The sequence below is a fragment of the Paracoccus sp. MA genome (genome assembly GCF_020990385.1).
Lineage (GTDB): Bacteria > Pseudomonadota > Alphaproteobacteria > Rhodobacterales > Rhodobacteraceae > Paracoccus.
In genome coordinates this window covers 565697-621602 of the sequence record NZ_CP087599.1, presented here as the reverse complement: position 1 = coordinate 621602, position 55906 = coordinate 565697, and the positions used below count along the sequence as shown (strand labels likewise).

Annotated in this window: 52 protein-coding genes, 2 pseudogenes and 1 riboswitch (2 of these 55 cut by a window edge); of the genes and pseudogenes, 16 read left to right on the top strand and 38 right to left on the bottom strand. The window is 66.2% G+C overall.

The window, feature by feature from the left end; translation table 11 throughout:
• The 5 genes from glnT to LOS78_RS21800 all read right to left on the bottom strand — a co-directional run.
• Nucleotides 1–31, bottom strand: the start of a protein-coding gene (gene glnT / locus LOS78_RS21820) for a type III glutamate--ammonia ligase (protein ID WP_230378981.1). It extends 1226 nt beyond the left edge of the window; the window shows 31 of its 1257 coding nt (coding positions 1–31); the start codon lies at nucleotides 29–31; the stop codon falls past the left edge of the window.
• Nucleotides 32–250: 219 nt separating this feature from the next.
• A complete protein-coding gene (locus LOS78_RS21815; RefSeq protein WP_028714556.1) occupies nucleotides 251–1576 on the bottom strand; it encodes an FMN-binding glutamate synthase family protein in 1326 nt (441 codons plus the stop codon).
• A gap of 10 nt (nucleotides 1577–1586) precedes the next feature.
• A complete protein-coding gene (locus LOS78_RS21810; protein WP_028714557.1) occupies nucleotides 1587–2243 on the bottom strand; it encodes a protein glxC in 657 nt (218 codons plus the stop codon).
• A 70-nt stretch (nucleotides 2244–2313) separates the two neighbouring features.
• Entirely contained in the window at nucleotides 2314–3201 is an 888-nt protein-coding gene (locus LOS78_RS21805; RefSeq protein WP_028717500.1) for a glutamine amidotransferase family protein, read from the bottom strand.
• 153 nt (nucleotides 3202–3354) lie between these two features.
• Nucleotides 3355–4002: a helix-turn-helix domain-containing protein gene (locus LOS78_RS21800; RefSeq protein WP_028714559.1), complete on the bottom strand. Its 648-nt coding sequence runs from the start codon at nucleotides 4000–4002 to the stop codon at nucleotides 3355–3357.
• A gap of 238 nt (nucleotides 4003–4240) precedes the next feature.
• Here LOS78_RS21800 and LOS78_RS21795 point away from each other — a divergent pair, with 238 nt between their 5' ends.
• Entirely contained in the window at nucleotides 4241–4645 is a 405-nt protein-coding gene (locus LOS78_RS21795) for a group II truncated hemoglobin (RefSeq protein WP_230378719.1), read from the top strand.
• A gap of 47 nt (nucleotides 4646–4692) precedes the next feature.
• Nucleotides 4693–5049 (top strand): cupin domain-containing protein, encoded by a 357-nt coding sequence (locus LOS78_RS21790; protein WP_230378718.1) that lies wholly within the window; start codon nucleotides 4693–4695, stop codon nucleotides 5047–5049.
• Between the two features lie 100 nt (nucleotides 5050–5149).
• Here LOS78_RS21790 and LOS78_RS21785 read toward each other — a convergent pair whose 3' ends face one another.
• The 7 genes and pseudogenes from LOS78_RS21785 to LOS78_RS21755 all read right to left on the bottom strand — a co-directional run bounded on the left by LOS78_RS21785 (nucleotide 5150) and on the right by LOS78_RS21755 (nucleotide 13742).
• Nucleotides 5150–6517, bottom strand: coding sequence for an ammonium transporter (locus LOS78_RS21785; protein WP_230378717.1), 1368 nt, complete (start codon nucleotides 6515–6517; stop codon nucleotides 5150–5152).
• Between the two features lie 210 nt (nucleotides 6518–6727).
• The gene (locus LOS78_RS21780) at nucleotides 6728–7774 is read right to left on the bottom strand and encodes a DUF3445 domain-containing protein (protein WP_230378716.1); all 1047 of its coding nucleotides are present in this window, start codon (nucleotides 7772–7774) and stop codon (nucleotides 6728–6730) included.
• Between the two features lie 10 nt (nucleotides 7775–7784).
• Nucleotides 7785–8732 (bottom strand): PDR/VanB family oxidoreductase, encoded by a 948-nt coding sequence (locus LOS78_RS21775; RefSeq protein WP_230378715.1) that lies wholly within the window; start codon nucleotides 8730–8732, stop codon nucleotides 7785–7787.
• On the bottom strand, nucleotides 8729–9337 hold the full coding sequence (locus tag LOS78_RS21770; protein WP_230378714.1) for a dimethylamine monooxygenase subunit DmmA family protein: 609 nt from the start codon (nucleotides 9335–9337) through the stop codon (nucleotides 8729–8731). Before LOS78_RS21770 ends, LOS78_RS21775 begins: the two co-directional genes overlap by 4 nt.
• A 69-nt stretch (nucleotides 9338–9406) precedes the next feature.
• A pseudogene (locus LOS78_RS21765) lies at nucleotides 9407–9628 on the bottom strand (glycine cleavage T C-terminal barrel domain-containing protein); the annotation flags it as partial.
• 332 nt (nucleotides 9629–9960) lie between these two features.
• A complete protein-coding gene (locus LOS78_RS21760; RefSeq protein WP_230378713.1) occupies nucleotides 9961–12333 on the bottom strand; it encodes a DUF1989 domain-containing protein in 2373 nt (790 codons plus the stop codon).
• A 65-nt stretch (nucleotides 12334–12398) separates the two neighbouring features.
• A complete protein-coding gene (locus LOS78_RS21755; RefSeq protein WP_230378712.1) occupies nucleotides 12399–13742 on the bottom strand; it encodes an NAD(P)-binding domain-containing protein in 1344 nt (447 codons plus the stop codon).
• Nucleotides 13743–13912: 170 nt separating this feature from the next.
• On the opposite strand from LOS78_RS21755, the gene LOS78_RS21750 reads away from it, so the two are divergent.
• Nucleotides 13913–15217 carry an ABC transporter substrate-binding protein gene (locus tag LOS78_RS21750; RefSeq protein ID WP_230378711.1) on the top strand — a complete coding sequence of 435 codons (1305 nt, stop codon included), beginning with the start codon at nucleotides 13913–13915 and terminating at the stop codon, nucleotides 15215–15217.
• On the opposite strand, the gene LOS78_RS21745 is transcribed toward LOS78_RS21750, so the two are convergent.
• On the bottom strand, nucleotides 15180–15911 hold the full coding sequence (locus LOS78_RS21745) for a FadR/GntR family transcriptional regulator (protein WP_028714624.1): 732 nt from the start codon (nucleotides 15909–15911) through the stop codon (nucleotides 15180–15182). The genes LOS78_RS21750 and LOS78_RS21745 overlap by 38 nt on opposite strands.
• Before the next feature lie 175 nt (nucleotides 15912–16086).
• Nucleotides 16087–16665 carry a LuxR C-terminal-related transcriptional regulator gene (locus LOS78_RS21740; RefSeq protein WP_230378710.1) on the bottom strand — a complete coding sequence of 193 codons (579 nt, stop codon included), beginning with the start codon at nucleotides 16663–16665 and terminating at the stop codon, nucleotides 16087–16089.
• Nucleotides 16666–16788: 123 nt separating this feature from the next.
• On the opposite strand from LOS78_RS21740, the gene LOS78_RS21735 reads away from it, so the two are divergent.
• Nucleotides 16789–17526 (top strand): CoA transferase subunit A, encoded by a 738-nt coding sequence (locus LOS78_RS21735; RefSeq protein WP_230378709.1) that lies wholly within the window; start codon nucleotides 16789–16791, stop codon nucleotides 17524–17526.
• On the top strand, nucleotides 17526–18170 hold the full coding sequence (locus tag LOS78_RS21730; RefSeq protein ID WP_028716246.1) for a 3-oxoacid CoA-transferase subunit B: 645 nt from the start codon (nucleotides 17526–17528) through the stop codon (nucleotides 18168–18170). Before LOS78_RS21735 ends, LOS78_RS21730 begins: the two co-directional genes overlap by 1 nt.
• 411 nt (nucleotides 18171–18581) lie before the next feature.
• On the opposite strand, the gene LOS78_RS21725 is transcribed toward LOS78_RS21730, so the two are convergent.
• Nucleotides 18582–18728: a hypothetical protein gene (locus LOS78_RS21725; protein WP_230378708.1), complete on the bottom strand. Its 147-nt coding sequence runs from the start codon at nucleotides 18726–18728 to the stop codon at nucleotides 18582–18584.
• Between the two features lie 280 nt (nucleotides 18729–19008).
• Here LOS78_RS21725 and LOS78_RS21720 point away from each other — a divergent pair, with 280 nt between their 5' ends.
• From LOS78_RS21720 to LOS78_RS21710, 3 genes are read left to right on the top strand one after another with little or no spacing between them, the layout of a single operon-like run.
• Nucleotides 19009–20079: an HlyD family secretion protein gene (locus LOS78_RS21720; RefSeq protein ID WP_230378707.1), complete on the top strand. Its 1071-nt coding sequence runs from the start codon at nucleotides 19009–19011 to the stop codon at nucleotides 20077–20079.
• A complete protein-coding gene (gene rbbA / locus LOS78_RS21715) occupies nucleotides 20076–22814 on the top strand; it encodes a ribosome-associated ATPase/putative transporter RbbA (protein WP_230378706.1) in 2739 nt (912 codons plus the stop codon). The genes LOS78_RS21720 and rbbA overlap by 4 nt, the downstream gene beginning before the upstream one ends.
• Entirely contained in the window at nucleotides 22811–23923 is a 1113-nt protein-coding gene (locus LOS78_RS21710) for an ABC transporter permease (RefSeq protein WP_230378705.1), read from the top strand. Before rbbA ends, LOS78_RS21710 begins: the two co-directional genes overlap by 4 nt.
• A gap of 508 nt (nucleotides 23924–24431) precedes the next feature.
• Here the strand turns inward: LOS78_RS21710 and LOS78_RS21705 are convergent.
• The 21 genes and pseudogenes from LOS78_RS21705 to LOS78_RS21605 all read right to left on the bottom strand — a co-directional run bounded on the left by LOS78_RS21705 (nucleotide 24432) and on the right by LOS78_RS21605 (nucleotide 48279).
• Entirely contained in the window at nucleotides 24432–25181 is a 750-nt protein-coding gene (locus LOS78_RS21705; protein WP_230378704.1) for an amino acid ABC transporter ATP-binding protein, read from the bottom strand.
• An 11-nt stretch (nucleotides 25182–25192) separates the two neighbouring features.
• Entirely contained in the window at nucleotides 25193–26278 is a 1086-nt protein-coding gene (locus tag LOS78_RS21700) for an amino acid ABC transporter permease (RefSeq protein WP_230378703.1), read from the bottom strand.
• Nucleotides 26275–27453, bottom strand: coding sequence for an ABC transporter permease subunit (locus LOS78_RS21695; protein WP_230378702.1), 1179 nt, complete (start codon nucleotides 27451–27453; stop codon nucleotides 26275–26277). The genes LOS78_RS21700 and LOS78_RS21695 overlap by 4 nt, the downstream gene beginning before the upstream one ends.
• Before the next feature lie 93 nt (nucleotides 27454–27546).
• Nucleotides 27547–28773, bottom strand: coding sequence for an amino acid ABC transporter substrate-binding protein (locus LOS78_RS21690; RefSeq protein ID WP_230378701.1), 1227 nt, complete (start codon nucleotides 28771–28773; stop codon nucleotides 27547–27549).
• A complete protein-coding gene (locus LOS78_RS21685; RefSeq protein ID WP_230378700.1) occupies nucleotides 28689–29438 on the bottom strand; it encodes an SDR family NAD(P)-dependent oxidoreductase in 750 nt (249 codons plus the stop codon). The genes LOS78_RS21690 and LOS78_RS21685 overlap by 85 nt, the downstream gene beginning before the upstream one ends.
• A 6-nt stretch (nucleotides 29439–29444) precedes the next feature.
• A complete protein-coding gene (locus LOS78_RS21680) occupies nucleotides 29445–30164 on the bottom strand; it encodes an SDR family oxidoreductase (protein ID WP_028717352.1) in 720 nt (239 codons plus the stop codon).
• A gap of 126 nt (nucleotides 30165–30290) precedes the next feature.
• Nucleotides 30291–31205, bottom strand: coding sequence for a LysR substrate-binding domain-containing protein (locus LOS78_RS21675; RefSeq protein WP_028717351.1), 915 nt, complete (start codon nucleotides 31203–31205; stop codon nucleotides 30291–30293).
• Nucleotides 31206–31270: 65 nt separating this feature from the next.
• Nucleotides 31271–32479, bottom strand: a complete 1209-nt coding sequence (locus LOS78_RS21670) for an FAD-binding oxidoreductase (RefSeq protein ID WP_028717350.1) — start codon at nucleotides 32477–32479, stop codon at nucleotides 31271–31273.
• Nucleotides 32476–33297: an NAD(P)-dependent oxidoreductase gene (locus tag LOS78_RS21665; RefSeq protein WP_230378699.1), complete on the bottom strand. Its 822-nt coding sequence runs from the start codon at nucleotides 33295–33297 to the stop codon at nucleotides 32476–32478. The genes LOS78_RS21670 and LOS78_RS21665 overlap by 4 nt, the downstream gene beginning before the upstream one ends.
• Entirely contained in the window at nucleotides 33294–34514 is a 1221-nt protein-coding gene (locus tag LOS78_RS21660; protein WP_028717348.1) for a pyridoxal phosphate-dependent aminotransferase, read from the bottom strand. Before LOS78_RS21660 ends, LOS78_RS21665 begins: the two co-directional genes overlap by 4 nt.
• Nucleotides 34511–36145, bottom strand: coding sequence for a hydantoinase B/oxoprolinase family protein (locus LOS78_RS21655; RefSeq protein ID WP_230378698.1), 1635 nt, complete (start codon nucleotides 36143–36145; stop codon nucleotides 34511–34513). Before LOS78_RS21655 ends, LOS78_RS21660 begins: the two co-directional genes overlap by 4 nt.
• Nucleotides 36142–38238 (bottom strand): hydantoinase/oxoprolinase family protein, encoded by a 2097-nt coding sequence (locus LOS78_RS21650; RefSeq protein ID WP_230378697.1) that lies wholly within the window; start codon nucleotides 38236–38238, stop codon nucleotides 36142–36144. The genes LOS78_RS21655 and LOS78_RS21650 overlap by 4 nt, the downstream gene beginning before the upstream one ends.
• A complete protein-coding gene (locus LOS78_RS21645) occupies nucleotides 38235–39899 on the bottom strand; it encodes a thiamine pyrophosphate-dependent enzyme (RefSeq protein WP_230378696.1) in 1665 nt (554 codons plus the stop codon). Before LOS78_RS21645 ends, LOS78_RS21650 begins: the two co-directional genes overlap by 4 nt.
• Nucleotides 39900–40024: 125 nt before the next feature.
• Nucleotides 40025–41422, bottom strand: a complete 1398-nt coding sequence (locus tag LOS78_RS21640) for an FAD-binding oxidoreductase (RefSeq protein ID WP_230378695.1) — start codon at nucleotides 41420–41422, stop codon at nucleotides 40025–40027.
• A 3-nt stretch (nucleotides 41423–41425) separates the two neighbouring features.
• On the bottom strand, nucleotides 41426–42859 hold the full coding sequence (locus LOS78_RS21635; protein ID WP_230378694.1) for an aldehyde dehydrogenase family protein: 1434 nt from the start codon (nucleotides 42857–42859) through the stop codon (nucleotides 41426–41428).
• A 111-nt stretch (nucleotides 42860–42970) separates the two neighbouring features.
• Nucleotides 42971–43098, bottom strand: a pseudogene (locus tag LOS78_RS21630) (4Fe-4S dicluster domain-containing protein); the annotation flags it as partial.
• A gap of 68 nt (nucleotides 43099–43166) precedes the next feature.
• A complete protein-coding gene (locus tag LOS78_RS21625) occupies nucleotides 43167–43943 on the bottom strand; it encodes an ABC transporter ATP-binding protein (protein ID WP_230378693.1) in 777 nt (258 codons plus the stop codon).
• Nucleotides 43940–44941, bottom strand: a complete 1002-nt coding sequence (locus LOS78_RS21620) for an iron ABC transporter permease (protein WP_230378692.1) — start codon at nucleotides 44939–44941, stop codon at nucleotides 43940–43942. The genes LOS78_RS21625 and LOS78_RS21620 overlap by 4 nt, the downstream gene beginning before the upstream one ends.
• Nucleotides 44938–45822 (bottom strand): ABC transporter substrate-binding protein, encoded by an 885-nt coding sequence (locus tag LOS78_RS21615; protein WP_230378691.1) that lies wholly within the window; start codon nucleotides 45820–45822, stop codon nucleotides 44938–44940. Before LOS78_RS21615 ends, LOS78_RS21620 begins: the two co-directional genes overlap by 4 nt.
• Entirely contained in the window at nucleotides 45819–46391 is a 573-nt protein-coding gene (locus LOS78_RS21610; protein ID WP_230378690.1) for a hypothetical protein, read from the bottom strand. The genes LOS78_RS21615 and LOS78_RS21610 overlap by 4 nt, the downstream gene beginning before the upstream one ends.
• A gap of 1 nt (nucleotide 46392) precedes the next feature.
• Nucleotides 46393–48279, bottom strand: a complete 1887-nt coding sequence (locus LOS78_RS21605) for a TonB-dependent siderophore receptor (protein ID WP_230378689.1) — start codon at nucleotides 48277–48279, stop codon at nucleotides 46393–46395.
• A 176-nt stretch (nucleotides 48280–48455) separates the two neighbouring features.
• Nucleotides 48456–48647, bottom strand: a riboswitch (cobalamin riboswitch).
• A 255-nt stretch (nucleotides 48648–48902) separates the two neighbouring features.
• Here LOS78_RS21605 and LOS78_RS21600 point away from each other — a divergent pair.
• The gene (locus LOS78_RS21600; RefSeq protein WP_028714225.1) at nucleotides 48903–49481 is read left to right on the top strand and encodes a DedA family protein; all 579 of its coding nucleotides are present in this window, start codon (nucleotides 48903–48905) and stop codon (nucleotides 49479–49481) included.
• On the opposite strand, the gene LOS78_RS21595 is transcribed toward LOS78_RS21600, so the two are convergent.
• Both LOS78_RS21595 and LOS78_RS21590 read right to left on the bottom strand, forming a co-directional pair.
• Nucleotides 49436–50404 carry an alpha/beta fold hydrolase gene (locus LOS78_RS21595; protein ID WP_230378688.1) on the bottom strand — a complete coding sequence of 323 codons (969 nt, stop codon included), beginning with the start codon at nucleotides 50402–50404 and terminating at the stop codon, nucleotides 49436–49438. The genes LOS78_RS21600 and LOS78_RS21595 overlap by 46 nt on opposite strands.
• An 86-nt stretch (nucleotides 50405–50490) precedes the next feature.
• On the bottom strand, nucleotides 50491–51498 hold the full coding sequence (locus LOS78_RS21590) for a hypothetical protein (protein WP_230378687.1): 1008 nt from the start codon (nucleotides 51496–51498) through the stop codon (nucleotides 50491–50493).
• A 207-nt stretch (nucleotides 51499–51705) separates the two neighbouring features.
• Between LOS78_RS21590 and LOS78_RS21585 the strand changes: the two genes are divergently transcribed.
• The 7 genes from LOS78_RS21585 to LOS78_RS21555 all read left to right on the top strand — a co-directional run.
• Nucleotides 51706–52194 carry a hypothetical protein gene (locus LOS78_RS21585; RefSeq protein WP_230378686.1) on the top strand — a complete coding sequence of 163 codons (489 nt, stop codon included), beginning with the start codon at nucleotides 51706–51708 and terminating at the stop codon, nucleotides 52192–52194.
• Nucleotides 52195–52240: 46 nt separating this feature from the next.
• A complete protein-coding gene (locus LOS78_RS21580) occupies nucleotides 52241–52654 on the top strand; it encodes a universal stress protein (protein WP_230378685.1) in 414 nt (137 codons plus the stop codon).
• Nucleotides 52655–53007: 353 nt separating this feature from the next.
• The gene (locus tag LOS78_RS21575; protein WP_371824735.1) at nucleotides 53008–53310 is read left to right on the top strand and encodes a hypothetical protein; all 303 of its coding nucleotides are present in this window, start codon (nucleotides 53008–53010) and stop codon (nucleotides 53308–53310) included.
• On the top strand, nucleotides 53303–53680 hold the full coding sequence (locus LOS78_RS21570; protein WP_036698865.1) for a hypothetical protein: 378 nt from the start codon (nucleotides 53303–53305) through the stop codon (nucleotides 53678–53680). Before LOS78_RS21575 ends, LOS78_RS21570 begins: the two co-directional genes overlap by 8 nt.
• 7 nt (nucleotides 53681–53687) lie before the next feature.
• Nucleotides 53688–53858, top strand: coding sequence for a hypothetical protein (locus LOS78_RS21565; RefSeq protein WP_028714228.1), 171 nt, complete (start codon nucleotides 53688–53690; stop codon nucleotides 53856–53858).
• 1 nt (nucleotide 53859) lies between these two features.
• Entirely contained in the window at nucleotides 53860–55254 is a 1395-nt protein-coding gene (locus LOS78_RS21560; RefSeq protein WP_028717336.1) for an APC family permease, read from the top strand.
• Between the two features lie 2 nt (nucleotides 55255–55256).
• Nucleotides 55257–55906, top strand: partial view of a hypothetical protein gene (locus LOS78_RS21555; protein ID WP_230378683.1) — the 5' portion only. The gene runs 34 nt beyond the window's last position; the window shows 650 of its 684 coding nt (coding positions 1–650); the start codon lies at nucleotides 55257–55259; its stop codon lies off the right edge, out of view.

Here is a 55906-nt window from a genome sequence, read left to right as displayed (position 1 = left end):
GGCTGCCGAACAGGTCGGTGAAGGAGACCATGAAATGCTTGATGCCCCGGTCGCGGGCATAGGCGGCCAGGTCGAGCGGCTCGGCAGCCTTCTGCTGCGGGCCAGAGGCGCCGTGCCGGGGCTTTTCCCGTTTCTGGACCATGTCGGCCTCGCGGGCGAAGGTGGCCATATCGGTCATTCGATATTCTCCCTGTTGAAGGATGTCCGACCCGGGGCGGGATACTTTGTCCCGCCCCGTGGCTGTCTGTCGTCAGTAACCGGCCTGTCCCGGGATCCAGCTCGTGCCGGCCAGGGGGACGCCCGCCATGGCGGCGGATTCCACGGTCAGGGCGCAAAGATCCTCGGGTTCGAGGTTGTGGACGTGGCTCTTGCCGCAGGCGCGGGCGATGGTCTGGCATTCCAGCGTCATCACCGCCAGATAGTTGCGCAGGCGGCGGCCGGCCTCGACCGGGTTCAGCCGGGTCATCAGCTCGGCGTCCTGGGTGGTGATGCCGGCCGGGTCGCGGCCCTCGTGCCAGTCGTCATAGGCGCCAGCGGTGGTGCCGAGCTTCTGGTATTCCTCTTCCCAGCGCGGATCGTTGTCGCCAAGCGCGACCAGCGCCGCCGTGCCGATGGCGACCGCGTCGGCCCCCAGCGCCAGCGCCTTGGCCACGTCCGCGCCGGTGCGGATGCCGCCCGAGACGATCAGCTGCACCTTGCGATGCATGCCCAAATCCTGCAGCGCCTTCACGGCCGGGCGGATGCAGGCCAGCGTCGGCTGGCCGACATGCTCGATGAACACGTCCTGCGTCGCGGCGGTGCCGCCCTGCATGCCGTCCAGCACCACCACGTCGGCGCCCGCCTTCACCGCCAGCGCGGTGTCGTAATAGGGCCGCGCGCCGCCGATCTTGATGTAGATCGGCTTTTCCCAGCCGGTGATCTCGCGCAGCTCCAGGATCTTGATCTCCAGATCGTCGGGGCCGGTCCAGTCGGGATGGCGGCAGGCCGAACGCTGGTCGATGCCCATCGGCAGGTTGCGCATCTTCGCAACCCGCTCGGTGATCTTCTGGCCCAGCAGCATGCCGCCGCCGCCGGGCTTGGCGCCCTGCCCGACCACGACCTCGATCGCGTCGGCACGGCGCAGGTCGTCCGGGTTCATGCCGTAGCGCGAGGGCAGATACTGATAGACCAGCTTTTCGGAATGGCCGCGTTCCTCGTTGGTCATGCCGCCGTCGCCGGTGGTGGTCGAGGTGCCCGCCATGGTCGCGCCGCGACCCAGCGCCTCTTTCGCATGGGCCGAAAGCGCGCCGAAGGACATCCCCGCGATCGTGATCGGGATCTTCAGCTCGATCGGCTTCTTGGCGAAGCGCGTGCCCAGCACGACCGAGGTGTCGCATTTCTCGCGATAGCCCTCCAGCGGATAGCGGCTGATCGAGGCGCCCAGAAACAGCAGGTCGTCGAAATGCGGCACGCGGCGCTTGGCCCCGCCACCGCGGATGTCATAGATGCCGGTGGCGGCGGCGCGGCGGATCTCGGAATTGATCTCGTTCGAGAAGGTCCAGCTCTGGCGCGGCAGGGTGCGAGGGGTTTGGTCCATCGTATGATCCTCAGTAATCGCCGGCGTGATCGACGTGGAAATTGTAGAGCTTGCGGGCCGAGCCGTAGCGGCGGAACTCGGACGGGTCGGCATCCGCCCCGGCGCGCTTCAGCAGGTCGGCCAGGATTTCCAGATGCTCGGGGCGCATCTCCTTCTCGATGCAATCCGCGCCCAGCGACTTGACCTTGCCGCGCACGAACAGCCGCGCCTCGTAAAGGCTGTCGCCAAGCGCGTCGCCCGCATCGCCCAGCACCACCAGATTGCCCGACTGCGCCATGAAGGCCGACATGTGGCCGATATTGCCGTGCACGACGATGTCGATGCCCTTCATCGAGATGCCGCAGCGCGAGCTGGCATTGCCCTTGATGACCAGAAGCCCGCCATGGCCGGTAGCGCCGGCATATTGGCTGGCATCGCCCTCGACGGTGACGCTGCCCGAGATCATGTTCTCGGCGACCCCCGGCCCGACCGAGCCGGTCACATGCACCCGCGCCTCCTTGTTCATGCCGGCGCAGTAATAACCGGTGGAACCCTTGATCGTGACCTCCAGCGGCGCCTGCAACCCGACCGCCAGCGCATGCGCGCCGCGCGGGTTCTCGATCACCCATTCGCCGCCGGTCTGCGCCTGAAGCGTGCTGTTGAGATCGCGCAGCTCGGTCCAGGCCATGTCGATGGTCCGGGGCTGCACGCCGATGTCAAGGTCTTCGCGGATCTGCGTATTGGCCATGGTGGTCATGTCAGCGCTCCCAGAAATACACGGTGGCGGGTTCCGGTTCCCAGATGCGGGCATCCTCGATGCCCGGCAGGTTCGCGAAGGCCCGGTATTCCGAGCCGAAGGCGACATAGCTGTCGGTCTCGGCCATCACCGCGGGCTTGCAGGCGATGGGATCGCGCACCACGCCGAAGCCGTTCCTGGTGCCGACCACGAAGGTGAAGAACCCGTCCAGATCGTCCAGCGTGCCTTCCAGCGCCTCGCCCAGATTGGCGCCTTCGGCCAGCCGGGACGAGATGTAGCAGGCGGCGACCTCGGTATCGTTCTGGGTCTGCGGCACGAAACCCTTGCGGGCCAGTTCGCGCCGCACCCGGTTGTGGTTCGAGAGCGAGCCGTTATGCACCAGGCACTGATCGCCGTCGGTCGAGAACGGATGCGCGCCCAGCGTGGTCACGGCGCTTTCCGTCGCCATGCGGGTATGGCCGATGCCGTGGCTGCCGCCCATCTGCCGGATGCCGAAGCGCGCGGCCACGTCCTTGGGCAGCCCAACCTCCTTGAAGATCTCCATCGACTGCCCGGCACCCATGATGCGGATGCCCTTTTCGGCCATATAGGCCCGGACCTCGGGCTCGGAGCCTTCGGGCAGCGTCAGCACCGCATGGGTGTCGACCACCCGCACCTGCACCGGCGCGCCCAGCAGCGCCTTCAGACTGTCCTCGAGGCCCGCGAAAGTCTCGTCGGGCGTATCGGACTGGATCGTCATCTTGAGACCTTGCGCGTCGTCCCCGTAGATCGCGATCCCCGCGCTGTCAGGCCCGCGATCCGTCATGGAAATCAGCATGTCGGTCAGCAGGTCCCCGAGCTGGGGCCGCAGATCATCTTTTTTCAGGAACAGGCCAACGATGCCACACATTAGCAACCTCCGTTCAGCTTGGCGTTGAAGCCGTCACGGATCAGCTAAGAGCAAAATTGATTGCCTAGCAAGATATTTTTTTTACCTGACAGAAAATTCTTGCGAGAGGGCCGGCAGGGAACGGTCGAAGGAAACCCCAGCGCAGGCAGTCGGTTACTTGGCCTGGGGATAGCAGATGATGGACAGATACCGGGCCGGCAATTCGCGCAGATGCTCCGGTCCATGCGGCGCATCGGCGTCGAAGATCAGGCTGTCGCCGGGTTCGAGATCATAGATCTGTTCGCCGTGGCGATAGCCGATTCTTCCCTCGAGCATGTAGAGCAGCTCGATCCCTTCATGCTGGAAGGTGGGGAAATGGTCGCTTTGGGTGCTGAGCACGATCATGTAGGGCTCGACCACCACGCCGCTGTTGTTCGAGCCGATATGCCCCAGCAGGTGATACTGGTGCCCGGCGCGGGTGCCGGCGCGCTCGACCTCGACGGCGGTGCCCGCCTTCACATGCATCGCCCCGCGCGGCTCTTCATAGCCCGAGAAAAGCTGGATCAACGGCACATGCAGGGCATTGGCCAAGGTCTGCAAGGTCGTCAGCGAGGGCGAGATGACGCCGTTCTCGATCTTGGAGAGCATCCCGACGGACAGCCCCGCCTGGCTGGCCAGCTTCGAGCCGGTCATCCGCTGCCGCTTGCGCAATTCCCGCACCTGCCGGCCAATGGCAACCTCAAGATTCTTCTCGCGGGTTTCGCGAATCGCATGGGGATCCTGCGTCAGCGAGCCATCTATCTTTGCCGTTTGGCTTACCATTGCACAACTTCCTTTGTTTTTTCTCTGTCAAAGCTAGTCGGAGAATTTCCATAGTAAAGCCTAACAGATAGCCGGCATGGGTCAGAAGCTCCATGCGGTTAAGCCGCGCATGATCCCGCGACCCCTGATCGGTGGCACGTTTCGCGGAGGGGTGCGGCCCGTGCGAAGCAGGGATATTTTTCTTGAGAGAATAATTTGTTTCCTGCTACTATAGGATTGGTTTTCGGGGAGGCATGCCATGTATTTTGCTGCACAGCGAAAGCAGTCGATCTACCAGCAGCTGGGAGGGGACGAGGGCATCCGCGCCCTGGTCAAGGAATTCTACGACATCGTCGAGCAGGACGAGGACGCGAGGGAGCTGCATCTTCTGCACCTGCAGGGCGCCGGCGTCGCCCATTCGCGCGAGGAGCAGTTCAACTATCTCAGCGGCTTCTTCGGCGGGCCGCAATATTACGTGATGAAGCACCGCCACGCGCGGCTGAAAGAGATCCACGCCCATGTGCCCATCGGCCCGCAGATGCGCGACCTGTGGCTGCAATGCATGGCCAAGGCCATCGACAGGCGCGGAATCGACGGCGAGCTGGCGGCGGTGCTGATGCGCCATTTCACCACGGCCGCCGAAAGCAGCCGCAACATGGACTGACGCGCCGCGCCGGTCCGCACCAGACATTCCCAACACAGGAGAGGCTCATGGCGATCAAGAAATTCGGCCCCTACAAATCCCCTTCGGTCCAGCCGATCACCGAGGATCTGGACTGGTGGCACCCGGTCGAGGGCTCGCCCAGCATGAAGACCTGGATCGAGCACCAATCCGAGGACGGCAAGTTCCTGACCGGCTATTGGGAGGCCACGCCGGGCAGCTATCGCGTGCGCTACGACGTGGACGAGTTCATCCATCTGTTCGAGGGCAAGGTGACGCTGACCGACAACGGCCAGGAGCCGCGCAGCTTCGCCGCCGGCGACACTTTCGTGATCGAGGCCGGGTTCGACGGCCTCTGGAAGACCGAGGAGACGGTGCGCAAGGCCTTCGCCATCCGGGTGCGGTGAAAGCGGCGCGGCCCTGCCCGTCGCCCCGCCGTTCGCTGCCCGGACCCGTGAAATCGGAACAGGCCCCGGCGCAAGGCCGGGGCCTGATTTTTGTGCCGGCTCAGACGGGCCGGTCCGGCAGGGATGCCGCATTGGGCTTCATGTCCCAGTAGACCAGGTCCAGCCCGGTCGCCTGATCGTCCTCGTCCACCCGCAAGCCCACGGTCTGTTTCAGGACGAAGGTCAGGATCGCGGCGGTCAGCACGCCCGCGCCGACGCAGGCCAGAACGCCCACGATCTGCATGGCCAGGCCGATCTGGCCGTGCTGGAACGCATAGGGCCCCTCCTCGATGCCGAAATAGCCGCCCTGCGGCGTGCCGGCCTTGAGCAAGCCGACCATGACCAGCCCATAGACCCCGGCGCCCAGGAACAGCGGGAACAGCTTGTGCTCGTCGATGCCGCGCTTCTGCGTGAACTCGTAGACGATCCAGGCGACCACCGGCGCGAACAGCGCCACCAGGAAGGTCTGCCAGGGCGCATAGACGTCGAAGCCCGGCGCACCCGCGACATAGCCGGCCAGCGGCCCCAGCAGCAGATAGGCATAGGAACGCTTCCGGTAGCCGATGATCGCCCCGGTCACCGCGCCGCCCGCCCAGGCAAGGCCGTAATTGTTGAAGACGATGCCCACGCTGGTATCGGCCATGGTGACGCTGACCGCCAGCGCCTGCGGCTCGAAGAAGAACAGGCAGGACAGGATCACCAACGGCAGTCCGGAAAAGATCGTCATCAGCCCGGTCGCCGCCAGGCCGATGCTGGGCGCGTCGTAGGAGTGCACCTTGGGATGCGGCTCGAACATGCCCGGCCGCCGGCCCAGCATGGGCACCAGCACCAGCGCCATGCCGGCCGGGAACAGATAGACGAAGCCGACGCCGAAGAAGTCATGGAAGCCCGCATTGGTCAGCGGTCCGACCGAGCCCCAGACCGCGAAGCTCAGTGCCGAGGACACCACCGCCGCCACCACCGAGGTGATGTAATAGGCCAGGGGCTTCATCCGCTCGGAGACGGCGAAATGCAGCAGCACGTTGATGATGCCGGCAAAGCAGGCCAGGAAGAACACGAAGATCTGGAAGGTGTTCAGCCCGGGAAACACCGCCGGATCGACATGCTGGGCCACGCCGTTGGCCATGGCGCCGCCCAGCCACCAGTCCTTAAGCGAATCCGCCAGACTCGCGCCCTCCATGACGTAATATTGCCCGGCCCAGAAGCCGAAGCCGATGACGAAATAGGCGGCGAAGCCCAGGAAAAAGCCGATGGTCTTCTCGATCGTGGAATTGAACAGGCTGCCGTTGCGGGTGGTGCCCGCGTCGATCATCAGCAGCCCGACCACGACGAGGATCGCCCCCGCCGTGCCCGAGCCATAGATCAGGTTCTGCACCAGCGAACTGAGCGTTACCTGATCCGGGTAAAGGATGGTTGTCGTTGGTTCCATTGTCGTTCTCCCTGTTTTTGTCACTGCTCCGGGATCGTTCCGGCCCCGGAAAACGCCTTGCGGCGCTGGTCGCGCGTGGTGACAGGCGGCAATTTCCTGTCGGTCGGCGGATTGAAATCCCTTGCTTCGATCAAATTTCTCAAAGGAAGACCGGTTGACGCCGCCGCCCCGCATCGGGGGCGGCTGTTGCCCGGTCGGGTTGTCCCGGCCCTAGTCGTCGGCGAATATCCCCTGTGATGTCGGCTTCCCGTCGTCGAACTGCGCGAGATAGTCGGTGATGATCTGGCGGTTGACGGCGAAGCCCTTGTACTCGGCCAGCTCGTCGGGCAGGTCGCGGATCACCCGGTGCAGCCGGCGCGCCCATTTCGGCACCGTCACCAGATCCTCGAGCGCGATCAGGTAGCAGCGGATCGGAAAGGCCAGCGCGTTCGAGCGCGGCAGCCGCCAGAAGCTCTGCAGCTCCACCCGCAGATATTGCCTGGCCCCCACGTTCTCGGGGGTGATGGTGCGCTTCTCGGGACCCCAGAGGTGATAGTTCTCGGGGCTGGTGTCCAGCCGCGGATTGACCGTCATCGTCCAGTTCAGCCGCCGCGACGGCGCGCCCTGCTGCACCGCCAGCAGGAATTTCAGCGCCCGCTGGAAGATGCCCAGCTCGGCCGCCTTCGGCACCGGCGCATGCCATTCGAAGAAGTTCATGCCGATGTCGAAATCCAGCGACCAGTCCGCCTGGCTGGTCACCATGCCGGCATCCATCCACAGGTTGCCCTCGCGCTGGTCCAGCAGCGCGAAATCGCCCTGCGCCTGGCGGGTGATGTATTCCAGCGGCCCGCAGGGCAGCGTCGTCGGGTCGAGGAAGGTGAAGCGCTGCTCAATCCCCAAGGGCCGGTTGATCCAGTGCCAGCGGTCGCCGTCGCGATGCAGCCGGAACAGTTCGGGGTAGTCCTCGGCCTTGCACTGCATGATCAGCTCCAGCAGGTCCCAGCCCGCCAGCGCCATATGCGGCAGCGACTGGCAGCGCAGCGGATCCCCGGCCAGGGTGATCGCCCGGTCGCGCATCTCGGCCACGTAATGCTCGTCCACGTCGAAGCGCTTCTCGAAGACGCTGCCGGCGCGGCCCCCCGTCCCGTGCGGCTCCATGTTGACGGAATACATGTAATCGTCCTTGTCGAAGGGGAACGGAAACCGCCGGATGGCTTCGGCCGAGTTGCGGAAGCTGTAATCGTCGCGGAAGGTCTCGTCGTTGAACCGGATGGTCATGGCCGGGCTCCTATCGGTCGATGATCAGCGTCTCGCCGCGGAAGCGCGAGACGCAGGGCATGATGCGGCTCTGCGAGGAGCGCTCGTCCTCGGACAGCCAATGGTCGTGATGCTCGATGCGGCCGTGGCAGGACAGCACCCGCGTCTCGCAGCGCCCGCAGGCGCCGCCCCGGCAGGACCAGTCGATCTCGGCCCCGGCCGCCTCCAGCGCCTCGAGCAGGCTCTGATGCGCGCCGACCGCGATGGTCCGCCCCGAACGCGCCAGCACCACCGCGAAGGGCCGGCCGGGCGGCGGCGCCTGGAAGACCTCGGAATGCAGCGCGGTCTGCGGCCAGCCCAGCCGGGCGCCCGCTTCCGCCACCGCACCGATCAGACCCTCGGGGCCGCAGGTATAGACATGCGTGCCCAGGGGCTGGCCCGACAGGATCGCGCCCAGATCCATGCGGTTGCCCTCCTCCGAGATATGGGCGTGGATATGCGGCGCCTCCGGCAGCAGGTGCAGCCCGGCCGCCTCGGCGCGCGAGCGGGCGGCGTAATGCAGCTCGAAGGGCAGCTGCATGCGCAGAAGCTGGCGGACCTGGGCGACGAAGGGGGTGATGCCGATGCCGCCGGCGATCAGCACGTGCTTCTTGGCCCGCAGGTCCAGCGCGAAGAGGTTCAGCGGCAGCGAGACGCGCAGCTGGTCGCCCGCCCGCACCCGGCCATGCATGAAGCGCGAGCCGCCGCGCCCGCCATCCTCGCGCCGCACCGCGATCTCGTAGCCCGAGCCGTCCTGCGGGTCCGAGATCAGCGAATAGGCGTTGCGGCGCAGTATGTCGCCGTCCGGCATCTCGACCACCACATGCGCGCCGCCGGAAAACAGCGGCAGGGCCGCGCCCTGCGGGTGTTCGAAGCGGAAGCGCTTGACCAGCGGCGTCAGCGGCTCGGCCGCCGCCACGCGCAGCATCAGGGACGTCATGGCTTGATCTCCTGCGGCTCGGGCACCTGGCCCGGGGTCTCGGCATCGACGCAGACCCCCTGGAAGGCGCCGATGCGGCGCGAGTAATGGTCGCGCACGAACAGGTTCAGCCCGCAATGCGCGCAGGTGAACGGGTCGGTGGCGACGTTCTCGGTGATGCCCTTGCAATGCACGCATTGCACCCGCCGGGCGAAGCCGCCGCGATGCTCGGCATCGATCGCCTCCAGCGGCATTCCGGCGGCCAGCGCCTCGGCCGTGGCCTGGCCGATCAGCCCCTCGCCGCCGGCAAGATAGAGCCGGGTGCCCATATGCGCCTCGGCCAGGGCCCGGGCGAAGCGCGGCCGCAGCGCCGCCCAGCTCGGCCCCTCGACATAGCCGGCCGGCCCCAGCCCCCGCAGCCGCGACCCCAGTTCGGGACCGGCACCGGCCGGGATCCAGAACAGCTGCGCCTGGCGCATGACCGAGGGGTCGGCCCGGGCCAGCGCGGCCAGCGCCTCGCCGCCCGTGCCCTCGGCCAGCATCAGCGAGGCCAGCGCCCCGTGCGGGCGCAGCCCGCCATAGACCGGCCGGCTGGGGATCGAAGGTGAAAATTCCGTGGCTCGCATTGGCGGCGTTCTCCCTGTCGCGGAGGGGGGCGGGGCGGTCCTGGCGCCGCCCGCGCGCCCCGGGTCGGTTCAGCCCTTGGCGGTGCGGCGCTTCTTCTCGGGGTCGTGGAAGGGCATCGGCTGCGCCGTGGCGGCGATCTCGCCGCCGGGATTGCGGATGGTCAGCGGCGTGCCCGGAACCGCGCAATCCACCGGCATCCGCGCAATGCCGATATTGTGCCCGTTCAAAGGGCTGTAGAAGCCGATCGTCACCACGCCCACTTCCTTGCCGTCCCGGATGATCGGAGCGCCAGAAAGCGCAAGGGCGCGCAACCGCGCGCCCCCTGTCCGATCGTTCCCTGCCCGATCGTTCCGATCCGGGCGCGTGCGGCAGGCGTTCTTCCGGTGCAGTCCCCCCGTCCCGCAAGCAAGCGGCCGGGCGCGGGCCGGCGCGTCGCAGAGGCTCGGGACGAGGAGGATGCCCGAGGTCCCTGCCCGCCGCTGCAATCCGGTCGTGGTCGCAAGATCCTTTTCCATCTGTCAGGCCCCCGTCGGTTGTGAAATGAGGTGTGGGCTTTGCCGTTCTTCCTGCTGACCGCCGGGGCCGTCCCCGACGCCTGCGCTTGCCGCCGCCGGGCCGCGCCTCAGGCGCGGGGGCGTTCCTTCTTGGGGTCGTAATGCGGGAAGGCTGCGACCTTCGCCGCGATGCGCTTGATATGCCCGTCCAGCCGCCCGACCTCGACCGCGGTGCCGGGTTCGGCATGGGCGATGTCGATCCGCGCCAGCGCGATCATCTGCCCCGTGCGCGGCGAGCGCATGGCCGAGCAGACCTCGCCCACCTGCGCCCGGCCGATGCGGATGCAATCGCCATGGCCGACGGGGTCCTGCCCGTCGATCTCCAGCCCGACGAACTTGCGGCTGGGATGGTCCTTGCGCCGGATCAGCGCCTCGCGGCCGACGAAATCGGCGTTCTTGGACTTGAGCGGCACCGTGAAGCCCACGCCCGCCTCGAACGGGTCGGTCTGGTCGCTGAAATCGTAGCCGGCAAAGACCAGCCCGGCCTCGATCCGCACCAGGTCCAGCCCGGCAAGGCCCATGGGCTTGAGCCCCAGCGGCTGGCCGGCGTTCCAGACTGCCTCGAAGACCACGTCGCCATGCCTGGGATGGCAGAAGATCTCGTAGCCCAGCTCGCCGGTATAGCCGGTGCGCGACACCACCACCGGCACGCCCCTTTCGCCGCCGATGCGGCCGACGGTAAAGCGGAACCAGCCCAGATCGGCCACGGCGGGCTGATGCGGCGGCGTCCAGACGATCCCGGCCACCAGCTCGCGCGATTTCGGCCCCTGCACGGCAAGGTTGTGCATCTGGTCGGTCGAGGAGCGGATCATCACGTTCAGGCCCAGCTTCTCGGCCTGCTCGCGCATCCAGACCCCGCCCTCGTCGCTGCCGCCGATCCAGCGGAAGTTGTGCTCGCCCAGCCGGAACAGCGTGCCGTCGTCGATCATGCCGCCATGCGGATGGCACATCGCCGAATAGACCACCTGCCCATGGCCCAGCTTGGCCACGTCGCGGGTCAGCACCCAGTTCATCAGCGCCTCGGCATCGGGGCCGGTCACCTCGAACTTGCGCAGCGCCGACAGGTCCATGACCACCACGCCCTCGCGGCAGGCCCAATAGCTTTCGACCGGGTCGCATTCCGGGAAGGAATTCGGCAGCCAGAAGCCCCGATACTCGACGAAATCGCGGGTCAGGGCGGCGAAATTCTGGTGGAAGGCGGTCTCACGGGTCATGATCGGCTCCGCGTCGGAGGTGGCGCGCCAGGCGGTGGCACGGCTGAACCGTTCCTGCGCGCCATAGCTGCGGACATGAATATCGGTCAGGTGCCAGCCATTGGCGGCGGTGGTGTCGTCGGGACAGGCCGAGGAGACGCAGACCAGATCGGTCAGCGCCCGCAGCAGCACATAGTCGCCGGGCCGCGACCAGGGCTCGTCGGCATACATCACGCCATGCGCATCGATGCCGGTGTTGAAGAAGAAATTCGCCGCCATCCAGCCGGCGCGGGCCTCGACCCCATAGGGCGCCAGAGCGGCGTTGAAATTGTCCGTGCAGTTGGCATGGCCCGGATAGCCGATATCGTCGTAATATTTCGCCGAACAGGCCAGCGCGAAGGCATCGTGGCGCCCGCAGGTGTCCTGCACGACCTCGACCAGCGGCGTCAGGTCGTGGTCGAAATATTTCGCGTGCAGGCCGGGCATCGGATAGGCATGGCCCTGGATGGTGCGGGTCGTGGTCACGTCCAGCGGATGCACGATGCCGCGGTCCAGCTTGCGCGCATCGAAGCACTGGAAATCGGTGCATTGCCGGCCGTCCACGTCGATGATCTGGATGAAATCCCCGGCCTTGACGGTATAGGCCTCGGCGGTGGCGGATTTCACCCGCAGGTCCAGGAGCGGATCGGCCAGCGGCGTGGGCAGGGCGAAATGCCCCTGGCGGCGCGGATTGGCGCGGGTGATGCGCAGGGTCAGCGGGGTCGAGGTGTCCTGCGCCTCGAAATCCATGACGCCGCCCGGCGCGGCGGCGATCAGCCAGCCGGGTGCGGCGGCGGTCAGCGCCACGGTCTCGCCCGGCCGCGTCTCTGCCCCGAACAGGCCGATGGCACGGGCCTCGGCCAGCGGGATGCCAAGCTCGGCCAGCCGGCGGCGCAGCGACGCAAGCCCCGGCCCGTCCGAGGACAGCAGGGCGCGCAGCCCATCGGCCGGTGTGTCGGCGGCAGCGCCAAGGATCGCCGGGTCCAGCCGGCCGTCGGCATGCGCGGCCAGCAGCTCGCAACGCTGGCCGCCCTCGTCATTGATGATCTCGATCCGGTCGCCGGTCGCGATCTGCACCGCGACGGCGCCGGCGCCGGGAACGGCATAGCGTTCGACCCCGGGCGGCAGGGTGAAGCCGGCGGCGCGGCGCACATGGGTCGCGCGCGGCGGGCCGGGCCGGAACAGGCTTTCTGGCGGCAGCTGGAGCATCTGGACCTCCCAGGAGGAAAAAGGTGGGGCCGGATGCCCGGCCCCAGTCGGGGGGAAAACCCTGCTCAGTTCATCAGATAGGCTTCCATCGAGTCGTCCAGCGCATCCTTCCAGGGCGTGTGATGCTTGGGCGCCATGGTGCCGGTGATGACCGAGCGATAGGAGTGGTTGCGGAAGGCCATGATGTCCTCGGCCTTGTGCTTCTTCCATTCGTAGAAGGCGGCGCAGGCGCCATCCACGTCGAAGCTGGGATAGTCGGTTTCCGCGATCAGTTCCTGGACGTAATCGGCCTGATAGCGGATCGCGTATTTGACATCGTCCGAGGCTTCCTCGCGTTCTTCGCGCTCGCGCACGTCGGCCATCAGCACCTGCTTGTCCTGCGGCACATCGATCCGGCCCATGACGATGTCGCGCACATACCAGGCCTGCGCGTCGAACATGTTGAAGGTGAACCACTGGTCCTGCATGCCCAGATAGAACAGGCGCGGATTATGGACCCAGACCACCCCCTTGTAGAGATCCGCCGCCGCCAGCCGGTTCGCGGTCTTCAGCCGCAGATCGTCGGGCAGGAACGGGAAATAATGCTTGTAGCCGGTGCACAGGATGATGGCGTCCACCTCCTTGCGCGAGCCGTCCTTGAAGACGGCCTCCTTGCCCTCGACCCGGACCAGCGCCGGCTTCTCCTGCCAGTTGTCGGGCCATTTGAAGCCCATGGGCGCGCTGCGATAGCAGGAGGTGACGGATTTCGCGCCGTATTTCCAGCATTGCGAGCCGATATCCTCGGCCGAATAGGACGATCCCATGACCAGCACGTCCTTGCCGGCGAATTCGCGCGCGTCGCGGAAGTCATGGGCGTGGACGATGCGGCCGTTGAAGGTCGAGAAACCCTCGTATTCCGGCACGTTGGGGGTCGAGAAATGGCCCGAGGCCACGATCACATGGTCGAATTCCTCGGCATACATGTGATCCTTGACCAGATCGTGGGCGGTGACGGTGAAGATCTCGCGGGCCTCGTCATATTCGACATGCCGCACCACGGTCGAGAAGCGGATCCAGTCGCGGACCCCGGCCTTGACCACCCGCCCCTCGATATAGTCGAACATCACCGCCCGCGGCGGATACGACGCGATCTGCTTGCCGAAATGCTCCTCGAAGGAATAGTCGGCGAATTCCAGCCCCTCCTTGGGGCCGTTGGTCCACAGATAGCGATACATCGAACAATGCACCGGCTCGCCATATTCGTCCAAGCCGGTGCGCCAGGTATAATTCCACAGCCCGCCCCAGTTCGACTGCTTCTCGAAACAGACGATTTCGGGGATCTCGGCCCCCTTCTGGGCCGCCGACTGAAAGGCTCTCAGCTGCGCAAGCCCCGAAGGACCCGCGCCGATGATGGCAACGCGCTTCTTCATGTTATTGGCTCCCTGTTCGCCGGTATGGACCAATTTTCCGAACTGGTTCCATCGGCATGAACCAAGTAAGAGCCGATTGCGGCCACAGGTCAACAATTTTTCTTCACTGGAATATAAATTCGTCGGATTCGAGGCGTCAAAACCGGCAGAATTCCGCTATAGATGAATTCATGCGCACGCCATCGCTCGCCCAGCAGCTTGTCGTCACCGGTTCGATTCCCCGGCTGAATGCCGAGAATCGGTCGGCGCTGCGGGTCGGATTCCTGGCGCCGCTGTCGGGGCCCGAGGAACGCTGGGGCGCCCCCGGCCTCGGCGGATGCCGGATCTGGGCCGACTGGATCAACGACCATGGCGGCCTGATGGTGGCCGGCAAGCGCCACCGGCTGGAAATCGTCGCCCATGACAGCGCCGCCAATCCCGCCGCCACCCTGGAGGCGGCGCGCGACATGGTCGAGCGAAAGCGCGTGCGCCTGGTCCTGACGCTTGGCGGCGACAGTTTCGCGCCGGCCCTGCCCTATCTGATGGCGCGTCGCGTGCTGGTAGCGACGCTGCTGCCCTCGGACCTGTCGCCCGACACGCCCAGTCTGATCGCGCCGGCCGAGCTGCATCCGCTGTTCAACGTCACCGGCGTCGAATGGCTGACCCGCAGCCGGCCCGCGATGCGGCGGGTGGCGCTGTGCAGCCAGTCCGACCGGCTGGGCCTGCCCTCGCTGGCCGTCTATCGCGCCGCCTTCGAGGCGGCGGGCCGGCCCGTCGTCAGGGAAATCCGCTACGATCCGGGCGAGACCGACGCGCGCTCGATCGTGCGGGCGATGCTGGACCAGGCGCCGGACCTGCTGTGCTGGTGCACCTCGCCCGCTCCGATGACCCGCGCCCTGACCGAGGCCGCGCATGATCTGGGCTGGCGCGGTCCCATCCTCGCCTGCACCGGCGATGACTATCCGCGGCTGATCGCTAGCACCTCGGCCGAGTTCATGTCGCGCTATGTCTTCCAGTTCCCGGATTTCGACGACCCGCTGCTGGCCGACAAGGCCTTCTTCTTTCGCCGCCCCAAGGCCTTCTTCGACGCCTACAACGCCCGCTTTCCCGGCGAATGGAGCGCGGTGAGCTGGGAATACGCCTCGATCCTCGACCTGTGGCAGAACGCGGTGGAAAGCGCCGACACTGTGGCGCCGATCACCGTCCTGGCGGCGATGAAGCGCCACCAGCAGATGCCGCATGTCTTCGGCACCGCGCGCTGGTGGGGCAGCGCGCTGTTCGGCATCGACAATGCGCTGGTCGGCGACTGGCCCGTGGTCGGCATCCGCGACGGCAGGGCGCGGATCATCGAATTCGGCTCGGTCCTGGACTGGCTGGAACGCCACGCCCCGCTGCTGCGCCAGCATCTCGAGCAACTCGGGCAGATGTGGTATCAGCGCCTCGACCCGGCGGCAGAGCTCAGTCCTCCTGCAGCAGAAGCTTCTGGTCCTCGATGAGTGCGAGCTTCATGAACTCGGTCGCCTCCTCGATGTCGCGGGCGGCGATGGCGTTGAACAGGGCGTTGTAGCTGCGCTGATAGATGGCGATGCGGCTGGGGGTCAGGTGCCGGCGATACATGGCGGCGCGAAAGGCCTGCCGGCGGGCGTCGATGACCAGGTTGTAGCAGGCGATCAGCAGCGGATTGTCGGTGCCGCTGGCGATCTGGCGATGGAATTCCTCCTCCAGCCGGACGAAGGCGTTGGCATCGGCCTGCACCGCCTCCATCTGCGACAGGGTTTCCCCCAGCGCCTCGATCCGGCGCGGCGACATGTTGATGATCGCCAGCCGGACCATCTCGGGCTCCAGGATGCTGCGCACCACCTGCAGATGCAGCGGGCCGGTTTCGGCCGCCACCGGACTCAGCGATTCGCTGCTGCCGCCGGCATCGTAGGTGACAAAAGAGCCCGAGCCGGCGCGGCGCCGGATCATGCCCCGCGCCTCGAGCTGGTCCAGCGCCTCGCGCACCGTGTTCCGCGCCACCCCCAGATCCTGCGCCAGCTGCCGCTCGGAGGGCAGGCGCTCGTCGGTGTCGTATTCCTGCGACACGATGCGCATCGCCAGCGTGTCGATGACATATTGCACCGTCGTGCCGACGACGGGCTCGGCGGCGGCGCCGGTCGGGCGGCGGGTGGGGATGGTCACGTCTTGCATTTCCTCGTTTGGCCCAAGCCGGGCCGGCGCAGGATAGCCGGTCCCGCGGGCAAGGTCGATGATCGGCATCGGCCGCGCCGGCGCAGGACCGTCCGCCCCTGCACCCGTCCGCCGCCGGCCGGACCGCCGGCGAAGGCCGGGCCGGAGCCGGCCCGCGGCCCATGGCCGGCCGGGTTCAGCCCGAACCGATATCCAGCAGCCGCCGCACCAGCTCGAAGCTGTTGCGCACCCCCGTCTTGCGGATCATGTTGGCGCGGTGCACCTCGACCGTGCGGGGCGAGCAGGCCAGCGATTTGGCGATCTCCTTGCTGGTGAAGCCGTTCACCAGATAGCCGGCGATGCGCTTTTCCGTCGCGGTCAGCAGGCTGCCGGCCCCGACCGAGCTTTCCAGGGGCCGGTAGGTCCAGATCGCCAGCCGGTGCGGGTCGTCCTGGTCCATGGTCCGGCCCCTGCCCTCCATCCAGACGATCCGCCCGTCCTTGCGGCGCATGAAACGCTCGTCCCGGTAGAGGGGCCGCTCTTGCAGCGCCTTGCGGGCGCGCTCGCCCACCAGTTCGAAATCCGTCTCGCCGGGATAGAGCATGCGCATGGATTGGCCTTCGAGCGCGCGCGGGGGCCAGCCGAACACCGTCTCGACCATCAGGTTGGCGCGGACGATCACCCGCTCGGCCAGCACCAGGGTCGCGTCGGGCGCGTTCTGGAAGCCCAGGCTGTCGCAATCGCGGCCCGAGGGCCGCCAGCGCGGAGTCTGCATGGTCGCGATACCTATTGATCTAAGTATTCCTACGGATAGAGCATTCCCCGCCCATGCGACAGGGTTGATCGCGGCGGAGCGGCAATCGGCGCCCGCGGCGGGTCAACGGATCGGGGAATGCGAATGGCGGGATCGAACAAGATCTATCCCAGCGCGGATTTGGCGCTTGGGGGTTTGCTTCGTGACGGGATGGTGATTGCGGCGGGGGGCTTCGGGCTTTGCGGCATCCCGGAGCTTTTGATCGAGGCGATCCTGCGCGCCGGGACCAGGGAGCTGACCATCGCCTCCAACAATTGCGGCGTGGACGGGTTCGGGCTGGGCAAGCTCTTGGACTCGCGGCAGATCCGCAAGATGATCTCCTCCTATGTCGGCGAGAATGCCGAGTTCATGCGCCAGTATCTCTCGGGCGAGCTGGAGCTGGAGTTCAACCCGCAGGGCACGCTGGCCGAGCGCATGCGGGCGGGCGGCGCCGGCATCCCGGGCTTTTATACGAAAACCGGCGTCGGCACGGTGATCGCCGAGGGCAAGGAGCATCACGATTTCGACGGCGAGACCTATATCCTGGAGCGCGGCATCGTCGCCGACCTGGCCATCGTCAAGGGCTGGAAGGCGGACGAGTCGGGCAATGTGATCTTCCGCAAGACCGCGCGCAACTTCAACGTGCCGGCGGCGAAATGCGGCCGCATCTGCGTCTGCGAGGTCGAGGAGATCGTGCCGACCGGCAGCCTCGACCCGGACGCCATCCACCTGCCGGGGATCTATGTCCATCGGCTGATCCAGGGCCAGCACGAGAAGCGCATCGAGCAGCGCACGACACGTTCGCGCGTCTCCGACACGACCGGCAAGAAGGAGACCGTCTGATGGCCGCCGAAATCAAGGGCTGGGACCGCAACCGGATGGCGGCGCGGGCCGCGCAGGAGCTGCAGGACGGCTGGTATGTGAACCTCGGGATCGGCATCCCGACGCTGGTGGCGAACTACATCCCCGAGGGGGTGCATGTGACGCTGCAATCGGAAAACGGCATGCTGGGCATCGGGCCGTTTCCTTACGAGGGCGAGGAGGATCCGGACCTGATCAATGCCGGCAAGCAGACGGTGACCGAGCTGCCGCAGACCGCCTATTTCGACAGCGCCGAGAGCTTCGCGATGATCCGCGGCGGCAAGATCGCCATGGCGATCCTGGGGGCGATGGAGGTGGCCGAGAACGGCGACCTGGCGAACTGGATGATCCCCGGCAAGCTGGTCAAGGGCATGGGCGGGGCGATGGACCTGGTGGCGGGCGTGGGCCGGGTGGTGGTGGTGATGGACCACACCAACAAGGCCGGCGAGTCGAAGGTGCTGAAATCCTGCACCCTGCCCTTGACCGGCCAGGGGGTGGTGAACCGGATCATCACCAATCTGGGGGTGCTGGACGTGGTTCCGGGCGGGCTGAAGATCGTCGAGCTGGCCGATGGCGTCAGCGAGGACGCGCTGCGCGCCGCGACCGAGGCGGCGATCGTCGGGTGAGCTGACAGGGGCAGGGGGCTTCCGCCCCCTCTTGCGGCTGAAGCCGCAATTCACCCCCGAGGATATTTGGACAAGAAAGAAGGACGGCGTTCTGCGGGGGATGGCGGGATGCCGGTCCCGCCCCTGCGGAGGACGGGACGGCAATCCCCGGATTCGGTCGCGGCCTCCGTGCCCGGCTCGCAGCCTGTTCCGACATCATCTTTTGCGCGCGGCAGGAGCCGCGATCCGTGGCACCGGCCTTGCCGGGCGCGGCTGCGAACGGGGCTTCGTCTTTGGGCCTAGGGCTGTCATGCAGGCCACCGGCCCGGGGTGCTAGCCTGAAGGCGGACCGGACAGAATCGTCATGCGCAGGAAGAGAGCAGGATGACGCAATTCGCTGGGGCCACGTGTATCGCCGTCGGCATGGCGTCGCTATGGCTTCTCGGGCGCGTCGATGGTCAGGATCATGTGCGCGGCGCAGTTCAGCATCTCGGCCGGATGCTGCTGCCGCCGGTAGCAATCCAGAAAGACCTCCTTGAGCCGCTTGCGCGTCGGAGGGAAGTCGATCAACTCGCGCATGTTGTCACAAGGGCCATGAGGGGCCTGAAGTCGGAAAAGATTACCCGGCGTCATGGAACCGGCAACCTGTCCCTTTGGCGGGGCTGCCCCGGCAGTCTTGCAGGGTTCATGAAGGATCGGCAACGGGTTGGGGATTTCCGGTGGCGCAGCGGCGCAAGCGGAGCAGCGGCATTTTGGTCAGGGCGCGTCGCGCGCAGGGCGGCTATTGTGGCAGGGCGACGCGATTCGCGCCGTCGCAGCCGGACCGATCCGGCGCCGTTTCTGATCGCGGAGGTCGTGCATGGCAGGCAAGGCAAGATCCTGGTGGGGCGGGGCCGCGGCCCTCGCCGTTCTGGCCATCGTCGGCTGGCTGGCCTGGCAGAACCTGTCGCGGGACGGCCAGCTGGCCGGCATCGCCTCGGGCAATGGCCGGATCGAGGCGACCGAGATCGACATCTCGGCCCTGTCCGCCGGCCGCATCGCCCGCATCCAGGCCGCCGAGGGCCAGGTCGTGCGCAAGGGCGACCTGCTGGTGCAGATGGACACGCTGCAGCTCGAGGCGCAGAAGCGGCAGGCCGAGGCGCAGCTGCGCCGCGCCCGCATCGGGGTCGAGACCGCGCAGAGCCTGGTGACCCAGGCCGAGGCGCAGCACAAGGCGGCCGAGGCCGCGGTCGAGCAGGCGCGGGCGGCGGCGGATGCGGCGGCGGCGCGACTGGCGCGCACCGAAAGCCTGGCGCGCAGCAACGTCGCCTCGCAGCAGGTGCTGGACGACGTGCGGGCCTCGGGGCGCGAGACGCAGGCGGCGCTGGCCTCGGCCGAGGCGAACCTTGCCGCCGCCGAGGCCGGGATCGGCACCGCCCGCGCCCAGGTCGTCGATGCCGAGGCGGCGGTGGACGCGGCGCAGGCGGCGATCGAGGCCGTCGAGGTGCAGATCGGCGACGCCACGCTGCAATCGCCGCGCGACGGCCGGGTGCAATACCTGATCGCGCAAGAGGGCGAGATCGTCGCGGCCGGCGGGCGCATCCTGAACCTGGTCGATCTGGAGGACGTTTACATGACCTTCTTCCTGCCCACCTCGCAGGCCGGACGGGTCGAGGTCGGGGCCGAGGCGCGGCTGGTCATGGACGCCGCCCCGCAATACGTGATTCCGGCGCGGATTTCCTATGTCGCGGATGTGGCGCAGTTCACGCCCAAGACTGTCGAGACCGCCGAGGAGCGCGAAAAGCTGATGTTCCGCGTCCGCGCCCAGATCGATCCCGAACTGCTGCGCAAATACAGCAACTACGTCAAGACCGGCCTGCCCGGCACCGCCTATGTGCGCATCGACGCCGAGGTCGCCTGGCCCGACGCCCTGTCCAACCTGGTAGAATGACCGCCCTGCCCGACCTTCCCGACGACCCGCCGGTGGCCGAGATCGCCGGCGTCTCGCTGCGCTATCGCAAGGCGGTGGCGCTGGACGGGGTGACGCTGGCCGTTCCCGCCGGCCGCATGGTCGGGCTGATCGGCCCGGACGGGGTCGGCAAGTCCAGCCTGCTGTCGCTGGTCGCCGGGGCGCGGGCGATCCAGCAGGGCGAGATCCGGGTGCTGGGCGGCGACATGGGCGACGCCCGCCACCGCGCCCGCATCTGCCCGCGCATCGCCTATATGCCGCAGGGGCTGGGCCGGAACCTCTATCCCACGCTGTCGGTGGCCGAGAACCTGGATTTCTTCGGCCGGCTTTTCGGCCACGGCCCGGCCGAGCGCGCCCGCCGCATCGACGCGCTGCTGGCGGCGACCGGCATGTCGCCGTTTCGCGACCGTCCCGCCGCCAAGCTTTCCGGCGGCATGAAGCAGAAGCTGGGCCTGTGCTGCGCGCTGATCCACGACCCGGACCTGCTGATCCTGGACGAGCCGACCACCGGCGTCGACCCGCTGTCCCGCCGCCAGTTCTGGGAGCTGATCGCCCGCATCCGCCGCGACCGCCCGGGCATGAGCGTGATCGTGGCCACCGCCTATATGGAGGAGGCCGCCGGCTTCGACTGGCTGGTGGCGATGGATGCCGGCCGGGTGCTGGCCACCGGCAGCCCGGCCGAGCTGCTGGAACGCACCGGGGCCGAGGATCTGGACCGCGCCTTCATCGCGCTTCTGCCCGACAGCGAAAGGCGCGGGCATGAGCCGGTCTCGATCCCGCCGCGCCGGGCCGATGACGGCGAGACCGCCATCGAGGCGCGGCACCTGACCATGCGCTTCGGCGATTTCACCGCCGTCGACGATGTCAGCTTCCGCATCGGCAAGGGCGAGATCTTCGGCTTTCTCGGCTCGAACGGCTGCGGCAAGACCACGACGATGAAGATGCTGACCGGCCTGCTCGAACCCAGCGAGGGCACGGCGCAGCTGTTCGGGACCCGGGTCGATCCGTCCGACATGGCGGTGCGCCGCCGGGTCGGCTTCATGAGCCAGTCCTTCTCGCTTTATTCCGAGCTGACGGTGCGGCAGAACCTCGACCTGCATGCGCGGCTGTTCGGCATGGAGGCCGGACAGGTCGCGGACCGCGTCCGGCGGATGATCGAGCGTTTCGGGCTTGAGGCGGTGGCGGATGACCTGCCCGACGCCCTGCCGCTCGGCATCCGCCAGCGCCTGTCGCTGGCCGTGGCGATGATCCACGGCCCCGAGATCCTGATCTTGGACGAGCCGACCTCGGGCGTCGATCCGGTGGCGCGCGACGCCTTCTGGCGCATGCTGGGCGAGCTGTCGCGCCAGGACGGGGTGACGATCTTCGTCTCGACCCATTTCATGAACGAGGCCGAGCTTTGCGACCGCATCTCGCTGATGCATGCCGGCCGGGTGCTGGTCAGCGACACGGCCGAGGCGATCAGGCAATCCAAGGGCGCGGCGACGCTGGACGACGCCTTCGTCGCCTATCTGCAAGAGGCGATCGGCGACGAGCCCGCCCCCGCCCCGCTGGTCGATACGGCCGAAACGTCCGCCCGGACCGGCGGCTGGTTCAGCCCGGCGCGCATGTTCAGCTATTCCCGGCTGGAATCGCTGCAACTGCGGCGCGACCCGATCCGGCTGACGCTGGCGCTGCTGGGCAGCCTGATCCTGATGTTCGTCATCGGCTACGGCATCAACATGGATGTCGAGGACCTGAGCTTCGCCGTGCTCGACCGCGACCAGACCGCGACCTCGCGCGACTATGTTCTGGACATCGCCGGCTCGCGCTATTTCACCGAAACCGAGCCGCTGGCAGGCTATGACGACATGGACGCCCGCATGCGCAGCGGCACCCTGGCGCTGGCCATCGAGATCCCGCCCGGCTTCGCCCGCGACGTGGCGCGCGGCGGCGCGGTGCAGGTCGGCGCCTGGATCGACGGCGCCAACCCGACCCGGGCCGAGACGGTGCGCGGCTATGTGCAGGGCATGCATGCCGACTGGATCATGCGCAAGACGCGCGAGGCGCATGGCGATGCCGCCGTGCAGGGCAGTTTCGAACTGGTGACGCGATTCCGCTACAACCCGGACGTGAAAAGCCTGGTCGCCATGGTGCCGGCGGTGATCCCGCTGCTTCTGCTGCTGATCCCGGCGGTGCTGACCACGCTGAGCGTGGTGCGGGAAAAGGAGCTGGGCTCGATCATCAATTTCTACGTCACGCCCGTCACGCGGCTGGAATTCTTGATCGGCAAGCAACTGCCCTATGTGGCGCTGGCGATGCTGAATTTCGCGCTGATGACGGCTTTCGCGGTCTTCGCCTTCCGGGTGCCGCTGACCGGCAGCCTGGCGGCGCTGGCGCTGGCGGCGGCGCTCTATGTGACCGCCACCACGGCCATGGGGCTGCTGATTTCCTCCTTCATGCGCAGCCAAGCGGCGGCGCTGTTCGCGACCGTGCTGCTGACCATGATCCCCGGCGCGCAATATTCCGGGCTGCTGGACCCGGTTTCCTCGCTGCAGGGCGTCGGCCGCGCCATCGGCGAGGTCTATCCGACGACGCATTTCATCATCGCCTCGCGCGGGGCCTTCTCCAAAGGGCTGGGCTTTGCCGATCTGGGCATGGCCTTCGCGGCCCTGGCGGCGGCGGGGCCGCTGATCCTGGGGCTCAGCGCCCTGTTGCTGAGGAAACAGGCGAAATGAGGCTGCGCAACGTCTGGAACCTGGGCATCAAGGAACTGCGCGGGCTGTGGCGCGACCCGGCCATGCTGCTGCTGATCGTCTATGCCTTCTCGCTGTCGATCTATACCGAATCGAAGGCGATGCCGGAAAGCCTGTCCAACGCCGCCATCGCCGTGGTGGACGAGGACCGCTCGGCCCTCTCCGAGCGCATCGTGGGCGCCTTCACCCCGCCCTATTTCGGCACGCCGCGGCTGATCACCACGACCGAGATGGACCGCCGCATGGACGAGGGGCTGGACACCTTCGCGCTGGACATCCCGCCCGATTTCCAGCGCGATCTGCTGGCCGGACGCCATCCCGCGATCCAGCTGAACGTCGACGCCACCCGGATGAGCCAGGCTTTCACCGGCAGCGGCTATGTCCAGCAGATCGTCGCGGCCGAGGTCCAGGAATTCACGGCCGGCCACCGCGAGGAAACCGTCCTGCCGGTCGAACTGGCGCTGCGGGCGCGCTACAACCCGGCGCTGGACGCAGGCTGGTTCGGCGCGATCAACAGCGTCATCGACGCCGTGACCATGCTGTCGATCATCCTGACCGGCGCCGCCCTGATCCGTGAAAAGGAGCACGGCACCGTCGAGCACCTGCTGGTCATGCCGGTGACCGCGGCCGAGATCATGCTGTCCAAGATCTGGTCCATGGGCCTTGTCGTGCTGCTGGCCTCCAGCTTCGCGATCACCGTGGTGGTGCAGATGGCGCTGCAGGTGCCGGTCGCGGGCTCGGTGCCGCTGTTCATCGCCGCGGCGGCGCTGATGCTGTTCGCGACCACCTCGATGGGCATCTTCCTGGCCACGGTCGCGGGCTCGATGCCGCAATTCGGCCTGCTTCTGATGCTGGTGCTGTTCCCGCTTCAGGTGCTGTCCGGCGGCATGACCCCGCGCGAAAGCATGCCCGACATCATCCAGGCGCTGATGGCGCTGGCGCCCAATACGCATTTCGTCATCCTGTCGCAGGGCGTGCTGTTCCGGGGCGCGGGGCTGGGCGTGGTCTGGCCGCAGCTTCTGGCGCTGGCGGTGATCGGCTGCGCGCTGTTCTGGCTGGCGCTGCGGCAGTTCCGCCGCTTCCTGAGCTGATTGCGGGAAAAAGCGCGCGCGGTGGTGGTCTGAGAGAAGCCGGACCCGGAGGTCCGGCAGTCGGTAACACGTCAAACCACCACAACTTGACTGATCAATCAATTAACATAAAGCGCGATTCGTTCAAACCGCTTTCTGGCCGCCGGATGCGCAGGCGCGCGGTTTGTGAACCGGCAGGCGCCTGCAGCCCGCTTTGAGGGTTCGGCCACCCCGTTCGGCCTTCAGGACTATTTCGAAAGCCCGAGGGAGCCATCGACCGAACTTATGGGCCTGCCGGTGCAGAAGCCCTGCGCAAGTCAAGGAGATCTATTTCAACTCCCGCTTTGGTCTCAATATCTTGCGTAAAGAAGCTTCCTTCGGTGTAACCCGCAGCCATAATCCAGGCCGTTTCCGCTTGCGCAGAAGCCATGATCGACCATGCGGCAGCCAGCGCAAGTTACCTCGGCATGTCTCCCTCCCGTTGGCTTTACGTTCAATTTATTCCGCGATCACGCTGGCGGCGGCTTTCTCAATGGCCAAGCACCTGCGACAGGAAGCGCCTGGTCCGTTCATTTCGAGGATTTGAAAAGAACGCGTCGGGGGCCGCTTCCTCGACGATCTCGCCGCGATCCATGAAGATCACCCGGTCCGCAACCTTGCGGGCGAAGCCCATCTCATGCGTGACGCAGATCATCGTCATGCCCTCGGTCGCGAGGCTGCTCATGACGTCGAGCACCTCGGCAATCATCTCTGGGTCCAGCGCCGAGGTGGGTTCGTCGAACAGAAGGATCTCGGGCTTCATGCACAAGGCGCGGGCGATGGCGACGCGCTGCTGCTGGCCACCCGACAGCTGGCCCGGAAACTTCTCGGCCTGATCGGGGATGCGGACCTTTTCCAGGAAACGCATCGCCGTCGCCTCGGCCTCGGCGCGCGGGGTCTTGCGCACCAGCATCGGGGCCAGCGTGCAGTTTTCCATGACCGTCATATGCGGGAACAGATTGAAATGCTGGAACACCATGCCGACCTCGCGCCGGATCTCGTCGATGCTTCCCACGCTGTCGTCCAGCGCCGTGCCGAGAACCCGAATTGTGCCGGCATCATGTTCTTCGAGCTGGTTGATGCAGCGGATCATGGTCGACTTGCCCGAACCGGACGGCCCACAGACGACCACCTTCTCTCCTCGGGATACGGTCAAGTTGATATCCCGCAAAGCGTGAAAACTGCCATAGAACTTGTTCAGGCCGGTGATCTCGATGGCGGGGGCTTGGCGATTGCTCATCTGGCAGGCTCCTATCGGCGGCCGACATTCATGCGCCGCTCAAGATAGGCGCCATAACGGGACAGGCCGAAAACGAAGGTGAAATAGATCGCCGAGATGAAGACATACACCTCGACATAGGCGAATTTCCATTCTCCGGTGTTATAGGCGGCATTGCCTGCAGCAAGCAGCTCGACAAAGCCGACCACCACCACCAGCGAGGTCTCCATGAAGGTGATCACGATCTGGTTGATGGTGGCGGGCAAGGCCAGGCGAAAGGCCTGGGGCAGGACAATCCGGCTGATGCGGTAACGATAGGGGATGCCAAGCGCCTTGGCGGCCTCCTCTTGTCCGGAGGCGGTGCCCTGCAGCCCGCCGCGGATGATTTCGGCCTGATAGGCGGCGAAGAAGATCGCAAGTCCCACGATCACGCGGTAAAGCTTTTCGCCCGTCAGCATGGCGGGCAACACGAAAGGCAGCACCACGGCAAAGGTGAACAGGATCGCCAGGAGCGGCAGCGAGCGGATAGCATCGATGAAAAGCCCGGTGACCCTGGCGATGACCGGCATCTCGGATCGGCGCATCAGGGCCAGCATCACCGCCAGCGGCATCCCGATCACGACAGTCGAAACGAACAGGAACAAGGTCAGGGCAAGCCCGCCCCATTGCTCCTCGCTGACCCGCGACAGGCCCAGGGCTCCGCCCTTCATCAGGATATAGAAGGCCAGGGCGGCAAACAGCCAGATCGCAGCCAGCCGTATGATGCCCCACATGCGCGGCAGGCAGCTGAGAACGACGGTCGCGATGACGATCACGCAGGCCAGCGCAGACCGCCATTGCTCGTCATAGGGATAGATGCCGAACATGATCAGCCGCCAGCGATTGGCGATGACGGCCCAGCAGGCACCACCATTCGCCCGACATTCCGCGGCGCGGGCGTCGGCCTCGAAGGTGGCGCGGAACAGCGCCCAATCCAGAACCCACCATATCAGCAGGCCCAGGATGGCGACGCAGACCAGCGTGAGGATCGAGCCCAGCGGCGAGGCGAAATATTCGCTGCGCAACCGGCGCCACAGGCGCTGCGACGGGTCGGGGGCATGGATCGAAAGATCGGTCATTGTGCTACTCCGATCTGCTTGCCCTTCAGGGCGATGGCGCGGTTGACGCGATTCAGCACAGCGGCAAGCGAGAAGTTGATGATCAGGAAGCCCGCCATCAGGATGCCGATCAGTTCCAGCGTCTGGCCCGAATGGGTGATCGACCCGGCGATGACCATGAAGAAGTCCGAAAAGCCGACCGCGATCCCCAGCGTCGTGGCCTTGATCAGCCAGACATACTGATTGATCAGGATCGGCAGCATGGCGCGGACCGCCAAGGGCATCCGCACCCGGCTGAACACCCGCCAGGGCGACAGGCCAAGCGCCTGCGCGGCCTCGACCTGGCCGCGGCCAACGGATTTGAAGCCGCCGCGCACGATCTCGCCTATATAGGCCGCCCCATAGACGGTGATGGCAAAGGCGAGCGCATAGATTTCCGGCCGCAACTGGAAGCCGCCGCGAATGTTGAGGCCGCGCAACTCGGGCAGGCTGACCAGCGGGGTCTCGGGGATACGCCCCCAGGATAGCGCGACCGCCGCACCAAGGATGCCGGTCACAAGAACGCCCAGACCCAGCAGGCGGCGGCGCGCGGACTCGACCCTGCCGAAACGCCGGGCGACCGCGATCCACAAGATGACGAACAGCGCGGCGATCATGATCGCAATCGCCACCACGGCCGACAGCACGGTCACGTTCAGACCGGGAAAGTGCAGGCCGCGACCGGTCAGCATGACATGGCCGATCTGGATGGCATTCCGGGGATTGGGCAGTTGCGTGACCACCGCATACCAGAAGAACAGTTGCACGATCAGGGGGATGTTGCGGAAGATCTCGATATAGATCGTGCCAAGCAGACGCGCCGGGGCATTTTTCGAACTGCGCGCAAGGCCGATCACCAGGCCAAGCAAGGTGGCGCAGAACAGCCCGACGAAGCCCATCAGCAACGTATTCAGGATGCCGTTGAAGATGAACCACCAATAGGGATCGCCGGGCGATGTCCGCAGCAGCGAGGTCCCCATCTCCCAGCCGGTCGCGCGCCACAGGAAACCGAAGCCCGACGAGATCCCCTGCGCGGAAAGGTTCCTCTGCGCGGTCGTCGCGCCGATGATCAGGATCGCGGCGATGGCCGCGAGAAAGGCGCCCTGAAGCACCTGTCGGCGGATTTTCTTGCGGCGCCAGAAAGGAATCGTTGTCATGCAGAGAGCCTCCAACATGTCGCTGTGAAACCGCATGACAGAGCGATCGGGATAGGGATCGCTCTGCCCGATTTGCGGGACTGCCTGCTCCTGTCAGTCGATGATGTAGGGGAACAGCACGCCGCCGTCCTTCCACAGCGCGGTCAGTTCGCGGTCCATCTTGTAGGGCGATTCCTGTCCCAAGCTGCGCTCGAAGATTTCGGAATAGTTGCCGACTTTCTTGATCACGTTATAGGCCCAGTCATCCGACAGCCCCAGCCCCGCGCCCATGCCCGGCGTCGCACCCAGGAACTTGCCGACTTCGACCGTGGGCGGATTCGCCTTCATCTCATCGATGTTTTCCGATGTGATGCCCTCCTGTTCGGCGAAGAGCAGCGCGCTCAGCGTCCAGTTCGCGATATCGACCCAGTTGTCGTCCCCTTGACGCATCAACATCACCGAGGGCTCCAACGCGACGATATCGGGCAGCATGACATGCGCCTCGGGATCGTTCGATGCCGCGCGGGACACCGCAAGAACCGGCCCCCACTGGATGTAGGTATCGCAGCGGCCCGAAAAATAGGCACCCTCCAGCTCGGATGTGCGTTCGATCGCGACGACCTCCATCTCGATGCCGATCTGCTGCAGATATGAGGTCAGCTGCTTTTCCTGCGAGGTGCCCGCCATGACGCAGATCGTGCCGCCCTCGGCGTCCTTGAGGCTTTCCAACTCAAGCTCTTTATGGGCCAGGACGCGGGTCGTCCCGAGATAGTACGAGTTCGAGAATTGCATGTTCAGGTCGGTGTCGCGGCTCAGCGTGCCGCCCGAGGCCTTGATCATGATATCCACATCGCCCGATTGCAGCGACGGCCAGCGCTGTTCCCAGGACAGCGGGATAATGCGGACCTTGGACGGATCGCCAAGGATGGCGGTGCCGATGGCGCGGCACAGTTCGATGTCGATCCCTTTCCAGTTGCCGCGATCATCGGTTTCGGCAAAGCCCAGATACGAGCCGTTATGGCCCGGGCACAGCAATTCGCCGCGCTGCTTCACCGTCTTCAGGGTGTCGCCGTTCCCTGCGAAGGCTCCGGCGGCGGAAAGGGTCAGGATACCGGCGGCAATGCCGGTTTTCAGAAAACAGTTCATAGCCCACTCCCGTGTTGGCATTTGTTTACAGGCATTCGGTCTTGATCCCGCCGCGGCCTGCGTTTCGCGCCGGGTTTTCCGCTTCTGGCGCCGCGGATAGGGAAACAGTGTCAGGCGTAAATGTAACCACCTGAAACAATTATGTTTTCTCCGGTCATATAGGTATTCTTCGGGCCGCCGGCCATCAGCACCCATTCCGCCATCTCTTCCGGTTCGCCGCCGCGGCCCAGGGGGCTGGCCTTCGCCAGTTCGGCAAGGAATCCCAGCTCGCGGGCCTTTTGCGTCGCCATGCCGGCCGGCGCGACCGAGTTGACCAGAATTCCGTCGGGGGCGACTTCATGCGCCATGCTTTTGGTCAGGCTGACCACGGCGGCCTTGGTGGCAGCGTAATGGGCATTCTGCGGATGCGCCTTGAAGGCATCCACCGAGGTGATGTTGACGATCCGCCCGCGCACCAGACCGTTCAGGGACTGCTGCCGCATCCTGCGGACCGCCGCGACCATCATGTGATAGGTGCCCTTGACGTTGATCGCATTCGAGGCGTCCCAATCGGCATCCGTGATCTCGAGGATCGGCTTTCTGGGATAGATGGCGGCCGAGTTCACCAGCGTGTCGATCCGGCCCAACTCGTCGGCCACCTTGTCCAGCGCCGCATGGGCCGCATCGGCGGTGCGGATGTCGCAGGCCGCGAATACGGCCGGAATGCCGGCCTCTCGCGCCGGGACCAGTGCCCTCTCCGCCGCTTGGGGGTCGAGATCGATGATCCCCAAGGCCGAAGCCCCATTTTCCACCGCCATGCGGCCGATAAGCGCGCCCAGCCCGGCACCGCCGCCCACGATTACGACCGAAAGTCCCTGCATCTGCCTTTATCCTTGTTTCCTGTTCTGGCCGCCGGTTGCTGTCGCCTGATGCGTGGGAAGAATGTCGAACCGTGCGACATCCACGGCCTGCGGCAGCTTCCAGATCGAAAGCACCATGGCGGCGACATCCTGCGGCTGCACGGCGGAGTTGCCGGCATACATCGCCGCGCGCGCCTCCTCCGACAGCAGATCCTTGTAAAGACCGCTTTCGACACGGCCCGCGACGATTTCGGTCACGCGCACGCCATGCGGCGCCATGTCCAGACGCAAGGCTTGGGCAAAACCGCCGATGGCTGCCTTGGTGGCGCAGTAGACGGCCAGGTTCGGGAACGGCGCATGGCCTGCGGTCGAACCGGTGAAGAAGATATGGCCCCTGCCCCGCTGGCGCATGCCCGGCGCGATCATCCGGGTCAGTTGCAGCACCGCGGTCAGGTTCACCGCGATGGCTCTCTGCATCTCGTCCTCGGGCAGGTCACAGAAGTTCACCATCGCCGGCATCATGCCCGCGTTGTTGACAAGAATGTCCGGCGCCAATTCCGCGAGTGAACGGAGAGCCGCCGGCTCGGCCAGGTCCAGTCCCAGACCTCTGACGCCTTGCGCCTCAAGATCCGCCAGCGCGTCGGGTTGCCGTCCGACGGCGATCACCTCGTGACCGGCATCCCTCAGGGACAATGCGATTGCCCGTCCGATTCCGCTGGTGGCGCCTGTGACCAAAGCTCGAGTCATGCCTGCATCCTTTCAAGCAGAAGCGTGCAGCATCGGGGGGCGCAACCAAATCAAGAAAAGTGCTGGATCGACAAGTTTTTCTTGCCTTTCACCGGCGCGAGGGGCGGCGTATCGCGCCCTCTCCGGTCACTGGGGCTGGGTCCAGTCCTCTTCCGCGATCCATTTGCAGAATGCCGCGATGGCGCTGACCCGGCGATGCGCCTTGGGCAGGACCAGATAGAAGCCGGGCACGTGCTCGCGCGGCATGTCCTGCATGATCCCCCGCCCGAAGGGGGCGACAAGCTTGCCCAGTTTCAGGTCTTCTTCCGCATCGATGGTCGAAATCAGGCCGACGCCAAGCCCCGCCACCGTCGCGCGCCGCATCGTCGCGGCATCCTGAAAGCGGATCGCAGCCCCTGAAACCTCCGCTTTCACGCCCAGATGGGCCAGCACATCGGGCCAAAGCCGATCCGACAGAACCGAATGCAGCAGCGTCAGGCCTCTCAGATCATCGGGATCCCCGATCTTGCGGGCGATTTCAGGCGTGCAGCAGATTTCCTTGTAATCATAGAGAAGCAGGCTCGCCTCATAGGGCTTCCATGTGCCATAGCCCCACTGGATGGCCACATCCACATCATCCGCCACGAAATCGGGAAGATCGACCATCGTCGTCAGGCGCAGATCGGCATCCGGCATGGTTTCCCGGAACCTCGCAAGCCGGTCGAGCAGGTAGCGTGTCGCGAAATAGGGGCTGGCATTCACATTGATCCGGGTCCGCCGTCCGACCTTGGTGACGCGGCGCACGCCCTCCTCCATCTCCTCGAAGGCGGACTGGATGTAATGCGCCAGCAGGATCGCCTGCTCGTTCGGCTCGATGACGCGGCCCTTGCGCTCGAACAGCTCAAGCCCCAGGGTTTCCTCCAGCAGCTTGATCTGCTGGCTGACGGCCTGGGGCGTCACCAGCAATTCGTCGGCGGCGGCCCGGAAACTGCAATGCCGCACGACGGTGTGAAAGACGCGCAACGCGTTCAACGGCGGCAGGCGAAAGGGGCGGTCGCTCATGGCCGCCCCGAACTTCCGTCAATCCAGCGTTTCAAACGCATGGTTCCTTCGCCTTTTTCCGGCGATCAGATGACCGCCTTTTCCAGGAAGGGCCGGTTTTCGACGATGCGCTCATAGCCGACTTCGGACAGGTCGAGCGTGCGGAAGCCACCGTGGACGATCAGCTCGGACACGCCGCGACCCGCTGCGGGCCCCTGCTGCAAGCCATGCCCGGAATAGCCGTTGGCGTAAATGAAATTCGTCACTTCCGGGTGCGGTCCGACGATCAGGTTGTGGTCCAGGGTGTTGAAATCATAGTGACCCGCCCATTGGTTCACCACCTTGATCGCCTCGAAGGCTTGCGAGCGTTCGGCGAGCGTCGGCCAGATGATCTCTTCGAATTCCTCGTAGCGCGGCTCGAAGTCGTCCCAGTCCACCGCCGGATCCTCGACCGGCGCACAGCCGGTCAGGAAGAACCGGCCCTCGGGGCGACAGAAGACACCCGAGGGGTCGATCATCAGCGGCAGGCGGCCTGCGTTCACCTGGGCCGTGCCCTCGGGGGTCTTCGCACAATCGAAGACGAACAGGGTGCGTTTTCGCGGCTCGACCGGCACGTCAAGGCCGGCCATCCGCGCCGTCAGCGCCGCACGCGGACCCGAGGCATTCACGACCGTTCCCGCATGGATCACCGCGCCGGATTTCAGCGTGACCGAGGTGACGCGGTTGCCTTCGCGGCCGATCGCCACCACCTCGTCGGTGACATATTCCGCACCCTGCTCGCGGGCCTTGGCCTTGAAGCCATACATCAGGCCGGTGTTGTTGAACCAGCCTTCGCCCGATTGCCCATAAGAGGCCAGCAGGATGTCGTCGACATTCAGATGCGGGAAGGCGCGGGCCAGATCTTCCTGCCCCCACAGCACCACATCGGCGCCGCAGGCCCGCTGGACCTCGTGGTTCTCGCGCAGGGTGCGCGCCTGGTCCTCGGTATTGGCCAGGAACAGATAGCCGCCGGGATGGAAGTTCAGGTCGGGCTTCGGCTCGCCCGCCACCTGCATCGTCTCGGCGAAGTCGCGGATGAACGCGCTGCCGAACTGGCTGATCTTCACGTTCACCGGGTTGGAGAACTGCACCCGGATCGACGAGGACGACAGCGAGGTCGCGGCCTTCAGATAGGTGGGGTCGCGCTCGACCACCAGGACCGAGCCCTTGAAATCCGGGTTCGCGGTCAGGAAATAGGCCACCGCCGAGCCGATGACGGCGCCGCCGACGATGACCACGTCATAGCTGTCCTTCATTGCGCTGCCTCGTCGTCGGGGTGGCCCAGGTCCACGAACCAGCCGCCAAGGCATTGCACGGCGGGGGCATGGGGATCGGCGGGGTCGGTTTTGGCTTCCATGGCGGCCCGGAAGCCTTCGGTATTGTCCTGGGGATGATAGCCCAGATGCCCGGCCAGCCGGTTGTCCACCGGCTTCACCGCATTGTCCGAGATGCCGAAGGCGATGGTGCAGCCGACGCGCGGCGCGGTCAGGCTGGCCGTGACCAGCCGCACGCAGTCGTCGAAGGAAAGCCAGGACCACAGCATCCGCCGGTCGGCCGGCTCGGGGAAGGACGAGAAAATGCGCAGGGCAACGCTCTCGATACCGAACTTGTCCCAATAGAGCTGGCCCAGATTCTCGACGAAGCATTTCGACAGCCCGTAAAGGCTGTCCGGCCGCTGGCGGGCATTGGCGTCGATATGGTCCTCCAGCCGGTAATAGCCGATGGCATGCACCGACGAGGCATAGATCACTCTTTTGACGCCATTCTTCCGCGCACCTTCATAGATGTGGTAGCTGCCGCGGATATTGGAATTCAGGATCTCGTCCCAGGGGCGCTCCAGCGGCGCGCCGCCGAAATGGACGATGGCATCGACGCCCTCGGTCGCCTTCAGCACCGCGGCCTCGTCGGCCAGGTCGAAAACGGCAACCTCTTCGTTGGGCTGGATGTCCTTGATCTCCGCCACGTCCGCAAGGCGCAACCTGCGTGCCAGCGGCGCGAGGCCGCGACGCAATTCGCTGCCCAGACGGCCGGCGGCCCCGGTGATCAGGATGGTGTCGAAACGTGGGGCAGTCATGCGGTTACCTCGGCTGGTTCAAGCGCCGCCACGGCACGGGCGATCCGTGCTATGGCCTCGGTTAGGATCTCGTCGCTGGTCGCGGTCGAGATGCGGAAGAAGGGCGCCAGCCCATAGGCCGAGCCGGGCACCGAGCTGACATGACCCTCGGCCAGCAGATAATTCGACACGGCCACGTCATCGGCCAGCACCTCCCCCTTGGGCGTGCGACGACCGATCAGGTCCGCACAGCCGATATAGGCATAGAACGCGCCTTCGGGGGCCGGAAGGGTCAACCCGTCGATTTTCGCGATCCCCGCCACCACCAGGTCGCGGCGGCGCTGGAAAGCCTCGCGGAACCGGGCGATGCAATCCTGCGGGCCGGTGAGCGCCGCCAGCGCCGCGGCCTGCATGGGCGCGGCGACCGAGGTGACGCTCTGGCTCTGCACCGTGTTCATCGCCCTGATCAGCGGCGCGGGACCGGCGGCATAGCCGACGCGCCACCCGGTCATGGCATAGGCTTTCGCGACGCCGTTCACGATCAGGCTGCGGTCCTTCAGTTCCGGGCAGGCCGCGCCGAAGCTGACGAATGCGCGCCCGTCGAAAATGATGTGCTCATAGATCTCGTCCGAGAGGATCAGCACCTGCGGATGCTTCGCCAGCACCGCGCCGAGCGCACGCAACTCGTCCCGCGAATAGACCGCGCCCGAGGGATTGCCGGGCATGTTCAGGAACAGCCATTTCGTGCGCGGCGTGATGGCAGCCTCCAGCACCTCCGGCGTCAGGCGAAAGCCGGTCTCTGCCGGGCATTCGGCAATCACCGGGACGCCGCCCAGCAGCTTCACCATCTCGGGATAGCTGACGAAATAGGGCGCGGGCAGGATCGCCTCGTCGCCGTCGTTCAGCGTCGCCATCAGCGCGTTGAAGATGATCTGCTTGGCGCCATTCGCCACCACGATGTCGTCGGGACCGTAATCCAGCCCGTTCTCGCGCCGGAACTTCTCGGCCACGGCCTTGCGCAGCGCAGGCGTGCCGGCCGAGGCGGTATAAAGCGTCTCGCCCGCCAGCGCCGCCTTGTGCGCGGCTTGCGCGACATGGGCGGGTGTCGGAAAGTCCGGCTCTCCCAAGCCCAGGTCGATCACATCGACCCCGGTCGCCCGCAGCGCCTTGGCCGCCTGCGAGGCGGCCATCGAGGCCGAGGGTTTCACCGCCGCAAGGCGGTCTGCCACATAGCTCATTTGCCCTTCTCCGTCACATAGCCCTTGAAGGCATCCTCGGCCCGCGCATCGGCACCGCGCCGGGCCGGGTCGCCGAAACCGCCGCCGCCGGGCAGTTGCAGGACCAGCCGGCGCCCGGCCGGCACATGCTGCCAGCCCTTGGGCCTCAATTCCGTGCCGTCATCCAGCGCAACCCTGCCCGGCGCGCCGTCCTTTCCGCCGTCACGACCCCTGGCCGCATGGCCCACCCGGTCGAACATGGCCGAAAAGTCGAACTCATGGCCGTGCGCGGCTTCGATCTCGATGATCTGCCCCAACCCGCCGCGATACTCGCCGTCCCCTCCTGAATCCGGGCGCAATTCCTTGCGCCAGACGGTGATCGGGCCGGTCTGCTCGGTCGCCTCGATCGGCATGGTCATCACGCCCGAGGGAAAGGCCGTCGCCGAAAGCCCGTCCAGTCCCGGCCGCGCGCCCATGCCGCCCGAGTTGAACATCAGGATTTCCGCGCGGCGCCCTTCCTGCCCGGCGACCGGGCGGGCGGAGATGTGGATATTCCACAAGGCCGCGGCGCCCTCGGCCAGGATCTGGCCAGGCATGGCCTTGGCGACCGCACCCAGCACCAGATCGGGCACCATATGGCCGTTCACGTGGCGCAGGCTGACCGGAGCCGGACGCTCGGCGTTCAGGATATTGACCGGCGAAGAGACCGTGAACAGCTCCAGCGAGGCCCAGTTGTTCGGAATATCCGGTGCCACCACGCATTTCAGCGCATAGCAGGCATAGGCCTTGGTATAGATCAGGGGCACGTTGATGCCCCAGCGGCTCTGCCCGTCGGTGCCGGTGAAGTCGATATGCACCACATCCTCGCCGAAACTCACGGTCGCGGCCAGTTTGACCGGCTCATCATAGCCATCGGTCCAGAGCTCGTTCGACCAGCTTCCCCTGGGAAGCGCGCGAATGCGTTCCAGCGTGGCGGCGCGGGTGCGGGAAAAGATGAACTCGCCCAGGTTGTCGAGATTCTCCAGCCCGATCTCTTCCATCATCGCGATCAGCCGACGGTGGCCGACATCGTTGCACGCCGCCAGCGAGAAGAAATCGCCCACCACCTGGTTCGGCTCGCGGACATTGGTGCGCAGGATGCGGATCAGATCCCGGTTCACCTCGCCGCGTTCGGCGAATTTCATGATCGGGATCTGGATGCCTTCCTCATAGACCGACTTGCCGTCCGCGCCGAAGCCACGCCCGCCGACATCGACGACATGGGCCGTGCAGGCGAAGAAACCGACCAGTTCATCACCCCTGAACGACGGCGAGACCATGGTGATGTCGTGCAGGTGCCCGGTGCCCTTCCAGGGGTCGTTGGTGACATAGGTGTCACCGGGGAACATGTCGTCGCGCCCGATTTCGGCGATGAAATGCAGCACGGCCTCGGCCATGGTGTTCACATGGCCCGGCGTTCCGGTGACGGCCTGCGCCAGCATCCGGCCCTGCGGGTCGAAAACGCCGGCCGAAAGGTCGCCCGCCTCGCGCACCGAGGTCGAGAAGGCGGTGCGCAGCAGCGTCATCGCCTGTTCCTCGACCACCGAGATCAGCCGGTTCCACATGACCTGCATGCGGATTTCCCGGGTCGCATCCTGGGTTCTGGCGTTCATGCCGCGATCTCCTTGCGGGTCAGAAGAAGAGTGCCGTCGGCCTGCATCACCACATCGAAGGGCGAGGTGACGACGGTCGAGGTCTCGCGTTCGACGATGACGGCCGGGCCGCTGACGCGGGCGCCGGGGGTCAGGCTTTGGCGCTCGACGATGGCGGTGGTCAGCATTTCGCCCTGCGCCGGGTCGAAGACCGCTCGGGTAACCGGCGTCTCCGGCCGGCCCTCGCCGCGGGTGATCGCCACCCGCTCGGGCGCGCGGCGTTCGTCCTGCGCCTTGACCGAGAAGGTGACGATCTCGATCTCCAGCCCGTCCAGCCCGTCGATGGCGCGACCGAAGAAGCGGGCGTAGTTCTCGCGGAAGCTGTCGCGCAGGCTTTCGACATCCCCGGCGGCGAAATCGCGGTCGGGCAGCGCGACCGGGATTTCCCAGCCCTGGCCGACATAGCGCATGAAGGCGGTGATCTCGCGCTGGATCGTGCCATCGGTCCCGGCGCGGACGAAGCCCTCGGCGGTGCTCTTCAGATCGGCCAGCAAGGCATTGACCTGCGCGGGATCGAATTCGGACAGGCGCACGATCTTCGAGGCCAGCGCCTCATAACCGAACGGTGCCTTCAGGAAGCCGATGGCCGAACCCACGCCCGCGCCCGGCGGGATCAGGCATTCGTCGATCCCCAGCTTCTCGCACAGCCGCGCGGCATGCAGCGGAGCGGCGCCGCCGAAGGCGATCATGATGTTGTCGCTGATGTTCTTGCCGTTCTCGACCGCATGGACGCGGGCGGCATTGGCCATGTTCTCGTCCACCACCTCGACGATGCCGAAGGCGGCAGCCTCGGCGGGCAGGTTCAGCCTGTCGCCCACGTCGCGCGCGATGGCGCCTTCGGCATTCGCCACCGACAGCCTGATCGCGCCGCCGGCGAAATTGTCGGGATCGAGCTTGCCCAGAACCAGGTCGGCATCGGTGATCGCCGGGCGCTTGCCACCGCGCTGATAGCAGGCAGGACCGGGTTCGGATGCCGCCGATTCCGGGCCGGTCTGGATACGGCCCATGGCATCGACCCAAGCGATGGAGCCGCCCCCCGCCCCGATCTCGATCATCTCGATCACCGGGATCGAGATCGGCATGCCCGAGCCCTTGCAGAAGCGATAGGTGCGGGCGACCTCGAAGGTTCGGGCGGTCTTGGGCTGGAAATCCTCGATCAGGCAGATCTTGGCAGTGGTGCCGCCCATGTCGTAGCTGACCACGGTCTCCAGCCCGAACCGCTGCGCCACGTCGGCGGCAAAGATCGCGCCGCCCGCCGGGCCGGATTCGACCAGGCGCACGGGAAATTCGGCCGCCGTCTCGACCGAGATCAGCCCACCGCCGGAGTGGATCATGAAGACCGGGCAATCGGCCCCCATCTCCTTCAGCCGGACCTGAAGCCGGGCCAGGTAATCCGCCATCTGCGGCCGCACATAGGCATTGGCGCAGACGGTGTTGAACCGCTCGAACTCGCGCATCTGCGGCGAGACCTCGGCGGAGATCGAGATCGGCACATTGACCTTGGCCGCGATGATTTCGCGGGCGCGGCGTTCATGCGCCGGATTCATGTAGGAATGGATGAAGCCGATGGCGACGGCGCCGAAGCCCTCGGCGGCGATCCTGTCGGCAATCTCTTCCAGCGCGGCCTCGTCCAGCGGCTGAAGCTCCTGCCCCTGCGCCCCGATCCGGCCCTTGACCGTGAAACGGTCCTCGCGCGGGATCAGCGGGGTGGGCAGCTTCAGGTTCAGGTCGTATTGCTCGAAGCGGTTCTCGGTCCGCATCTCGATCACGTCGCGGAAACCCTCGGTGGTGACAAGCGCCGTGCGGACGCCGCGCCGTTCGATCAGCGCATTGGTCGCCAGCGTGGTGCCGTGGATCACGATGTCCAGGTCAGCGGGCGAGATGCCGGCGTCGCGGGTCACGATCTCGATCCCGTCCAGGATGGCCTGTTCCGGCGCGCTGTAATTCGTCAGCACCTTGGTCGAAAACATCGTGCCGCGGCAATCCAGCGCGATGTCGGTGAAGGTGCCGCCGATATCCGCACCCAACCGGATCTGTTGACGGGCGGCGCTCATGCGGTTTCCTTTGCTTTCAGCGCGGCTTCGCGCATCTGTGACAGGGTTTGGCGCGGGGTCAGCGCCTCGGGCGAAATGTTCAGCTCCAGCAGCGCACCGCTGCGCGAGGCGCGGGCACGGGCAAAGGCCGCCGGGAAGTCCTCGGTCGCCCCGACCCGTTCGGCGTGGTAGCCGTAGGCCTGCGCCAGCATGACGAAATCGGGATTCTCCATCGTCGTGCCCGAGACGCGGCCGGGATAGTTGCGCTCCTGATGGGCGCGGATGGTGCCGTAGATGCCGTTGTTCAGCACCAGGATGATCGGCTGCGCGCCGGCCTGCATGGCGGTGCCAAGCTCCTGGCAGTTCATCTGGAAATCGCCGTCGCCGGCGAAGCAGACCACGGTGCGCTCGGGGAAGGCGACCTTGGCGGCGACCGCCGCAGGAACGCCGTAGCCCATCGCCCCGGATTGCGGCGCCAGCAGCCGCGCCTTGGGCCCGAACTTGTAGAACTTGTTCGGCCAGACGGTGAAGTTGCCCGCGCCATTGGTCAGGATCGCATCCTCGGGCAGCACCTCGCGCAGATGCGCGGTAGCCAGGACCATATCCACGGGCGAGGGCTGGGCGGGCGCCTCGAAACCGTCCTCGTAGGCCTTGCGACCATTCGCGCGCCACGCGGCCCAGTTGCCCTTTACCGGGCGCAGGGCGGCGGCGAAGGCATTCGGCCCCGCCTGAATGCCAAGCGTCGGCTGATAGATCTTGCCGATCTCGCGATCCGAGGCATGAACATGGATCAGTTTCTGGACCGGGACTGGCACGTTCAGCAGCGTGTAGCCATCCGTCGTCATCTCACCGAAACGGACATTGATCGCCAGGATCACATCGGCATCAAGGATCAGCTTGCGCACGTGAGCAGGCATGCCGACCCCCGCCTCGCCGGCATAGACCGGCGAGAAATTGTCGAACTGGTCCTGATAGCGGAAAGCGGCGACGACCGGGATGTCGCTCTTCTCGGCGAAAGCCTGCAATGCTTTCTGCCCGGCTTCGGTCCAGTTGCAGCCGCCCAGCAGGATCAGGGGGCGTGCCGCCCCTTCCAGCATCGCCAGCGCCTCGGCCAGGGCTTCGGCGGTCGGGGCCGGCTCGGTGATGCGCGCGGGACCGGCCAGCGGCGCGGCGTCGGTCAGGCTGGTCAGCATGTCCTCGGGCAGCGCGATCACCACCGGGCCGGGACGGCCGGTCAGCGCCGTGGTCCATGCGCGGGCGAGGATCTCGGGGATGCGCCCGACATCGTCGATCTCGACCGCCCATTTCGCAATCGTGCCGAAAACGGCGCGATAGTCGATCTCCTGGAACGCCTCGCGGCCCTTCATGGAGGTCGCCACCTGGCCCACGAACAGGATCATCGGCGCCGAATCCTGCATCGCGGTATGCACGCCGATCGAGGCATTGGTGACGCCCGGCCCGCGCGTCACGAAGCACAGGCCCGGCTGGCCGGTCAGCTTGCCCCAGGCCGCCGCCATGAAGGCCGCACCGCCCTCGTTCCGGCACAGCACGAAATCAAGCTTGCCTTGCGTATCGTGCAGCGCATCCAGCACCGCAAGATAGCTTTCCCCTGGAACGCCGAAACCCTTTTCCGCGCCAAGCGCGACCAGGCTTTCAACCAGAAGCTGACCTCCGTTGCGCATTCCCGTATCCTTCCTGCCCTGGCGTTCAAAACCGGCCAGCGGGCGCAAATGAACCATCTGTCTGGGGTGATCCTGCCCGTCCGGGGCGGCGGACAAAATCAAGATTTCCGGCCCATCGACAAGATTTAGTTGCCGATCACCGCGCCGGGATTCATCGTGCCCTCGGGGTCCAGCGCCGCCTTGACCGCCCGCATCAGCCTGCGTTCGGCGGCGGGGCGGAGGGCGTCGGCCAGCGTGATCTTCGCCCGGCCCAGACCGTGTTCGGCGGCAAAGCTACCGCCCATCTCGGTCGCAAGCCGCGCCAGCCGCAGCGCAAGCTCACGGTCCTGACCGGCGAAATCCGCCATCCCTTCGGGGGGCGTCAGGTTGTAATGGATGTTGCCATCCGCCAGATGGCCGAAGGGGTTGATCCGCACATCGGGAACCAGCGCCCGGCAAAGCGCGCCCGCACGGTCCACGAATTCGGCGATCCGGCCCGGCGGAACCGCGATGTCATGCTTCAGCTGCGCCCCCTCCAGCCGCTGGCCCTCGGGCTGTTCCTCGCGCAGGCGCCAGAAAGCCGCGCGCTGCGCCTCGGACGCGGCCAGGGCGCCATCGAGGACAAGCCCCTCCGCCATGCCCCATTCCAGAACGGCGCCCAGAATATCGTCCAAGGGCACCTTGTCCGAGCCGCTCGCGACCTCGACCAGCAGATAGCAGCCGCCCCGCGTCTCCAGCGGATAGGCCAGCCCATGGACATGCTTCACGGCAAGCTCCAGGCCAAGTTCCGGGAAAAATTCCAGACCGGTCAGGAACTCGCCCGCCTCTGCCTGCAACCGCGTCCCGAAGCGCACCGCCGCCGCTTCATCGGGCAAGGCGAGAAACGCCGTGGCCCGCTGACGCGGCGCGGGGAACAGTTTCAGCACCGCGCGGGTCACGATCCCCAGCGTCCCCTCCGAGCCCACGAACAGGCGGCGCAACTGATAGCCCGCATTGTCCTTTTGCACCGCGCGAAGGCCGCTCCAGATCGTGCCGTCGGGCAGGACGACCTCCAGCCCCAGAACCAGATCGGCCATCATGCCATAGCGGAACGCATGGCTGCCGCCGGCATTGGTGCCGATCAGCCCGCCGATCTGGGCCGATCCCTCGGCGCCCAGATGCATGGGAAACATCATCCCCGATCCATCCAGCGCGTCGTGCAGGGTGGCCAACACCGCCCCCGCCTCGACCTCGACCGAGGCGCTGGCGACGTCCGGTTGCGAAATCGTGGCCATCCGCGACAGCGACAGGATGATGCCCCCTGCTCGCCCCAGCACCGCGCCGCCGCACAGCCCGGTATTGCCCCCCTGCACCACCACCGGGACGCCGGCGGCATGGCAGGCCCGGACCACATCGGCGACCTCGGCGGTCGAGGCGGGACGAGCCACCCCCAGCGGCGCCTCGCCATAGCGATCCAGCCAGTCGCGCTGCCACGACGCGGCATCCGCGCCCTCGATCCAGCCCGAGGCGTCCAGGATCGTCTTCAGTTCCTGCTGCAGGCTCATCCCTTACCCCGCGAAGACATAGGCGGTCTTGACCGATGTGTAGAAATCCATCGCGATCCGGCCCTGCTCGCGACCGCCAAGGCTGGAGGCGCCGCGCCCGCCGAAGGGCACATGGTAATCGACGCCGGCCGTCGGCAGGTTGACCATCACCATGCCCGCCCTGGAGCCACGCCGGAACGCCGTCGCATGGTTCAGGGACGAGGTGCAGATCCCCGACGAAAGCCCGAAGGGCGTGTCATTCGCCACCGCCAGCGCCTCGTCGAAATCCGCGGCCCGGATGACCGAGGCGCAAGGGCCGAAGATCTCCTCGCGCGAGGTGCGCATCAGGTTCGTGGCGCCGACGAACAGCGCCGGGTTCTGGAAATAGCCGGGGCGGTCCAGCCGCTCGCCGCCCACGACCTCGCATCCCTCTTCCCCGGCAATCCGCACATAGTCCAGATTGCCCGCAAGCTGGCCCTCGGACACCACCGGCCCGATCTGCACGGCCTCGTCCAGCGGATCACCGATCCGCAGCGCCGCCATGGCCTGCCGCATCCGGTCGACGAAGGCGTCATGGATCCGCTCCTCGACGATCAGCCGCGAGGAGGCGGTGCAGCGCTGCCCGGTCGAGAAGAAGGCGCCGTTGAGGCAGGCATTCACGGCCACATCCAGATCGGCATCGGCCAGCACCACCATCGGGTTCTTGCCGCCCATCTCAAGCTGGACCTTCTTCAGCCCCTGCGCGCAGCCCGCCGCGATGCCGCGACCCACCCGCTCGGACCCGGTGAAGGAAATCGCAGCGACGTCGGGATGCTCGACCAGCGCCTTGCCGATGACCGAACCGCTGCCCATCACCAGGTTGAACACGCCCCCCGGACATCCCGCCTCGACCAAGATCTCGGCCAGCAGATGCGCGCAGCCCGGCGTCAGGTCGGCCGGTTTCAACACCACCGCGTTGCCTGCCGCCAGGGCCGGGGCGGTCTTCCAGGCGGGGATGGCGATCGGGAAGTTCCAGGGCGTGATGAGACCCACGACGCCCAGGGGCTCGCGCATCACGTCGACCTCGACACCGTCGCGGATCGAGGTCAACTTTTCGCCCGGATTGCGCACCGCCTCGCCCGAGAAGAAGTGAAACAGCTGCGCGGCGCGCAGGGCCTCCCCTTTGGCCTCGGCAAGCGTCTTGCCTTCCTCCCGCGCCAGCAGCCGACCCATCTCATTATTGCGGGCGAGCAGCATGTCTCCCGCCCGGCGCAGCACGTCCGAGCGCAATTGCGGCGAGGCGGCAGCCCATGCCGGCTGGGCGGTCTTCGCCGCCTCGACGGCGCGGGCCACGTCACCGGCTTCGGCGCGGGCATAGAGGCCGATCAGCTCGTCTGGATCGGCCGGGTTGCGGTTCTCGCTGAAGGCCTGCGGCGAGACCCATTCGCCGCCGATCAAGTTGCGCTTACAGTCCTGCATGCCTGCCTCCTGCTGCCGGGCAAGGATTTGCCTCAAGAAACTGGCAGGATTATTCCCGATCCTCGGCGATCAGACCGCCAAGAAGGATTGGCGATCGACAAGTTTCCCTTGTCAAATATTCGGGTCGTTCGGCCCATCGCCGCCCTGGGGGCGCGGTCCGGTTGATGTTTTTGGGATGGGTCCTTGATGTCGCAGGTCTTGCAATGCACGCAGTTCTGGAAGCTGATCCGGAAGCGCGGGCCGCTCAACGCCCGCGGCCTGCCCGCGTTGCCCCTGGACCTTCGCGGGCGGTGGTTTTCCGTGCCGCCTAGGCGGTCACCTCCCATGCGACCGGAAGCTGCTGGCCGCGGATCGGGATCTTCACCGTTTCGATCCCGTAGGTCGGGCGCAACACATCGGGGGAAAGCGCGGTTTCAGGCGGGCCGGCGACCACGATCCTGCCCTGCGCGAGGACCGCGACCCGGTCGCAGAACCTTGCCGCCATTTGCAGGTCGTGCAGCACGCAGACCACCGCGGTTCCGCCCCGTGCGATCATGCGAAGCTGGGCCATGACCTCAAGCTGGTGGCGGGGGTCCAGCGCGGCGATGGGTTCGTCCACCAGCAGCACCTCGGCGCCGACGGCAAGGGCGCGGGCCAGCATGACCCGCGCCTTTTCGCCCCCCGAAAGGGTGTCGACGGTCCGGTCTGCAAGACCCATCACGCCGCATCGGGCCATGGCGGCCTCGACAAGCGCATCCTCCATGGCCGCCGCCCGTCTGGACCAGCCTCGATAGGGCAGACGGCCAAGCCCGACCAGCCGGCGGACGCGGATCGGCCAGATCGCGTGGTGGCCCTGCGCCAGATAGGCCAGCAGCCGCGCCCTTTCCCGCAGCGGCACGGCGGTCAGGTTGCGGCCCTGAAGCAGGATCTCGCCCGAACTCAGGGGAACAAGTCCAAGGCTCGCCCGCAGAAGCGTCGATTTTCCGGCACCGTTCGGCCCGACCAGCGCCGTGATGCCGCCCGGCTGAACGGCAAGGGTGATGTCGCGCAGGATTTCCCGCCCCCGCAGCGAAACGCCCACCCCTTTCAGGTGCAGCGGGATCATGCCTGCTCTCCTTGCAAACGAAAGATCAGCGTAAAGAAGAAGGGGGCACCGATCAGCGAGGTGACGACGCCAAGCTGCAATTCCGGCCCGACGGCGATCAGCCGGATCGCGATATCGGCCATCAGCAGCAGCGCCGCCCCACCCAGCGCCGAGGGCAGAAGCAGCCTTGCCGGGGCGTGATCCGTGAAAGCGCGCAGCAGATGCGGCACGATCAGCCCGACGAAGCCCACCGCCCCCGCGACCGACACCCCGGCGCCGACGCACAGGCTGGTGCCCAGCACCACCTGCATCCTGACCCGGTTCACCGGCGTTCCCAGCGAGCGGGCGGTATCCTCGCCCAGGGTCAGCGCCTCGAGTCCCCCGCCCGAGGCAATCAGCATCGCGCAGCCGATCAGGATGAAGGGCGCGGCCAGCCCCAGGTCGGAAAGCGTCCTGTCCTTCAGCGATCCCATCAGCCAGAAGGCGATCTCGCTGATGGCCCAGGGGTTGCTGGACAGGTTCATCACCAGCGAGATCAGCGCGATCGACAGCCCGCCTATCGCCACCCCGGTCAGCAGCAAGGTCAGCTTGGCAGCGCCACGCACGGCCAGAGCCCACAGGATCGTCGTCGCCGCCAGTGCCCCGGCCATCCCGGACAGCGGCAGGGTCCATGAACTGGTCGCGGCCAGCCCGAAATAGATGACCAGAACCGCGCCGAAGGCCGCAGCCGAGCTGACGCCCACCACCCCCGGCTCGGCCAGGGGGTTTTGCAGCAACCCCTGCAACGCGGCGCCCGACAGTCCCAAGGATCCGCCGATCAGCAGCGCCAGCGCGGTGCGGGGCAGGCGCAGATCCTTCACGATGGTCACGGTTTTGGGGTCTGCCAGACCGGCAAGGCCCCGCAGCACCTCGCCCGCCGGGATGGGCGTATAGCCAAGGACAAGCGAGATGACGACCAGCACGCAGCAGGTCAGAAGCAGCGCCATATTCAGCGCCAGCTGCGGAACCGGGCGGATCATCGGAACGCGCCCTCCAGCCGGAGCCGCTCGCCGGCGAGAAGCGTGACGGCTTGCGAGATCACCGGGTGGTCGCAGGGCCAGAGCTTGCCCGGGACCGGCAGGACCACGCCCTGTTCGGCAGCCCGCCGCAGGACGGGATTGCGCCCCAGCCCGGCGTTTCGCGCCGGCGGTTGCGTGTCGAAATAGGAAACCACGAAAGCCCCGGGCGGGGTCATCACGATCTGCTCAAGTGGGATGCCGCCCCAGCCTGCGGGACCGGTCCTGCGCTGCATGTTCCGGTATCCGGCGGCGGAAAGCGCCGCATCCACGATGGTGCCCGCGCCCGCGCCGCCGCCGTCCGGGCGATAATAGGCCACCACTGGCCCGACCCCGCCGGGGTCGGCGGCGGCCGCGATGTCGTGCAGGAACGCCGCGCGCAGCGCCTTGCCGCGCTCGGGCTGACCCAGCCGCTTTCCGACCTGCGGGATCTTGTCCGCCAGTTCCTGCAGGTCCGAAGTCGCCCCGAGATCGAGCTCGGCGATCCCGAAACGCCCCAGAACCCTGCGCATCTGGGTCGAGCTGCCCTGGCCCGTCACCACCAGGCCGGCATCGCCCGCGATCAGCTCCTCCAGGCTGCCGCGGTTCCGGGGCAGACCGGCCGCCTCTCCGGCATAGGGGGAGGACGGGCCCGCCGCATCCCGCGACAGGCTGAGGATCTGGTCGCGATCGGCCAGCGCCAGCACCCACATATCCCCGCATAGCGCCGTCGAGGCGACGCGCGGTTTCGCGGCAGGTGTCGCAGGGGGCAGGGATTGCCCGCCCCCCGCCCCCACATGTGCCGCGGCGATCCCGAGCGACAGTAGGGCCGCAAGGCCCGCCGCCAGCGCGACGATGGGTTTCATCCCCTGTAGCCCTTGCTCATCCGGTCCGCTGCGCCGTCCTCGATGCCGATATAGGTGCGGCGAACGTGGTCCCATGTCGCCAGCCGTTCCCAGCCCGGCTGGTCGGCCAGCTGGTCGTCGGCGGTGATGAAAGGGTTGGGAAAGAAGAGGCTCAGCATCTGCTCGCCCTTGCCGTTATCCATGCGGAATCCCCACGAGCGGGGATGCCCGTCGGGATCGAGGCTGCGGAAGAACTCGGCCTTGCCCGGACGACGATGGGCGACCAGCGCCTCGCCGCCCTGCTTCACGGCGCCTTCGTTGCGGCCGATGCACAGATGAAAATGCCCCTGAAGCCCGTAGAACACCGTCAGATAGCCGTCATGCAGCGAAATGCGCTGCGGCTTGGACGGTGGCCGCAATTCATAGGCGGCCCCCTCGACGATGGGACCGAAAGAGAGCCCCTGCCAATGATTGTCGAAGATGTCGGTCAGGAAGTCTTGCAGCCAGTCCTGATCCAGCGGTGCGGGCCAGCGATGTTCCGTCGCGCGCCCTTCGGCATTCACGGTCGTTTCCATGGTCAGCTTCGTCATGTCAGTTCCCCTGCAGGCTCAGGCGGATGCCGGCGAACAAGCTGCGGTCGTTGGTGTTGTAACCCCAGCTGGTCTGGTATTGCTTGTCGAAGACGTTCTCGATCCGGCCATAGAGTTCGGCCCGCTCATCCAGACGATAGCTGGCCAGCAGGTCGGTCACGCCATAGCCGCCAATCTCCTGCCCATAGCCGCTGACCGCGCCCAGGCCGTTGCGGCTGGCATAGCGCAGGCGCGCGCCCACCGACCAGCCGCCGGGGCGATAGCTGACGGTCAGCGCACCGGAGTTCTTGGGCTGGCCGCGCCACTGGCCGGTTTCGTCATTATGGGACAGAACCCAGGTGTGGTTGTGCTGGATCAGCAGGTCTTGCAGGATTTCGGCCTGCCAGGACAGCTCGATGCCTTTCTCGCGCGTGCGGCCGGCCATGTAATAGCCATAGCTGCCGTCCTCGCGCAGGCCCCAGGCGATCTTGTCCTCGACCCGGTTCTGGAAATAGGTCGCGCCCAGTTCCAGCCCGGCATCCGGCCAATAGACATCCGCGCCGATGTCCCAGCCGCGGCTGCGCTGTGCCGTAAGGTCGGGATTGCCATAGGTCGGATCGTAAAGCTGATAAAGCCCCGGCGCCTTTGCACCGGTGCCATAGCTGGCCCGCAGCTTCACATCCGCCGCGCCGCTGGCGGAAAGCAGATAGGCCCCGGTCAGCCGCCATGTGTTGAAGGTGCCGAACTGATCATTGTCGTCGCGGCGCAGCGCGGCGGTCAGGGTCAGATGGGCGTCGGGACGCCAGGCCGCCTCGGTAAAGAGCGCGGTGGTGGCGTTGCTGGCGATGAAGCTGCCGGTATAATTGGTGATCTGGAGGGTTTCTTCCTTCTCGCGCGTGACGCCGCCCACAAGCGACCATGGCTCGGCCGGCTTCCAGGTCACGTCGTAGCCATAGCGGGTCAGCGTGCCGTCGTAGACATCGCCCTCGGGCCGGGAAAAGCCGGTATGATAGGTTCGCCGGGCATTGTAGCGGCCCCAGCTGAGCGTCTGCCGCAGGGTCCGGTCGGCGCTTTCATGGAGGATGCGCGCGCCCAGGTTCCATTCGTCCTTTTCGACCGTATCGCTGCCGTCACTGGGCGGCGAATCGTATTCGTGCCGCGTATCGCTGCGCAGGCCCGTGAGTTCGGCCCGCAACTGCGGCGCGATCTGCCAGCCCAGTGCCGTGCCGATCCCGTTGCCGCGATGGGCGTCGTTGTCCATGGGGCCGGGAACCGGGCTGGTGCGCGGATCGGCCTGCGACGGGCCGTCGTAATGCGTGGAAAAGCCGCTGACCCGGGCGTCGAGATCGCCCCTTTTCCATAGCAGGGTCGCGGTGGCCCGGCGCCAGCCGTCCGGACCAAGCTCCAATCCGCTGGACAGCCGCCAGCCGTCCTGGACCGGGCGCCTGGTGATGATGTTGACAACGCCGCCGATCGCGTCCGATCCGTAAAGCGAGGACTGGTTGCCGCGCAGCACCTCGATCCGGTCGATGCCCTCGACATCCAGATGGTCGAACTGGAACGCCGTCTCGGTCGAGGACGGATCGCCAAGCCGGACCCCGTCCATCAGGACAAGCACCTGGCCGTTATCCGATCCCCGGATGCTGATGCTGGTCCAGGCACCGGGACGGTCCTGCGAGACCTGAACCCCCGGCACGTCCCGCAGCAGGTCGGTGATGCGCTTCGCCTGTTCGCGGCGGGCGCGCTCCTCGGTCACGACGGTGACGGCGCTGCCGATGGCGCGTTCAGGCAGGTCGGCGCGCGAGGCGGTGACGACGATGGTATCCAGCGTCACCGCGTCCTCGGCGGTGGCAGGCGGGACGGCAAGGGTCGTGCCCAACAGCACGGGAATGATATGGCGGACCTTCATTTCGGCACTTATCCTCGTTCAACGGGAAGGGAAGCCGGATACGAAGGCATTGCCGCGACGGTTCTTCCGCCGCGCGCGCGAGTTCAGATTCTATCGGTCGCATCGCACATACCGCTGCCTTCGATCCACATGGGTCACCGCAGCGGAAATCCGCACCCTCGGCTTGTCCCGGCCGCGGGATGGGCGACAGCGACGGCAGGTCTCCTGGCTTCCGGTTCCTTGCGAGTTCCGCGCCTTCCCCCGCCCTGGGGCAGAGTGGCATATGCGGGTCGCTCCCGGTTACAGTTGCGGGCACAGCTGCGGCATCGGTTTCCCTCACCGCATTCCCTTTTCACCCCTTGCGGGGCACCGTCGGCGACCGGATAGCACAAGGGAGTTGTCAAATAAACAGATTAGATGGGCAGTATCTGCTTTTTCCCGCCTGGTGGCAGTGCGCTTGATATCGCGGCAAGATCGATGAGGAGATCGACGTCACCCCGGGGGCCGAGTGCCTCTGGGCATCGCGCGATCTGGATGCGTTCGGCGCCATGCGTGTCGCCGGCGCAAGCCTTGTGGCTTGCGTTTGCGGGTGGGTGTCCTTAGCTTGATCTGTCCCGCCCCTCGCCCCAAGGAGACTCCGCGCGGTGGAAGCCCTTATCGAACAATATCTGGGCAATCCGCTGATATTGGCCTTGCTGCTGTTTCTTGCGAATTTTGTCATGGAAGAAGGGGCGATCATCGCCGGCGCGGCACTGGCCGCCGCAGGAGAGATCGGCACCGGACTGGCCCTGGTGGCGCTGGTAACCGGGAATATCATCAGCGACTGGGCCCTTTACGGGATCGGCGCGCTGGCCGGAAGCAACCGTCTCGTCCGGCGCTGGGTGGACGGCAAGATGCTGGAGCGGGGACGGCGGCTGCTGGATCGCGGCGTCCTGCCGGCGGCGCTGCTGGCACGGCTGTTGCCTCCGGTCTTCATGGCCAGCGGTTTCCTGCGCGTCGATTTTCGCCGTTTCGCAATCGTGAACGGCGTGGTCGCGGCAGTATATACGGCGGCGCTGTTCTTCGGGGCGTTCGGCCTCAACCTGGTCCTGTTCGATCTGCTGGGCAATTGGGCCTGGCCGGTCATGGTTGGGCTGGTGATCGGCGCGGTCTGGCTGAGCCACCGCTTCACGGTCTATTATTTCGCCTCGGACAAGGACGAGGGGGGGCGCTCGGGCGACTGAGACGACGACTTTCCGTCCCCGATGACGCAAGCCAGAGCTGCGCGCAGCAGGTCGGCATGCGTCCAGGGCAGGAAATGGTCGGCCTCTTCGATCAGGATCAGCCGCGGGCCGGGACTGCCGGGCAAATGCGCCTGCAGGAAGGCCACGTTTTCAGGCGGCACCAACGTATCGGCCAGCCCCTGGACGATGGTGACGGGGGCAGTGACATGCGCCAGGTCGGGGGTCAGCTCTTCAAGCCCGGGCCGAAGATTCATCAGCTCGGCATTGGCGTTGGCCAGTTCCGTGGGCAGAAGCCCGGCAAAGAAATCAAGCGCGGCCAGTTGCTGCAGGGGATGGGTTTCCTCCAGCTCCGGATCGGCGGCGCCGCCGATCAGCAGAACCCCCGCAACCCGGTCGGGATAGTCGGCGGCAAGCCGCAACGCAACCGGGCCGCCATAGGAATAGCCGACCAATACCGCGGCTCCGGTCCCGCCCGCCGTCAGAAGCGGGGCGACGGCGGCGGCCTGACCGGCCAGATCGGGCTCGGGCTTTTCCCCGCTGGCGCCGAAGCCGGGACGGTCCACGGCCATGTGATATTGCCCGACCGGAACGTCCAACAGGAAGCGGTCCCATTCCTCGGCGGTGCCGGGGCTGCCATGCAGGAAGATCACCCGCCGCCCGCCGGGTTGGCCCGCCGCCAGATAGCCCAGTCGGGCCTGCCCGTCCCCGCGCGCCAGCCGCATTCGCCGGACCGTGCGGCCCTGTTCCCCGGGCCAGGCGTCGTCGGGTTCCAGCCCGATGCCGGTGATCGCCGAGAACTGTTCGCGCAACGGCTGGAACGGCTCAAGCACGAAACCCAGCGCCCCTTCGGCCAGCGTCTGTTCCGGCGCGGGGATCACGATGGTTTGGCCGGGGGGCGGACAGATGGGCAGATCGGGAATCATGCAAGGCTCCTTTGCGGAGGACTGAAGCCGCCGCACCGCTCGACGGCGGGATTGTCTCGCCCGGCGCGCAGCTGCGCAAGGGATGTTCACGAGCTTTGGGGATAGACGCGCCGCAGCGCCTCCTGTTGTCGCTGCAACCGGATCATGGCGCGCAGGCCGACGGGCCGCGCCCCACGCCTTCGCATGGCATCGCCGATGCCGAAAAGCCAGCGATACTGTTTCCACAACGCACCGTATGCCTGCCGCAGCGTGCTGCCGCCGGCCCAGAAATGCAGCATCTCGGCACCGGCGCCGTTCAGCTCCAATATCCTGAAATCGCGGGCCGCACCCAGGTCCTCGACGCTGCGGAAGCGGATGTCGAAGCGCCCGAAATGAAAATCCGGTATCTCGCGCGAGATCTCGTCGATCAGCGATTCCAGCTGCGGCGTCACCAGCGATTGCGCGTCGCGATAGACCGCGCCGAGCCTTGCGCTGCGGGCATTGGTCAGGACGTGGAAGGCGCCGGGGCCGGGCACCGTCTCCCAGCTTTCGGGATGGCGGTCGCGATAGATGGCGCTGTTCGGACGCAGGACCTTGTCGGCCCGGACCAGCTGGGCCACGCTGCGGCAACCGTCACCGATCACATGGGGCGGATAGACGAAGGCCATCGAGACGATGCGTCCCCGCACCTGGTCGGGATGGCGCAGATAGAAGATCCCCGCCTCGCCGGGCAAGTCGACCAGTTCCTGCAACAGGATGACAGTGCCCGGAGGCTGCACCGACAGATAATCCGCCAGATCCCCGGCCCGCTGGATCAGCCTGACTCCCCAGCCCTGATAGCCGCGGTCGGGTTTGGCGACGACCGGGAAATCCAGCCCGGCCTCGGCCATCGCGGCCAGGGCGCAATCCACGGGGGCCTCGGTTCCGGGATCGCAACGAAGGCGGGCAAAACGGGCCAGCCGCGCCCTGCCCTGCGACCCGAACAGGTCCAGCCCCTGCGATTTGCTTTCGCCCCACAGGCCCCCCGCCTCCATCGCGGGATTGGCGGCGCTGGGAAGCGTCAGGCTGCGGTAACGGATCGCCAGCGCCAGCCACATCAGCGCTGGGAACCACATAGAACAGCCGTTCGGGGATGTGGCGCTTGAAGGCGGGATAACGCTCTCCCTCCGGCGGACGGAACTGGAGAGAGGCGGCTTGAGGCGTGCAGGTCAATGGTTCGGGTCGTCCTTTTCCGGGGTCGCGGATGGTGCTCCGGGCAGGGCCGAGCCATCTTTGCCGGCGATGCGGCCCGGCTTCCGACGCGCCACCCGGAAGAAGCGACCATGGCGCAATATAGCCCGAAGGTCCAGATTTCGATGATCAGCGGTCAAACGCTACGCCGGTTGCGGGGCTTCGCGCGCTGCGGCGAAACCGGCCAGCGCGAACCGCTTTTCGAGGTGCTGTCGGCCAATGCGCTGGCCTCTGGTCGCAGCGGCAATGTGCCGCCGATCTTTGCCCGTCTGGATATCCGAGACAGCATGCGGTTTGGAGTTCGTCCCGCCCTGCGCTCACCCGATCCGTCGTCCTCGATTCCCCTGTTTTACCCGCAGCCTGGGCGCATCCATCCTGATCGTCTTCTTCATATAACCGCAAGATCAACGGCCCCCAACTCCAGGACAGCCGTTCCGTTTTTGCTTGCCGTTTCGCGGGTTGGCCGTTCCGGACGTGGGCCAGCGGGGCGGCGGCAATCGCCCGGCCGCTGCAAATCGACGGAACCGGCTTGCAGGAATTATGGCCCTTCCTTCAAAAACTCCTTGGCAAGTCACAGGTAAAAATGGGAGCCTCCCGCCTTGTGGATTTAAGAAGGGAGGAAATCCGATGATCCAGAAGATCCTTTGTCCAACCGACGGAACCGATCATTCCGATATTGCCGTCGCTTACGCTGCACAGCTGGCTGCGAAATTCGGCGCGTCGCTGACCATATGCGTGGTGAATATCGCCCATGGCGGTGCGCGTGGCCCGGTCATCCATCATTGGACCAATCAGGAAATGACCGACAAGCTCGAGCGCGCCCGCACCCTCGCGCTCGAGAACGGCGTCACCGAGGTGAAGCAGGTCGACATCGTCAACCGCGAAGCCGCGGCGGGAATCGTGACCTATGCCGAGCACAACGCCTATGACCAGATCGTTGTCGGAACCGGTGACAAGCGTGGATTGTCGCGACTGATGCTGGGCTCTGTCGCGGCCGATGTCATGGCACGCGCGCATTGCACCGTCACCGTCGCCCGGTGATTCGCCGCAACTGACGATCGCCCGCATGGGAAAATCCTGTCGCGCGGACCGGACGCCGGTTTGCGCGACCTTGAACCAATCACTTGATATATCAATGTAATTCATGGATCCCAAGGCGACGGCCAAGCGCGCTTTGCGCTTGGCACGCACGGCCTTGACCGGCGTTCCCTCGGCCAAAAATCTCTCTCCGCTGAAGAAGAAACTTGACAGAATGTCGCAGGATGCCTTTCCTGTAGAGAAAAAAGCTTTCGAGCGCAGAAAGAATCGCGCTACGGCCCACGCGGACGACTTATCAAAAATCGGGCCTCAGGGAGGAATGCAACGTGTCGAATCTGACGAAACGGATCGAAACCATGCATCGGCGCGACATCGCCGTGGCATTGGCCTTTGTGCTGGGACTTTGGTTTGCGATCATCTTCGTGGCGATCGGGACCTGGTCGCTGGCGCCGTCGGCGGCAGCGCGGACGGTGCTGCTGATCGGCGGGGCGGTGGTGCTGCTGTTCAATTCGGCAGCCATCATGGCGATGCTGCGCCACTATCGCGAGGACCGGGACTTCATGTACGGGCTGGATATCCAGTTCCTCGACGAAGCCCGAGAGGCCAGGGAAGCCAGAAAAGCCAGGCGCTATGAGGAAAGGGTCCTGCGTCATGGCTAAATACAATGCCCCCGTCCAAGGAAAGATCGGCCAGATCATCGACGTGATCGTCCTGCTGATCATGGCCATTGGCGCGTTGTATATTCCCTTGTGGCTTGGTCTCGCGGGGTCCGCGAAAAACCCGCAGACCCTCGAAAATCCGACATGGGAGGCGCTGGCCCAAAACCCGGCCATGGTCGAGCAATGGCATAAACTCGGCTATTCCGACCCGAGCCTTGCCGCCGAAATGATCACCGCGCGTTTCGACTACAGTTTCTCGATCGGCGCATTGCTGGCGATGATCGTTGTCGTCGTGGGTTATTACGCAATCCTGCTGCGGTTTTCGGAAAACGAATATCGCGACGTGATCGCCGAAAAATTCGGAGAATGAGGGCATCATGGATCTTTGGGATTATCTGGAATATGCGGCCTGGGGCGCCTCGGCGGTGTTCGGCCTGGTCATCGTCCTGGACTGGATCCGCACCGACAGCACCTATAGCGAGGAGTTCCTGACCTCCTCCCGCGAGGGGGAACTGGAAGCCCTGACCGAAGAACAGCATCGGGGGTGACATGGAACAGGTGCATAAAACCGAACATGTCGGCCTGGCCCGCGTGCTTGGCCCCGCCCATGTCTGGGCGCTTGGCGTGGGGATCGTTCTGGTCGGCGAGTACATGGGCTGGAACTTCGCGGTCGGCAAGGGCGGCGCCTATGCCGCGCTGATGGCCTGCTGGTTCGCCGGCATCCTCTATACCTGCGTGGCGATGATCGATTCAGAAGTGACCTCGACCGTCGCCGCCGCCGGCGGGCAATATACCCAGGCCAAGCATATCGTCGGGCCGCTCATGGCCTTCAACGTCGGGCTCTATCTCGTCTTCGCCTATACCATGCTGGAGGCGGCGAACGCGATCACGGTCGGCTTCCTCGTCGATACCGTCGCCATGATGAGCGGCCATCACGGCGGGATAGACCAGCGGCCCTTCATCATCCTGGCCATCATGTTCCTGGCCTGGCTGAACTATCGCGGCGTGCTGGCGACGCTGACCTTCAACCTGGTCATCACCGCCATCGCCTTTTCGGCGATCATCGTGCTGTTCCTGTCGACCTCGGGCGCCCTGGGGACCAGCCCGCTGCGCCATGCCGACCTGATGGAGGGCGCCGCATCACTGCCCTACGGCTGGCTCGGCATCCTCGCGGCGATGCATTTCGGCCTGTGGTTCTATCTGGGGATCGAGGGCACCACCCAGGCCGCCGAAGAGGTGCGCAGCCCGGCGCGCTCGCTGCCCTTCGGCACGCTGGCCGGGGTGATGACGCTGGCCATCGCGGCAACCCTGACCTGGTATGTCTGCACGGGGCTGATGCCCTGGGAATATCTGGGCCAGGCGGGCGTGCCGCTGTTCGACGCGGCCCGGCTTAGCGGATCAAGCTTCCTGATGGTGTTTCTGGGCATCGGCACGCTGTTTGCGACGCTGGCCTCGGCCAATGGCTGCATCAACGACGCCAGCCGCGCCTGGTTCGCCATGGCGCGCGACCGCTACCTGCCGGGCTGGTTCGGCGCGGTGCATCCCAAGCACCGCACGCCCTATCGCTCGATCATCTTCCTGGTGCCGATCGCGCTGATCTTCGCGCTTGGCGCGCCGATCGACCAGGTGATCACCTTCTCGATCCTGTCGGGTCTGCTGGAATACACCTTCATGCCGCTGAACATCATCCTGTTCCGGCGCAAATGGCCGCTCGACACCATCAAGCGCGGCTACGAACATCCGTTCCACCCGCTGCCGGCCTTCGCGCTGCTGGCGCTGTGCGGGACGGCCTTCTTCGCGGTGTTCCTCGGCTACGGCACGCAACTGGTGGCGATGATCGCCTTCTACATCGTGGTCTCGCTGTGGTTCCACTTCTGGCGCTACCGCTTCGTGGACCGCGGCGCGCAGTTCACCATGCCCTGGCCGAAGCCGAGGGGCTACTGAACATGCAGGCGGGGCTTCTCGTCCTGATCCTTGGCGGGGGGCTGGTGATCCTGGCCCTCCGCCTCAGGTCCGAGGCGACGCGGCGCAGCTCTGCCCGCGCCGGCTATTTCGACCGCATCGCGCCAATGATGCGCGATCTGCGCCGCGCGGTGTCGCCGACCGGCTTTGCCCGCGTCTCGGGCCGCATCGAAGGGGTCGAGACCGATCTCCAGGCGGTTCCCGACACGCTGACCTATCGCAAGCTGCCGGCGCTGTGGCTTCTGGTGACCCAGCCCGCCGCCCTGCCGGTCTCGCAACGCGTCCACCTGATGGCGCGTCCGCGCGGGATCGAGCCCTTCTCGGCCTTCGACACCCTGCCGCATCAAACCCTGTTGCCCGAGGGATTTCCCCATGATGCCACCTTGCGCAGCGAAAGGCCGCTCTCGCCCGGCGACGCCGCCTTGCTGGCCCGCCACCGTGCGGTCTTTGCCGATGCGAGGGTGAAAGAGCTGGTGATCTCGCCCAAGGGCCTGCGGATCACCTGGCTTGCCGACGAGGCCGAGCGCGGCCGCTACCTGCTGTTCCGCGAGGCCGAGATGGGACGGACCCCGCTTGCCCCTCAGACGCTTGCACCGCTTCTTGCGGCGCTGGCGGGGTTGCGCGCGGATATCCT

Coding starts and splice junctions, on each gene's coding strand:
- LOS78_RS21585 (WP_230378686.1), top strand. CDS start 51,706: ATGGCGCAATATAGCCCGAAGGTCCAGATTTCGATGATCAGCGGTCAA.
- LOS78_RS21685 (WP_230378700.1), bottom strand. CDS start 29,438: ATGCAGGGACTTTCGGTCGTAATCGTGGGCGGCGGTGCCGGGCTGGGC.
- LOS78_RS21755 (WP_230378712.1), bottom strand. CDS start 13,742: ATGAAGAAGCGCGTTGCCATCATCGGCGCGGGTCCTTCGGGGCTTGCG.
- LOS78_RS21610 (WP_230378690.1), bottom strand. CDS start 46,391: ATGACGAAGCTGACCATGGAAACGACCGTGAATGCCGAAGGGCGCGCG.
- LOS78_RS21605 (WP_230378689.1), bottom strand. CDS start 48,279: ATGAAGGTCCGCCATATCATTCCCGTGCTGTTGGGCACGACCCTTGCC.
- LOS78_RS21770 (WP_230378714.1), bottom strand. CDS start 9,337: ATGCGAGCCACGGAATTTTCACCTTCGATCCCCAGCCGGCCGGTCTAT.
- LOS78_RS21675 (WP_028717351.1), bottom strand. CDS start 31,205: ATGAGCGACCGCCCCTTTCGCCTGCCGCCGTTGAACGCGTTGCGCGTC.
- LOS78_RS21665 (WP_230378699.1), bottom strand. CDS start 33,297: ATGACTGCCCCACGTTTCGACACCATCCTGATCACCGGGGCCGCCGGC.
- LOS78_RS21580 (WP_230378685.1), top strand. CDS start 52,241: ATGATCCAGAAGATCCTTTGTCCAACCGACGGAACCGATCATTCCGAT.
- LOS78_RS21790 (WP_230378718.1), top strand. CDS start 4,693: ATGGCGATCAAGAAATTCGGCCCCTACAAATCCCCTTCGGTCCAGCCG.
- LOS78_RS21805 (WP_028717500.1), bottom strand. CDS start 3,201: ATGTGTGGCATCGTTGGCCTGTTCCTGAAAAAAGATGATCTGCGGCCC.
- LOS78_RS21620 (WP_230378692.1), bottom strand. CDS start 44,941: ATGATCCGCCCGGTTCCGCAGCTGGCGCTGAATATGGCGCTGCTTCTG.
- LOS78_RS21730 (WP_028716246.1), top strand. CDS start 17,526: ATGGCCGCCGAAATCAAGGGCTGGGACCGCAACCGGATGGCGGCGCGG.
- LOS78_RS21650 (WP_230378697.1), bottom strand. CDS start 38,238: ATGAGCGCCGCCCGTCAACAGATCCGGTTGGGTGCGGATATCGGCGGC.
- LOS78_RS21570 (WP_036698865.1), top strand. CDS start 53,303: ATGGCTAAATACAATGCCCCCGTCCAAGGAAAGATCGGCCAGATCATC.
- LOS78_RS21725 (WP_230378708.1), bottom strand. CDS start 18,728: ATGCGCGAGTTGATCGACTTCCCTCCGACGCGCAAGCGGCTCAAGGAG.
- LOS78_RS21560 (WP_028717336.1), top strand. CDS start 53,860: ATGGAACAGGTGCATAAAACCGAACATGTCGGCCTGGCCCGCGTGCTT.
- LOS78_RS21710 (WP_230378705.1), top strand. CDS start 22,811: ATGAGGCTGCGCAACGTCTGGAACCTGGGCATCAAGGAACTGCGCGGG.
- LOS78_RS21740 (WP_230378710.1), bottom strand. CDS start 16,665: ATGCAGACTCCGCGCTGGCGGCCCTCGGGCCGCGATTGCGACAGCCTG.
- LOS78_RS21625 (WP_230378693.1), bottom strand. CDS start 43,943: ATGATCCCGCTGCACCTGAAAGGGGTGGGCGTTTCGCTGCGGGGGCGG.
- rbbA (WP_230378706.1), top strand. CDS start 20,076: ATGACCGCCCTGCCCGACCTTCCCGACGACCCGCCGGTGGCCGAGATC.
- LOS78_RS21745 (WP_028714624.1), bottom strand. CDS start 15,911: ATGCAAGACGTGACCATCCCCACCCGCCGCCCGACCGGCGCCGCCGCC.
- LOS78_RS21695 (WP_230378702.1), bottom strand. CDS start 27,453: ATGACAACGATTCCTTTCTGGCGCCGCAAGAAAATCCGCCGACAGGTG.
- LOS78_RS21680 (WP_028717352.1), bottom strand. CDS start 30,164: ATGACTCGAGCTTTGGTCACAGGCGCCACCAGCGGAATCGGACGGGCA.
- LOS78_RS21700 (WP_230378703.1), bottom strand. CDS start 26,278: ATGACCGATCTTTCGATCCATGCCCCCGACCCGTCGCAGCGCCTGTGG.
- LOS78_RS21670 (WP_028717350.1), bottom strand. CDS start 32,479: ATGAAGGACAGCTATGACGTGGTCATCGTCGGCGGCGCCGTCATCGGC.
- LOS78_RS21785 (WP_230378717.1), bottom strand. CDS start 6,517: ATGGAACCAACGACAACCATCCTTTACCCGGATCAGGTAACGCTCAGT.
- LOS78_RS21660 (WP_028717348.1), bottom strand. CDS start 34,514: ATGAGCTATGTGGCAGACCGCCTTGCGGCGGTGAAACCCTCGGCCTCG.
- LOS78_RS21795 (WP_230378719.1), top strand. CDS start 4,241: ATGTATTTTGCTGCACAGCGAAAGCAGTCGATCTACCAGCAGCTGGGA.
- LOS78_RS21635 (WP_230378694.1), bottom strand. CDS start 42,859: ATGCAGGACTGTAAGCGCAACTTGATCGGCGGCGAATGGGTCTCGCCG.
- LOS78_RS21775 (WP_230378715.1), bottom strand. CDS start 8,732: ATGACGTCCCTGATGCTGCGCGTGGCGGCGGCCGAGCCGCTGACGCCG.
- LOS78_RS21565 (WP_028714228.1), top strand. CDS start 53,688: ATGGATCTTTGGGATTATCTGGAATATGCGGCCTGGGGCGCCTCGGCG.
- LOS78_RS21750 (WP_230378711.1), top strand. CDS start 13,913: ATGCGCACGCCATCGCTCGCCCAGCAGCTTGTCGTCACCGGTTCGATT.
- LOS78_RS21590 (WP_230378687.1), bottom strand. CDS start 51,498: ATGTGGTTCCCAGCGCTGATGTGGCTGGCGCTGGCGATCCGTTACCGC.
- LOS78_RS21655 (WP_230378698.1), bottom strand. CDS start 36,145: ATGAACGCCAGAACCCAGGATGCGACCCGGGAAATCCGCATGCAGGTC.
- LOS78_RS21645 (WP_230378696.1), bottom strand. CDS start 39,899: ATGCGCAACGGAGGTCAGCTTCTGGTTGAAAGCCTGGTCGCGCTTGGC.
- LOS78_RS21595 (WP_230378688.1), bottom strand. CDS start 50,404: ATGATTCCCGATCTGCCCATCTGTCCGCCCCCCGGCCAAACCATCGTG.
- LOS78_RS21815 (WP_028714556.1), bottom strand. CDS start 1,576: ATGGACCAAACCCCTCGCACCCTGCCGCGCCAGAGCTGGACCTTCTCG.
- LOS78_RS21760 (WP_230378713.1), bottom strand. CDS start 12,333: ATGCTCCAGCTGCCGCCAGAAAGCCTGTTCCGGCCCGGCCCGCCGCGC.
- LOS78_RS21690 (WP_230378701.1), bottom strand. CDS start 28,773: ATGGGTGCTGATGGCCGGCGGCCCGAAGAATACCTATATGACCGGAGA.
- LOS78_RS21640 (WP_230378695.1), bottom strand. CDS start 41,422: ATGAGCCTGCAGCAGGAACTGAAGACGATCCTGGACGCCTCGGGCTGG.
- LOS78_RS21615 (WP_230378691.1), bottom strand. CDS start 45,822: ATGAAACCCATCGTCGCGCTGGCGGCGGGCCTTGCGGCCCTACTGTCG.
- LOS78_RS21810 (WP_028714557.1), bottom strand. CDS start 2,243: ATGGCCTGGACCGAGCTGCGCGATCTCAACAGCACGCTTCAGGCGCAG.
- LOS78_RS21575 (WP_371824735.1), top strand. CDS start 53,008: ATGCATCGGCGCGACATCGCCGTGGCATTGGCCTTTGTGCTGGGACTT.
- LOS78_RS21720 (WP_230378707.1), top strand. CDS start 19,009: ATGGCAGGCAAGGCAAGATCCTGGTGGGGCGGGGCCGCGGCCCTCGCC.
- LOS78_RS21800 (WP_028714559.1), bottom strand. CDS start 4,002: ATGGTAAGCCAAACGGCAAAGATAGATGGCTCGCTGACGCAGGATCCC.
- LOS78_RS21780 (WP_230378716.1), bottom strand. CDS start 7,774: ATGACCATCCGGTTCAACGACGAGACCTTCCGCGACGATTACAGCTTC.
- LOS78_RS21705 (WP_230378704.1), bottom strand. CDS start 25,181: ATGAGCAATCGCCAAGCCCCCGCCATCGAGATCACCGGCCTGAACAAG.
- LOS78_RS21735 (WP_230378709.1), top strand. CDS start 16,789: ATGGCGGGATCGAACAAGATCTATCCCAGCGCGGATTTGGCGCTTGGG.